This window comes from Collinsella ureilytica (assembly GCF_019795105.1).
GTDB classification, from domain to species: domain Bacteria; phylum Actinomycetota; class Coriobacteriia; order Coriobacteriales; family Coriobacteriaceae; genus Collinsella; species Collinsella ureilytica.
Genome location: NZ_JAIMFO010000007.1, coordinates 57,672 through 115,342, shown reverse-complemented (window position 1 = coordinate 115,342; position 57,671 = coordinate 57,672). Strand labels below are relative to the sequence as shown.

General features: G+C 52.6%; 46 protein-coding genes, 4 tRNA genes and 1 other RNA gene (2 of these 51 cut by a window edge). 6 read left to right on the top strand and 45 right to left on the bottom strand.

Annotation, left to right across the window (positions count from 1 at the left end; genetic code table 11):
* From K6V98_RS06355 to pyrR, 12 genes are all read right to left on the bottom strand, one after another.
* Nucleotides 1-2,605, bottom strand: the 5' portion of a protein-coding gene (locus K6V98_RS06355; RefSeq protein ID WP_222199686.1) for a DNA internalization-related competence protein ComEC/Rec2. The gene continues 14 nt to the left of window position 1, outside the view; 2,605 of the gene's 2,619 nt are visible here — the first part of the coding sequence; it begins with the start codon at nt 2,603-2,605; its stop codon lies off the left edge, out of view.
* A complete protein-coding gene (locus tag K6V98_RS06350; RefSeq protein WP_222199685.1) occupies nt 2,602-3,309 on the bottom strand; it encodes a ComEA family DNA-binding protein in 708 nt (235 codons plus the stop codon). The genes K6V98_RS06355 and K6V98_RS06350 overlap by 4 nt, the downstream gene beginning before the upstream one ends.
* A 252-nt stretch (nt 3,310-3,561) precedes the next feature.
* Nucleotides 3,562-4,758 (bottom strand): tRNA uracil 4-sulfurtransferase ThiI, encoded by a 1,197-nt coding sequence (gene thiI / locus K6V98_RS06345; RefSeq protein ID WP_222199684.1) that lies wholly within the window; start codon nt 4,756-4,758, stop codon nt 3,562-3,564.
* Between the two features lie 8 nt (nt 4,759-4,766).
* Nucleotides 4,767-5,051: a DNA-directed RNA polymerase subunit omega gene (locus tag K6V98_RS06340; RefSeq protein WP_222199683.1), complete on the bottom strand. Its 285-nt coding sequence runs from the start codon at nt 5,049-5,051 to the stop codon at nt 4,767-4,769.
* 4 nt (nt 5,052-5,055) lie between these two features.
* The gene (gmk, locus tag K6V98_RS06335) at nt 5,056-5,625 is read right to left on the bottom strand and encodes a guanylate kinase (RefSeq protein ID WP_222199682.1); all 570 of its coding nucleotides are present in this window, start codon (nt 5,623-5,625) and stop codon (nt 5,056-5,058) included.
* Nucleotides 5,626-5,934: an integration host factor, actinobacterial type gene (mihF, locus tag K6V98_RS06330; protein WP_222199681.1), complete on the bottom strand. Its 309-nt coding sequence runs from the start codon at nt 5,932-5,934 to the stop codon at nt 5,626-5,628.
* A gap of 215 nt (nt 5,935-6,149) precedes the next feature.
* Entirely contained in the window at nt 6,150-6,869 is a 720-nt protein-coding gene (gene pyrF, locus K6V98_RS06325; protein WP_222199680.1) for an orotidine-5'-phosphate decarboxylase, read from the bottom strand.
* Nucleotides 6,863-7,771 (bottom strand): dihydroorotate dehydrogenase, encoded by a 909-nt coding sequence (locus tag K6V98_RS06320; protein ID WP_222199815.1) that lies wholly within the window; start codon nt 7,769-7,771, stop codon nt 6,863-6,865. Before K6V98_RS06320 ends, pyrF begins: the two co-directional genes overlap by 7 nt.
* 11 nt (nt 7,772-7,782) lie before the next feature.
* Nucleotides 7,783-8,589, bottom strand: a complete 807-nt coding sequence (locus tag K6V98_RS06315; protein ID WP_222199679.1) for a dihydroorotate dehydrogenase electron transfer subunit — start codon at nt 8,587-8,589, stop codon at nt 7,783-7,785.
* 96 nt (nt 8,590-8,685) lie between these two features.
* A complete protein-coding gene (locus K6V98_RS06310; protein ID WP_222199678.1) occupies nt 8,686-9,978 on the bottom strand; it encodes a dihydroorotase in 1,293 nt (430 codons plus the stop codon).
* On the bottom strand, nt 9,962-10,906 hold the full coding sequence (locus tag K6V98_RS06305; RefSeq protein ID WP_222199677.1) for an aspartate carbamoyltransferase catalytic subunit: 945 nt from the start codon (nt 10,904-10,906) through the stop codon (nt 9,962-9,964). Before K6V98_RS06305 ends, K6V98_RS06310 begins: the two co-directional genes overlap by 17 nt.
* 4 nt (nt 10,907-10,910) lie before the next feature.
* The gene (gene pyrR / locus K6V98_RS06300) at nt 10,911-11,495 is read right to left on the bottom strand and encodes a bifunctional pyr operon transcriptional regulator/uracil phosphoribosyltransferase PyrR (protein WP_222199676.1); all 585 of its coding nucleotides are present in this window, start codon (nt 11,493-11,495) and stop codon (nt 10,911-10,913) included.
* A gap of 474 nt (nt 11,496-11,969) precedes the next feature.
* On the opposite strand from pyrR, the gene K6V98_RS06295 reads away from it, so the two are divergent.
* Nucleotides 11,970-12,044: transfer RNA gene (locus K6V98_RS06295), tRNA-Asn, on the top strand.
* 221 nt (nt 12,045-12,265) lie between these two features.
* Here the strand turns inward: K6V98_RS06295 and rpoD are convergent.
* The 14 genes from rpoD to K6V98_RS06225 all read right to left on the bottom strand — a co-directional run bounded on the left by rpoD (nt 12,266) and on the right by K6V98_RS06225 (nt 31,811).
* On the bottom strand, nt 12,266-13,576 hold the full coding sequence (gene rpoD / locus K6V98_RS06290) for an RNA polymerase sigma factor RpoD (protein ID WP_371734533.1): 1,311 nt from the start codon (nt 13,574-13,576) through the stop codon (nt 12,266-12,268).
* A 173-nt stretch (nt 13,577-13,749) separates the two neighbouring features.
* Nucleotides 13,750-15,717 (bottom strand): DNA primase, encoded by a 1,968-nt coding sequence (dnaG, locus tag K6V98_RS06285; protein WP_222199674.1) that lies wholly within the window; start codon nt 15,715-15,717, stop codon nt 13,750-13,752.
* Complete coding sequence (gene ribF / locus K6V98_RS06280; protein ID WP_222199673.1) at nt 15,707-16,750, bottom strand: riboflavin biosynthesis protein RibF; 1,044 nt, start codon at nt 16,748-16,750, stop codon at nt 15,707-15,709. The genes dnaG and ribF overlap by 11 nt, the downstream gene beginning before the upstream one ends.
* Nucleotides 16,747-17,664 carry a tRNA pseudouridine(55) synthase TruB gene (truB, locus tag K6V98_RS06275; RefSeq protein WP_222199672.1) on the bottom strand — a complete coding sequence of 306 codons (918 nt, stop codon included), beginning with the start codon at nt 17,662-17,664 and terminating at the stop codon, nt 16,747-16,749. The genes ribF and truB overlap by 4 nt, the downstream gene beginning before the upstream one ends.
* A gap of 4 nt (nt 17,665-17,668) precedes the next feature.
* Nucleotides 17,669-18,712, bottom strand: a complete 1,044-nt coding sequence (locus K6V98_RS06270; protein ID WP_222199671.1) for a DHH family phosphoesterase — start codon at nt 18,710-18,712, stop codon at nt 17,669-17,671.
* Nucleotides 18,702-19,145, bottom strand: coding sequence for a 30S ribosome-binding factor RbfA (gene rbfA, locus K6V98_RS06265; protein WP_222199670.1), 444 nt, complete (start codon nt 19,143-19,145; stop codon nt 18,702-18,704). Before rbfA ends, K6V98_RS06270 begins: the two co-directional genes overlap by 11 nt.
* Before the next feature lie 14 nt (nt 19,146-19,159).
* Entirely contained in the window at nt 19,160-21,796 is a 2,637-nt protein-coding gene (gene infB, locus K6V98_RS06260) for a translation initiation factor IF-2 (protein ID WP_222199669.1), read from the bottom strand.
* A gap of 65 nt (nt 21,797-21,861) precedes the next feature.
* Entirely contained in the window at nt 21,862-23,124 is a 1,263-nt protein-coding gene (gene nusA, locus K6V98_RS06255; protein WP_222199668.1) for a transcription termination factor NusA, read from the bottom strand.
* A gap of 1 nt (nt 23,125) precedes the next feature.
* Nucleotides 23,126-23,620: a ribosome maturation factor RimP gene (rimP, locus tag K6V98_RS06250; RefSeq protein ID WP_222199667.1), complete on the bottom strand. Its 495-nt coding sequence runs from the start codon at nt 23,618-23,620 to the stop codon at nt 23,126-23,128.
* Nucleotides 23,621-23,790: 170 nt separating this feature from the next.
* Entirely contained in the window at nt 23,791-26,382 is a 2,592-nt protein-coding gene (leuS, locus tag K6V98_RS06245; protein WP_222199666.1) for a leucine--tRNA ligase, read from the bottom strand.
* Between the two features lie 24 nt (nt 26,383-26,406).
* The gene (locus tag K6V98_RS06240; protein ID WP_222199665.1) at nt 26,407-27,918 is read right to left on the bottom strand and encodes an IMP dehydrogenase; all 1,512 of its coding nucleotides are present in this window, start codon (nt 27,916-27,918) and stop codon (nt 26,407-26,409) included.
* A gap of 353 nt (nt 27,919-28,271) precedes the next feature.
* A complete protein-coding gene (locus K6V98_RS06235) occupies nt 28,272-29,336 on the bottom strand; it encodes a PLP-dependent transferase (RefSeq protein ID WP_222199664.1) in 1,065 nt (354 codons plus the stop codon).
* Nucleotides 29,337-29,512: 176 nt separating this feature from the next.
* The gene (gene thrS / locus K6V98_RS06230; RefSeq protein WP_222199663.1) at nt 29,513-31,273 is read right to left on the bottom strand and encodes a threonine--tRNA ligase; all 1,761 of its coding nucleotides are present in this window, start codon (nt 31,271-31,273) and stop codon (nt 29,513-29,515) included.
* A gap of 106 nt (nt 31,274-31,379) precedes the next feature.
* Nucleotides 31,380-31,811, bottom strand: coding sequence for a double zinc ribbon domain-containing protein (locus K6V98_RS06225; RefSeq protein WP_222199662.1), 432 nt, complete (start codon nt 31,809-31,811; stop codon nt 31,380-31,382).
* A gap of 238 nt (nt 31,812-32,049) precedes the next feature.
* Between K6V98_RS06225 and K6V98_RS06220 the strand changes: the two genes are divergently transcribed.
* Nucleotides 32,050-33,150: an RlpA-like double-psi beta-barrel domain-containing protein gene (locus K6V98_RS06220; RefSeq protein WP_222199661.1), complete on the top strand. Its 1,101-nt coding sequence runs from the start codon at nt 32,050-32,052 to the stop codon at nt 33,148-33,150.
* Between the two features lie 68 nt (nt 33,151-33,218).
* Here the strand turns inward: K6V98_RS06220 and K6V98_RS06215 are convergent, their stop codons facing one another.
* The gene (locus tag K6V98_RS06215; RefSeq protein ID WP_222199660.1) at nt 33,219-33,755 is read right to left on the bottom strand and encodes a nitroreductase family protein; all 537 of its coding nucleotides are present in this window, start codon (nt 33,753-33,755) and stop codon (nt 33,219-33,221) included.
* A gap of 400 nt (nt 33,756-34,155) precedes the next feature.
* Here K6V98_RS06215 and K6V98_RS06210 point away from each other — a divergent pair, with 400 nt between their 5' ends.
* A complete protein-coding gene (locus K6V98_RS06210) occupies nt 34,156-35,688 on the top strand; it encodes a DUF438 domain-containing protein (protein ID WP_222199659.1) in 1,533 nt (510 codons plus the stop codon).
* Here K6V98_RS06210 and K6V98_RS06205 read toward each other — a convergent pair.
* The 13 genes from K6V98_RS06205 to gdhA form a co-directional block, all read right to left on the bottom strand.
* A complete protein-coding gene (locus tag K6V98_RS06205; RefSeq protein ID WP_222199658.1) occupies nt 35,591-37,021 on the bottom strand; it encodes a bifunctional folylpolyglutamate synthase/dihydrofolate synthase in 1,431 nt (476 codons plus the stop codon). The genes K6V98_RS06210 and K6V98_RS06205 overlap by 98 nt on opposite strands.
* A gap of 79 nt (nt 37,022-37,100) precedes the next feature.
* Entirely contained in the window at nt 37,101-37,694 is a 594-nt protein-coding gene (locus tag K6V98_RS06200) for a 5-formyltetrahydrofolate cyclo-ligase (RefSeq protein ID WP_222199657.1), read from the bottom strand.
* Between the two features lie 9 nt (nt 37,695-37,703).
* Nucleotides 37,704-38,597 carry a bifunctional 5,10-methylenetetrahydrofolate dehydrogenase/5,10-methenyltetrahydrofolate cyclohydrolase gene (locus K6V98_RS06195; RefSeq protein WP_222199656.1) on the bottom strand — a complete coding sequence of 298 codons (894 nt, stop codon included), beginning with the start codon at nt 38,595-38,597 and terminating at the stop codon, nt 37,704-37,706.
* Between the two features lies 1 nt (nt 38,598).
* A complete protein-coding gene (locus tag K6V98_RS06190; RefSeq protein ID WP_222199655.1) occupies nt 38,599-39,321 on the bottom strand; it encodes a cyclodeaminase/cyclohydrolase family protein in 723 nt (240 codons plus the stop codon).
* A 23-nt stretch (nt 39,322-39,344) separates the two neighbouring features.
* Nucleotides 39,345-41,021 carry a formate--tetrahydrofolate ligase gene (locus tag K6V98_RS06185; protein WP_222199654.1) on the bottom strand — a complete coding sequence of 559 codons (1,677 nt, stop codon included), beginning with the start codon at nt 41,019-41,021 and terminating at the stop codon, nt 39,345-39,347.
* 141 nt (nt 41,022-41,162) lie between these two features.
* Complete coding sequence (locus tag K6V98_RS06180; protein ID WP_222199653.1) at nt 41,163-42,971, bottom strand: putative ABC transporter permease subunit; 1,809 nt, start codon at nt 42,969-42,971, stop codon at nt 41,163-41,165.
* Nucleotides 42,972-42,973: 2 nt separating this feature from the next.
* Nucleotides 42,974-43,750 carry an ABC transporter ATP-binding protein gene (locus K6V98_RS06175; RefSeq protein ID WP_222199652.1) on the bottom strand — a complete coding sequence of 259 codons (777 nt, stop codon included), beginning with the start codon at nt 43,748-43,750 and terminating at the stop codon, nt 42,974-42,976.
* Nucleotides 43,751-43,990: 240 nt separating this feature from the next.
* Nucleotides 43,991-46,690 carry a valine--tRNA ligase gene (locus tag K6V98_RS06170; protein ID WP_222199651.1) on the bottom strand — a complete coding sequence of 900 codons (2,700 nt, stop codon included), beginning with the start codon at nt 46,688-46,690 and terminating at the stop codon, nt 43,991-43,993.
* A gap of 45 nt (nt 46,691-46,735) precedes the next feature.
* The gene (gene clpX, locus K6V98_RS06165) at nt 46,736-48,118 is read right to left on the bottom strand and encodes an ATP-dependent Clp protease ATP-binding subunit ClpX (RefSeq protein ID WP_222199650.1); all 1,383 of its coding nucleotides are present in this window, start codon (nt 48,116-48,118) and stop codon (nt 46,736-46,738) included.
* The gene (locus K6V98_RS06160) at nt 48,118-48,741 is read right to left on the bottom strand and encodes an ATP-dependent Clp protease proteolytic subunit (protein ID WP_222199649.1); all 624 of its coding nucleotides are present in this window, start codon (nt 48,739-48,741) and stop codon (nt 48,118-48,120) included. Before K6V98_RS06160 ends, clpX begins: the two co-directional genes overlap by 1 nt.
* Nucleotides 48,742-48,860: 119 nt before the next feature.
* Nucleotides 48,861-50,186: a trigger factor gene (gene tig / locus K6V98_RS06155; RefSeq protein ID WP_222199648.1), complete on the bottom strand. Its 1,326-nt coding sequence runs from the start codon at nt 50,184-50,186 to the stop codon at nt 48,861-48,863.
* 81 nt (nt 50,187-50,267) lie between these two features.
* Nucleotides 50,268-50,351: transfer RNA gene (locus K6V98_RS06150), tRNA-Leu, on the bottom strand.
* A 108-nt stretch (nt 50,352-50,459) separates the two neighbouring features.
* Nucleotides 50,460-51,791 (bottom strand): NADP-specific glutamate dehydrogenase, encoded by a 1,332-nt coding sequence (gene gdhA, locus K6V98_RS06145; RefSeq protein WP_222199647.1) that lies wholly within the window; start codon nt 51,789-51,791, stop codon nt 50,460-50,462.
* A 394-nt stretch (nt 51,792-52,185) separates the two neighbouring features.
* On the opposite strand from gdhA, the gene K6V98_RS06140 reads away from it, so the two are divergent.
* Nucleotides 52,186-52,262 (top strand) — tRNA-Pro (locus K6V98_RS06140).
* 5 nt (nt 52,263-52,267) lie between these two features.
* A tRNA-Gly gene (locus tag K6V98_RS06135) sits at nt 52,268-52,341 on the top strand.
* Nucleotides 52,342-52,490: 149 nt separating this feature from the next.
* Here K6V98_RS06135 and mscL read toward each other — a convergent pair.
* The gene (gene mscL, locus K6V98_RS06130; protein WP_222199646.1) at nt 52,491-52,961 is read right to left on the bottom strand and encodes a large conductance mechanosensitive channel protein MscL; all 471 of its coding nucleotides are present in this window, start codon (nt 52,959-52,961) and stop codon (nt 52,491-52,493) included.
* A 273-nt stretch (nt 52,962-53,234) separates the two neighbouring features.
* Here mscL and K6V98_RS06125 point away from each other — a divergent pair, with 273 nt between their 5' ends.
* On the top strand, nt 53,235-54,623 hold the full coding sequence (locus tag K6V98_RS06125; RefSeq protein ID WP_222199645.1) for a chloride channel protein: 1,389 nt from the start codon (nt 53,235-53,237) through the stop codon (nt 54,621-54,623).
* Between the two features lie 431 nt (nt 54,624-55,054).
* On the opposite strand, the gene K6V98_RS06120 is transcribed toward K6V98_RS06125, so the two are convergent.
* The 4 genes from K6V98_RS06120 to K6V98_RS06105 all read right to left on the bottom strand — a co-directional run.
* Nucleotides 55,055-56,038: an alpha/beta fold hydrolase gene (locus tag K6V98_RS06120; RefSeq protein WP_306792803.1), complete on the bottom strand. Its 984-nt coding sequence runs from the start codon at nt 56,036-56,038 to the stop codon at nt 55,055-55,057.
* Between the two features lie 28 nt (nt 56,039-56,066).
* The gene (locus tag K6V98_RS06115) at nt 56,067-56,702 is read right to left on the bottom strand and encodes an IMPACT family protein (RefSeq protein WP_222199644.1); all 636 of its coding nucleotides are present in this window, start codon (nt 56,700-56,702) and stop codon (nt 56,067-56,069) included.
* 65 nt (nt 56,703-56,767) lie between these two features.
* Nucleotides 56,768-57,125: RNase P RNA component class A (gene rnpB, locus K6V98_RS06110), an RNA gene on the bottom strand.
* A 41-nt stretch (nt 57,126-57,166) separates the two neighbouring features.
* Nucleotides 57,167-57,671: the 3' portion of a DUF47 domain-containing protein gene (locus K6V98_RS06105; RefSeq protein ID WP_222199643.1), read on the bottom strand. 122 nt of this gene lie beyond the right edge of the window; only the last 505 of its 627 coding nucleotides appear in the window; its start codon lies off the right edge, out of view; its stop codon occupies nt 57,167-57,169.

Here is a 57,671-nt window from a genome sequence, read left to right as displayed (position 1 = left end):
CTCCTACAAAACCACGGAGTCGCACATTTTGATGAGGAGAAATCCGGCAGCGTGTCATTTGAGCAATAAGCATTGGTGTAGGTCGTGCCTTCCCTGTAAGACGTGCATGAGCTGATGGCTGTACGTGTCTTGTATGGTACCGCACCAAGCTCGTCAGATCACCTCGACTCGTACGTACCCGCACACCAGCCGCCCCAGGAAACAGTTCAATATCCCCTGAATCAATCGTACAGAAAAATAAAGCTCCATACGCTTCAACTGCGTCTTGGCACGCTTGACTGGGATGGCCATAGCGATTCTTCGCCCCCGCACTCGCAACTGCAACCTCACATGTAAGCTCTTCTAAGAGGTCCAGATCAAGTGAGGCCTTCGATCCGTGATGACCGACCTTTAGCACATCAATATCTCCAATATCTTCTGAAAAGACTCGTTCTTGCTCCAGCTCAACATCGCCCGTGAGTAAGACTCGGAGGGAGGTTTCATCGTTCTCATACGTAACATCTAAGCACAGCGATTCATCATTGCCAGCTCGTTGCACACGTTCGCGCGGCCACACAACCCTACATACAAAGCTTCCTACATGAATGCGGTCATCAAGACTCACCTCTTCGATGCTACAGGGTAGGCGCTCAACTAACTCTTGGGGAGCAAGCTCAGCTGCTCCTTTGGGCACGACTACCCGGTCAACCACCACGCCACGTAAAAGCTCTGGCAACCCGCCCCAATGATCCTTATCCCAATGCGTAATAAAGACAGCATCGAGATGCAGGACTCCTTGGCGGGCAAGAGCGCGAGCACAGGCCTGATCAACTCCTGCATCAACTAAGATGGCAACCGATCCATCACGAACAAGAATCGCATCTCCTTGGCCTACATCAAGCACCACGACTGAAGCAGGTGCAAAAAATCGTTGGTGCACAAGGATGCAGAGAGGCAAGACCACAAGGATCGCTATGCTCACATATGCAAACATGCGCGGGCGTGCCCTCCATTGCCACCAAGCAAGAGCCAAGAGACCAAAGGTCACGACCATGATGCTCGCATTCAGTTTAAGCCCAATCGAGGCAAAGGGCAGGCTTGCAAGCACAGATGCAAGCACTGCTAATCCATTGGCAAGGGCAGCGGGAATTTCCACCAGAGAGCACAGTGGCGCGATGGCTGCAGCAAGTGGAATGAATACCATACCAAGACCCAGCATCACAGCCATCAAAGGAGCTGCGATAAGATTTGCAAGCGGAGAAATGAGTGAAATGCGCCCAAAGGCGGGAATAGCTATGGGAGCAGATGCGATGAGTGCCGCAAGCGAGCACGCAAGTGAGCGCGCGAGGAAGCGAGGAATTCGAATTGATTCGAGCATATACGCGAGATACGAATAGCCCAGCGCAATTCCCAATACACTTGCAACTGAGAGCTGAAAGGCAAGGTCATGCACGGTAGCCGGATGCAAGCCAATCAATACGAGGCTTGCGAGGGCAAGACCTGACAGCGTATGAGAGCGCCGACCCCCGAGGCTTGCTAGTGAAGCTGCTCCAACCATCGCCAGTGATCTCATAGCAGATGGAGCTGATCCCGTCATAGAAGCATAGATTAAAAGCAGGAGGATCAAAAGAAGAGCGCGGAGCCACCTGCGATGAGATAGCCGAGTTATAAAGCCACTGGTGAGCGTGGCGATAATAGCGAGATGGCTTCCGGATACTGCGGCAAGATGTGCCAGGCCTGCATCAGCAAGATTGCGGCCAAGATCTGTCTGGGCACGCTCAGTCGTTCTTCCGCAGATTACTGCTGCAAGAAGGGCTCTCCCCTGTGAGCGATCTGGCTGGATCACTTCAAGCATCCGCGTGCGCGCTTTAGATATAAGGCTCAGATGAGATGTGGTACGCACGTGAGGTGCTATCAAGTCAACCACCACAAGCTCACCGCGCATGAAGCGCGATCGAGCCCAGGGAGTATCCTCGAGCCTTTTCAACCTTCCCGTTCCCTGTATGGTAGATCCTGCCTCAACCGCTGCATCATGCAGTAAAACAGCGGCACCGATCTCTTGTTCGTTGTACATTATTCGAGCTCGCATACGCATGCCTCGAGAAGATGGCTGGGGATCTCCCTCGGTTATAAACGTCAGCTCTGAGGCTGACAGGTGTTCAAGTTCATCCAAGGCTTGTGCCGTGTGATGCATCCACAGTGCTGAGGAAACCGATGCGATAGCAGCGCCTGCAAGCATCCAGTAACAAAGACGTATCCATACACAACCAGCTCGTGGCCGCTGGCAATGCAAGGCATCCGGCACCACTGTTGCCGCCTCATGTACCGCTTCTGCACTCCTGCTCAGCTGAGGGCAATCAGGGCCTGCGTGAGCACTTTGGGGCGGAGATATGTGTTGAGGAGTTCTTCTTTTCACGTAAACGAGAGCAAACAGTAAGCCTATCCCTAAAAGACAGGCCATACCTGTCAACGCTACTGGGAGTGGATTGCAAGCCTTCTGCTCAACAACATCTCTCCAAGCAGCTTCAGTAAAAAAAGCAGCACAAAGCATGGCAGAAATACTTCCAGCCAAGCTCAGCGGTAGATAAGGCTTCGGCGGCAGCGTCAAATCCTCACGCGCACTCATGCAATAATCCTTGCTTTCAGCTTTTCGAACCGCTTTTGACCAATGCCGCTCACCCGCATAATGTCTTCAATCGTGGCAAATGGCCCTCGCTGATTGCGGTCGTCAACAATTGCTGCTGCAGTAGCAGGCCCGATACCAGGCAAGGTCTCAAGCTCCGATGCATCAGCTGAGTTAATGTTGATGAGATCAGATCCTTGCTGCGAAGCCGAGGATCGTGTCTGGGCCCCCTGATCTTGAGACGCCTCAGGAGGTATTTCTCCTACTTTTGGAATGATGATTTTTTGCCCATCAGCAACCGGTGCTGCCTGATTAATTGCATCGATATCTGCGTCCTCTACAAGGCCTCCCGCTGCATCAATAGCAGCAGCAACTCTCGAGCCTGCAGCAATCCGCACCAAGCCTGGATTCATGACCGCACCACCGATGTCTACCAGTAGCAAAGGCTGAGATTGAGAATCATCTGTCTGCTTCTGACCCTGCCCACTCCCCTCTCGCCCGCTTGCTCGCTCAGAAGAGCTGCCCGCCTCCTCATCTCGGTTGCGCTCTATGACCAAGCTGCGGCCAGACCCGTTGAGCGCAGATCCAATACCGAAGCCCAAGGCAAGCAGCAGGCCTACGGCGAGCATGATGGACAGTGGAAGATGCTTGCGTATCCAAAGACGAATACGCCGAGTGAGTTTGCTTTGAAGCCCGGGTACCTGCATACATATCCCTCCTTCATGCCATCCTTGCATGAAGGAGAACCGAACTCATATTCAAAATAAAAAAGTGCCAACCACTCTTACGAGCATCTCACAGATTGCTCCACTCCCTCATGAGGCAAGCCTCATGGGAGCTGAAGTGATATGAAACTCTGAGCGCAACTACAGGCAGCAAACGGCATCACGCCCCAAACGAGCGCCTCGCAAGAGATCAGCATTCAAATTATGCTGAGCAAAGAGCTTGAGTAGAAAAGATTAGGCTTCGCGAGGTGGCCGATAGACCGGTGCAAAAAAGTCACTATGCTCAGCTCGAGCAACCAGGTCTTCAATCATGGCCTCATGATCAAATTGATTCCAGGCCTCATGAACAGCTTGCAGGCGTGCATGAGTTTCTGGGCGTCGCGGCATGAACAGGGTGCAGCAATCAGGAGCAGTTTGACATGAAAGCTCGTAGGTACCGATCTGATGCGCCCGATCAATAATTTCTTGCTTATCAGAACCAATCAGGGGTCTCAGCACCGGGATTGAGGCCATTTCATCAACAGCTGCAATATTTTCAAGCGTCTGAGAAGCAACTTGTCCCAAACTCTCGCCGGTAACAAGGGCACGCGCGCCTTCAAGGCGAGCAATACGCTCAGCAACTGCATACATGATTCGGCGATACATAATGACCCGTAAAGACCCTGGACACACAAGGGAGATCTCACGCTGAGCATCTCCAAAGGGGATGACATACACGCGACCAATCTGAATCGCAGGCGCAAGCGCTTCTACGATATCGCGCACAAGGTATTCACTTTCATCTGAAGTCTGCGGCCGTCCAGAAAAATGAACGGGAACAGGAATCGCACCACGCCGAGCCATCATCCAGGTTGCAACCGGAGAATCAATTCCAGAAGATAAGAGGGTTACAACCTTGCCAGCGCTGCCCTGTGGCAAACCACCAACGCCGCGCTCGCTTTTTGCGTATACAAAGGCCTTGCCCTGCACGACATGAACATGCACCGTGGCATCGGGCTTGTGCATCTTTACCAGCTTGTTGGGAAAGGCATTACAAAGTACCTCTCCCACCTGGCGATTCATGTCAATCGAGGGAATCGCGTAATCGGTGTTTGAGCGCTTCGCGCTCACCTTGAAGCTCGTAAAGGCACCGAACTCTTGCAAAGCCTCAATCGCCGCTGCGGCATAGGCTTCATGCGAGCGCTCACAGCGAAACGCAAGAGAGACTCGAGCAACACCGGGAACCTTTGCGATAATAGGTAACGCAGCCTCCGGCTCTGACTCATCTGTAAATGAAAGCAAGATATGCCCAGAGATACGCTCAATAGCCTCAAGCGAAAAGGCAGCAAGAGCCGCCTTCAAGTTATCCATGAGGATACGCTCGAAGCGATTACGATTTTTTCCTTTTAGCCCAATCTCGTGATAATGAACGAGGCAGACTCGATCTCTCACAGGTGGCCTTACGCCTCAGAGGAAGAGCGGCCGCTCAAGGCTGCATCAAAGATCTCACGGTCATACGAGATATCGCCCGAGGCGATCTCATCCATGGCCATGGAGATGGTGTCTTTTCCAGAAAGAGCGACCGTAATGTCATCAATATCTTGAACAGCTAAGACACGACTATGCTGATCGCGCAGCATGCTGTTGATATCACAGGCGCGCTTGCTTGCAAGAGCGGCAAGCAAAAACCGATTGTTCTCGGTTCGATCGAGCAGTCCATCAATGGCTGGCTTAACAACAGACATGTGTTTATTGCCTTTCGTATACGCCGATAAGCTCTACCAGCTCATCTGTTGCGCGGGATAGATCATCGTTCACAATACGTGCGTCATAGTGGCATGCAAGCTCAAGCTCATGCTTCGCGTCGGATAGCCTCTGCTCCAGCTCAGGTGCAGCTTCCGTACCGCGACCTGAAAGCCGCTCACGTAAGACCTCAAGCGACGGAGGCTCAATAAAGACAAGAACCGCATCCGGAAAGCGCTCTTTAACCGCAAGCGCCCCTTGAACATCAATCTCCAAAATCAGTGAATGACCACGAGCAAGCTTTGCTTCAACCTCAGAGATCAGTGTTCCGTAGCGATTCCCATGCACATACGCCCACTCAAGAAAAGCTCCAGACTCAACTCGATGAGAGAACTCTTCTTCAGATAAGAAGTAATAATTCTTACCATCCGACTCGCCAGTTCGAGGGCTCCGCGTGGTAGCGGAAACCGTCAGACCCAGATGTGGCAGACGCTTCCGTGCAGATGCAACGAGCGTTCCCTTACCTGTGCCTGACGGCCCTGAAATGACGAAGAGCTTTGACGCGCGAGAACTCACTTATTTGGTGAGCTGCTGGAGCAGCTGCTCGCGCTGGCGAACGCCGAGACCCTGAACACGGCGGGTAGCAGAGATGCCAAGCTCATCCATGATCTTGGCAGCCTTGGCTTTGCCGTAACCGGGCAGCGACTCGATGAGGGTAGAAACCTTCATACGGGACGCGATGGGATCATCCGAGTTCAGGACGGACTCGAGGGAGATCTCACCCTTCTTGATCTTCTCGCGAAGCTCTGCACGAGCGTGGCGGGCGGCAGCAGCCTTCTCAAGGGCAGCCTTGCGCTGCTCGTCGGTGAGCTGGGGAAGAGCCATGGGTACCTCCAATGTCAAATGGCCAACGAACGTTGAGGGTTAGGAAATGCCAGCTAGATTGGCACCTGAACCAGTAACGCCCACCTAGAGTAGACGAACCCTGGGCAAAGTTCAACCTTTGCAGGGGATTTGTCGTCCAGACGAAGCAATTCCATAGAACGAACCCGATAAATACCCGAGAAAAACAGGGCTAATCGGATACACTTCAAAATCCATTATACCGCTTCTGAGCTGGATGAAAGCTCGCGAACAATACCTTCTAGGGCACATACGGGATCGTCTGCTTGAACGATTGGACGACCAACCACAATATGGCTCGCACCTAAAGCCACCGCTTGAGCCGGTGTTGCAATCCGGCTCTGATCGCCCGCAGACGCCCCTTGAGGCCGCACTCCAGGCGTTACCACCCACGCATGAGCACCAAGGAGTGATCGCATGCGCGCTGCTTCTTGCGGTGAGCACACAACGCCATCCATCTCTGAGTCATGCGCGAGGCGAGCGAGGCAATCCACCTCGTGAGCAAGCGGTGTATCAACCCCGATCTCGCGAAGAGCCGTCTCATCCATACTGGTAAGAATCGTTACTGCAATGAGGCGCGTATCAGTTCCAGCAGCTTCGACACCTCTACGTGCAGCTTTCAGCATCGAGGAGCCGCCGAGCCCATGCACAGTCATAAGATCTGCGCCGGTTAGAGCTGCGGCGCGCACGGCACCTTCAACCTGATGAGGAATATCATGGATTTTCAGATCTACAAAGACCTTCAGGCCTAAGTCTTTGAACTGAGAAACGATGGCAGGCCCTGCTGAATAAAAAAGCGTCATGCCAACTTTTACCCAGCCGACCTTGCCCGCCAACATCTGACCCAGGCTCAGCGCCCGCTCATGGTCGCAGTCAAGAGCAACAATGATCTGATCGCGTACGCTTCCCTCTAGCATTCGAGTGCTCCAACCAACTCGGTGATGTCAGACACACCTTGACGACGCGCCCACGCTTCAAGCTCAGAAAGAATACGGGTTGCAGCATCAGGCTCAATGAGATTTGCCATTCCAACCGAAACACAGGTTGCACCAGCAAGAATAAACTCAGCAGCATCTTCTCCGGTCATAATGCCGCCCACCCCGCAGATGGGAATTGAAACAGCGCGTGCCGCCTCCCAAACCATACGAACCGCAATGGGATGGCACAAAGGACCAGACAAGCCACCTGTTGGCCGACTGATCTTTGAACGACGTGTCTCTACATCAATAGCCATACCAGAGATTGAATTGATGAGGGTCAGACCATTGGCACCCTCAGCTTCAAGCACGCGAGCAATCTCAGGAACGCGCACCGGTGCCATCTTTACAAAAAGTGGCCGCTCAGTAACGGCACGACAAGCTCGCATAACCTCAGCTGCGCCCTCAGGTGTGGATCCGCACGCCACACCTCCTGCTGCAAGATTAGGACAGCTCACATTAATCTCAAATCCTGATGCCCAGGGGCACAACTCAACAAAAAGCTCAAGAGCACGTACATATTCTTCTGTGGAATGACCCGCCACTTGGCAGATGACACGGGTGCCCGTATCGGCCAACTCTTTCAGCCAAGGACCTGCCTCTGCTGCAAACCCTTCGACACCGGGATTTTGAAGACCGACGGAGTTCATCATGCCGCCGCGCACCTCGGTCATTCGTGGGGCAGGATTTCCCGGCCACGGCGTGGCAGCGCAGCCCTTGGTGGTAATCGCGCCGAGCGCGGAGACATCCATCAGATCAGCAAACTGCCAGCCAAACCCAAAGGTTCCACTTGCCGTATTCACGGGATTTTTCATTGCTACGCCGCCAAAATTGACGGCCATCTTGATCGCGCTCACCAGGACACCACCTTGCTCGCATCAAATACCGGCCCTGCCATACAGGCACCCTTCATACCATCTGAGGTCTCAACAGCACAGGTTGCGCAAGCACCAAAACCACAGCTCATCATCCGCTCAAGGGAGGCCTCGCAGTACACGCCCGCACGCTCAGATGCCTCAGCAACCTTTTGCATCATGGGGCTCGGCCCACACGTGGCTACATAGGCATACCGCTTACCAGAGAGCAACAAGGCTGCTGGATCAGTACAAAATGCTCGAGAACCTAAGGATCCGTCATCAGTGCAAAGATGCAGCTCACCACAACCGCTGAGAGCTTCTATCTCAGCTGCGCCAACGAGCTTTGAAGCAGTGGTAGCACCAAGGCAAACGTCAAAGCTAATACCGCGCTCAGACAAGGCACGCGCTAAGCACACGATCGGAGGAATACCGATACCGCCGCCTACCAAGAGTGCTCGCGGGCATGCATTCGCATCCTCTGGAACCGACCATCCATGGCCACCCGGACCCAAGATGGAAGAGGTAGCATGGGGGCGCATCTCAGAGAGCCGCTGGGTACCCTCTCCTACCACGGCATACCAAAGCTCAACGGTCCCTGCCTCAGGATCTGCAGCGGCATAGCTCAAGGGAATCCGCAACAGTGACATGGCATTGCCAGGCACCTGGAGATTCATAAACTGGCCTGGGTGCAGCATCGCTGCCAGACGTGGTGCTTTGATAGTTAATGAGAAAATATTCTCGCCTACAGCTTTGTTTGTGACGACGGTGAATTCATGAACCCGTGCCGGCGAGGGTGTGGGCATCCGTCCCTCCTTCTCTCGTGGATGAGCAAGCTCGACCGACGGCGACGGCCGAGCTCTTTCTAGCTCACATGGTACTCTAAGGATGTGAAGGTGCCCTTAGACGATCGACCCCTCACGCAAGCTCATCGCTCCACCAACAAAGACATCGGTAGCACGACCAGTCAGCTCACGTCCATGAAATGCGCAGTTAGAAGATTTAGACTCGTAGCCATCCGCTCCAACTGTCCACACTACAGTAGGGTCAAAGACCGTAATATCTGCAAGGGATCCAGGTGCGATCTGCACCTGCTTAATGCCCAAAATTCGACGTGGCACAATTGACATCAGCTCAACTAACCGATCGAAACCAATGATCCCAGGCTTCACAAAGTGCGTAAGCATGAGTGCGAGCGACGTTTCAATCCCGGTCATTCCAAACGGTGCCAGGGCGAACTCACGAGCTTTTTCCCAGGCAGCGTGAGGTGCATGATCTGTTACCAGCGCATCGACCGTTCCGTCAACCAAGCCAGCACGCAGCGCAGCAAGGTCAGCCTTGGTGCGCAAGGGTGGATTGACTTTGAGATTCGTATCGTAGGTTCTATCAATGTCTTCATCACATAGCAAGAGGTGATGGGGGGTCACCTCACAGGTAACCGGCAAGCCTTCTTGCTTCGCTGCACGAACCAGGTTTAATCCGCGCTCAGTCGTAATATGCTGAATATGGAGTTTGGCTCCAGTTAAGCGCGCCATATCAATATCGCGGGCAATCTGGATCTCTTCGCCCTCGGCTGGCCATGGAGCAAGTCCTAGTTTGGTAGAAACAGGACCTTCGTTGATTTGACCAGCACCCACCAGACTCTCATCTTGGCAGTGGCTCATAAAAACTTTGTCGAACATCTTGCCATAGTCCATACAGGTACGAACCATGCCAGCGCCCTGAATTCCTCGACCATCGTCGGTAAAGGCAACAACCCCGCGCTCAACCATGTCACCCATCTCTGAGAGCGCCTCGCCACCAAGCCCGTGTGTCATAGCGCCCGATGGATAGACACGACAATGCCCAACCTCAGCAGCACGAGCCAAGATATAGCTTACGACCGAGCCCGTATCGGTGACAGGATCGGTATTGGGCATAGAGCACACCCCAGTAAAGCCACCTTTTGCAGCAGCACGAGTGCCCGATTCAATATCTTCCTTATACTCTTGCCCGGGATCTCTGAGGTGCACATGCATGTCCACCAAACCTGGTACCAAGTATTTTCCTGAAAAATCGAGGAGCTCTGCTCCATCGCTTGCAGCAAGCTCAGAGCCGACCTCAACAATGCGATCGTTCTCAATACGAACATCTAACACGTCATCGATGCCTAAAGCGGGATCCACGACATGGGCACCTTTAAGCAGAAAGCCCATTATCAGCACCTCCAAGGAGTAGATATAATGCAGCCATACGTACACAGATACCGGCATAGACCTGTTCGAGGATGACCGAGCGATCAGGATGATCAGCCATATAGCTATCAAATTCAACGCCGCGATTAATCGGGCCAGGATGGCAAATAATGGCATCAGGACGCATGAGACGCTCACGATTTTTTGTCAAACCGAAGAGACGATGGTACTCACGGACACTAGGAAAGGGTGCACCCTCAATGCGCTCAAGCTGAACGCGGAGCATATAGACCACATCGAGGTCTGGTAGAATCGCATCAAGATCATAGGCAATCTGATCTGCGCCTAACGCTTCAGGACAAGCCGGCATCAAGGTGCCGGGGCCTACCAAAACAACCTCAGCACCCATGATCTTTAATGCAGGAACCAAAGAGCCACACACGCGGGAATGCCCAATGTCGCCTACAATGCCCACGCGCAGTCCCTCGAAGCTCTTTTTATGCTCACGAATGGAGTAGAGATCCAAAAGAGCCTGAGTGGGGTGCTGGTGCTTACCATCTCCGGCATCGATGACCGAAGCAGGGCTTGCCTGAGACACAATATGAGGGGCTCCGGCATGCTTATCACGAACAACAATGCAGTCAATCTTATAAGCATCGAGGGTTTTCACGGTATCGATCAGGCTCTCGCCCTTCACGGTACTCGTAGAGCTACCGCCAAAATTCATCGTATCGGCAGAGAGGCGTTTTTCTGCAAGCTCAAATGAGCTTCGTGTGCGCGTAGAAGGCTCGTTGAACATATTGACGATGGTTTTACCGCGCAAGGTGGGAACTTTTTTGATAGCCCTCTCATTGACCTGGCTAAACGCACGAGCTGTATCGAGTATCGTCATCAGATCGGTATCGCTGTACTCCGTGATATCGATCAGATGCTTATGATGAAAAGCCATAGACCTACTCCCCTCCCAGCGGTGCTGAGCCAATGCGAGCTCCAGGTAACACCTCGGAGATCTCAACTGCTGTGCGTCCGTCTACCTCTTCCATATAGAGGCGGACATTCTCACTACGCGATGATGGGACGTTTTTGCCCACAAAATCAGGGCAGATCGGAAGCTCTCGATGGCCACGGTCTACCAGTACGGCCAACTCAATTGCACGTGGGCGACCCAGATCAATAATGGCATCCAAGGCAGCACGGATGGTTCTTCCGGTGAACAAGACATCGTCTACGAGCACGATGCGCTTTTGGTCAATATCCCAAGGAATATGGGTAGCATGCACCTCAGGAGCAATATGGGTGTGATAGTCATCTCTATAAAAGCTGATATCAAGGCTACCGAGCGGCACCTCAATGCCTTCAATCTCTTTCAAGCGCTCGGCAAGGCGGTGAGCTAAGATATCGCCTCTGGTAACGATGCCTACAATCGCCAGATCATCGAGGCCTTCATTGCGCTCGATAATCTCGTGGGCAATGCGCGTAAGCGCCCGCGAAATAGCAACGTCATCCATGACGATTGCCTTGGGTGCGGTGGTTCCCATCGAACTCCTTCCCTCTCCTGATCCGGCAAGCTTGAACCGAATCAAAAAATAATGCCCGACCGCTTGCGCAGGCGAGACATCGCGAGGGAGGCAGCGCGCAGCTGCTATAGGTGCCTTGCGGGTATCTCGTACCGACGCTTAAAGGTCGAAGCGATTGTAGCACGAAAGATCCGTTTGTACCTATGCGCAAAGCGAGAAAAATTTTTCCGTTGAGCTTGTGCACCTATCGGTGAGTGAAGCTTCCTGGTGCAGAGAGGAGCGCGCCGTTTTCTCTTCGTATGCGCTCACACAACAGACAGGCCTATCCCTGTCTTTACGCTCGTAAAGTTTCCGAGTGAGTAGAACGTATTGCGATAAGGTTGGGAATAAACGAAGGGTGTGAGCGCGAGCGAAGATTTGGATGATTGCAAATTAGGGCTTGCGGTCTTTTGGAAGATGCGTATACTAATCTTCGCTGCGTGATTGCAGCCCGATTCCTCGGTAGCTCAATGGTAGAGCACGCGGCTGTTAACCGCGCTGTTGTAGGTTCGAGCCCTACCCGGGGAGCCAGCTTATATGAGCCCGAATCCATCTCCGGTGGGTTCGGGTTTTTGCTTTCACTCCTTCCAGACCAACCTGCGCTGCACAAAGACATCATCTGGTAAAAGAACTTTCAAGCTCAAAATAATGTCCACATGAGCCCTCTGTCTTACAAGCAGAAGCCGATGAGTTACGTCATGAGAAACGCAGCTCATCGGCTTTACATACACTCAGATGTACACAGCTACGCGCTAGCCTTCAATATAGTCTTTCAGCTTACTCGAGCGGCTCGGATGGCGGAGCTTTGCTAAGGTCTTTGATTCGATCTGACGAATACGCTCACGCGTCACGCCAAACTCGCGACCAACCTCTTCTAGGGTACGTGGGTGACCATCTGCTAAGCCAAAGCGAAGCTCGATGACCTTCCGCTCACGGTCAGCCAAGCCGTCGAGCACTTGGCACAGCTGCTCTTGCAGCATTGAAAAACTTGCAGCCTCAGGTGGAACCACCGCCTGCACATCTTCAATGAAGTCGCCCAACTGCGAGTCTTCCTCTTCGCCAATGGGCGTCTCAAGACTTACCGGCTCCTGGCTGATCTTTTGAATCTCACGAACGCGCTCGGCGCTCATATCCATCTCAGCGCCGATCTCTTCAGGAGTTGGATCGCGGCCGAGATCCTGGAGGAGCTGGCGCTGAATACGAACGAGTTTATTGATGGTCTCTACCATGTGTACAGGAATACGAATGGTACGAGCCTGATCGGCAATAGCGCGGGTAATGGCCTGGCGAATCCACCAAGTTGCATAGGTGGAGAACTTAAAGCCTTTCTCGTAATCAAACTTTTCAACCGCACGAATAAGGCCTAAGTTGCCCTCCTGGATAAGATCCAAGAAAAGCATACCGCGACCAACATAGCGCTTAGCAATTGAAACAACGAGACGTAAATTAGCGCTGATGAGCGCCTGCTTCGCATCAAGCCCTACCTGCTCCACACGGCTCAAACGGCGCATCTCGGCGCGGGTCAGCTTAAGCTCACCCTCATCTGCTGCTTCGAGCTTATCTGCTGCCTCAAGACCTGCCTCTATCTTCATCGCAAGGTCTACCTCTTCGGCAGCATTCAAAAGATCGACCTTGCCGATCTCTTTCAAATACATGCGAACCGGATCTCCGGTCAACATAACCGTTGAAGCGTCGATACCGCGCGTGCGGGCACGAGAACGCGTGGTACGTTGGCGAGGCTTTTTCTTGGGCTTTTCTGCGGACATCTCAGCATCTGCCATCTTGGCAACCTTGATGTCATGATCTTCGCTGGACTCATCGTCATCGTCGAGATCTACATCGTCCTCATCGCGAGTCTCATCTTCTCCAGCAGAAACGATCTCGATTCCATTGGTGCGAAACGCCTTATACACACCGGCGAGCTGCTCGTCAGTCACCTCAATACTTCTGAGGGCGATCTGGATATCGTCCTCGGTGACGGTACCGTCCTCAGCTCCTCGCTGCATGAGCTTGGCAATGCGAGAATCAAGTTCGGCTCCTGAGCTCACGGTTTTTTTTGGCACGGATTCTCCCCTCACGGTCACAGAGACCTCCCACTGTAATCGTTCATCCTCTACCCTGCAAGTACTCACGGTATGCACACGATGGGTATTTTCCATATCGGCGCTCGATCTTACTGGGTCTTGCCGATTCTCACGAATGACCACACTCGTACTCACAACTCACACATGACAGGCTAGGAGCTGCCTTTAAAAGGGTCAGCAACCTCTTCAATCTTGCGCTTCAGCTCACGAGCCTTTGCTGCAAGCTGAGTTGCCTCAATGGTGAGCGAGCGACGCGTATCTGCATCCAAGCTGGCATCTGTTCTAAGACGTCCCTGAGCCGCACGAATGAGACGTCGAACGGTATACAACTCAAGCGTATCAAGCAAAAAGGCAATGGTTGTATCGGTAGGATGTGCACTCGTTCCAGAGATAGTACCGGCAGAAACGAGCTCAGCTGCTTCTGGGCATACAGCCCGCGCTGCCTCCATTGCAGCGGCTGGATCAGTACCTTCAGGACAGGCAAGCACCGCCCAAGCGATGGCCTCGCCTCTCGGATCAATCCATGAGACAGAACCAATTTGATCTGAGAACGGTCGCAGATAATCCGGATACGTGGTAAGCATCGTTAAAAGCTCGCGCTCACAAGCAAGAGCACGCCGCTCTACATCCGTGAGCACAGCGCCGCTCAAACCTCCCCCATACGCGACAGTTCCTGCGGCATCGGTATGGGACGAATCGCTATATGCAGGATCTTCTGGATAAGTCCCAAAAGATGAGTCTATAGGCTTGCTCGGATACTCATTCGGCGCAAAAGTCTCACGAGAGCGTCTCGCCTGTTCAGATCTGCGCTCACGTTCCTGAGCTCGAGCCTCTGCTTGACCCACCTCTCTAAATACACGCGGAGCAGCTTGGCGAACCAGATCTGCATCCACACCTAAGCGATCGGCAATGCGCACATAGTACGAATCAATCAAATAGCTTGAACGGAGCGGATATATGAGGCGAAGCCCCTCTTCGAGCGCATGAGCTCTCCCGCCCGGCGTGCTCACATCAACACGATCTTCAAGGCGAGAAAACACATAGTCCATGAGCGGCATTGCATCTGCTATGAGCTCTTGTAAGGCAGACCCTCCCCGCTCATGTATGAAATCATTCGGGTCGAGATCATCAGGCAAAATCACACAACGCAGATCAAGATCAGCCTCTTCAATGAACTGAATTGCTCGCTCAGCAGCACGTTGACCTGCAGCATCCCCGTCAAAGAGATAGACGATACGTTTCGCAAACCGCGTCAAGGCCTTAACGTGGGACTCGGTGAGTGCGGTACCTAAGGTAGCAACAACGTTGCCAATACCTGACTCCCAACACGCGATTGCATCGGTATAGCCTTCAACAACAATCGCTTCATCCTGAGCAACAATATGCTCTTTTGCCCAGTTAAAGCCATAGAGATTGCGCTTTTTATGAAAGAGCGAGGTCTCTGCTGTATTTAAATACTTGGGCTGTCCCTCTCCGATGATTCTGCCACCAAAACCAATCGCTCGATCTTGTTCATCAAAGATCGGAAATATCAAGCGGTTGAAAAAGCGATCTGTAAGCCCACCTCGGCGTGACAGGGCAACATCGGCATCTTGCATCTCACGCGGAGTAAAACCCAACGATGAAAGATGGGCTACTAAAGCACCACGACCAGGTGCATATCCCAGCCGATATTTCCGACAAATCTCAGCCGATAGTCCACGCTCGGCACAATATGCCCGCCCCAATCCGTCTTTGCCGCGCATCAGCATCATCTGATAAAAGCTACGCGCTTCATCGGTAACCTCAAGCAGACGAGCTCGTTTTGAGCCAGAGGGGCGCTCAGAACCCACCTCATGTATTTCGATACCAGCGCGGTCGGCCAAATAGCGAATGGAATCAGGAAAGTTTAGGTTTTCACGCTTCATCACATAAGAGAAGACATCTCCGCCTTCTCCACAGCCAAAACAATGCCAGACCTGAGTTGCTGGGATGATATGAAAGCTTGGGGTCTTTTCTCCATGAAAGGGACAGCAGCACCAAAACTCCCTGCCACGAGGCTTGAGTTCAACAGTCTCTTGTACCAGCTCTACCAAATCTGTAGCAGCGCGTACCCGCTCGCGATCCTCATCAGTAATCATAATGCTCCTCCCCTCTCAAACTAATATCGTAGGCGTCGTCGCCCAAACGCGCACGTACGGAAGCAAGATCTGCCTGCACAGCCTCAATCAGCTCGGCGCGCATCTCAAAGGCGTGAGACGGTCTCAAGCGCGTATCAAATACCAACCTCAACGACGATCCATAGAGGTTTCCAGAAAAACCCAGAAGCGTTGCCTCTAAGCTCGCAGAAGCCGGGTCATGAGCGAACATGGGCGGGATACCAACATTGATCGCCGCAGGCCATACTAGGCCATCGGGCGTTTGAGCCCAGCCCGCATAAGCACCATCAGGGGGCAGCAACTGACCTGCTCGCTGGCCAATATTGGCGGTCGGAAACCCCATGGCGCGACCCTCCCCTCGGCCGCGCTCAACAACACCTTCAATTGAATAACGGCGAGCCAGCAAACGTGCAGCAGCGTCTAGATCCCCTGCCTCAATCAGCGAACGAATCCTTGTTGAGGTAATAGGCACTTCGTCTTCCAAGAGCAGCTCATGTCCAACAACCTCAATGCCTACCGTTTGAGCCCAGCTTCGGATGACCGAAACACTTCCTTCTCCCCCTCGACCAAGGCGAAAATCAGCTCCAACATGGATTGATCTTATGTCTAAGGCAGTGCCTAAAACATCTTCAAAAAAAGCCCGATGATCAAGGGTAGCAAGCGCATGGGTAAAGGGCAGGCAAGCCACGCCATCAGCACCTGATCGTGCCAACAGATCGATTCGAGCGTCGTTGCCCAAGAGCTTTTTTGCTGGGATCGAACTCAGTATTTCATCTGGATCAGGGTCAAAAGTCACCACAATCGCAGACACCGATCGACGACGCGCATCGCGAAACGCCTCAGCGAGTAAGCGCTGATGTCCCCGGTGATACCCATCAAATACCCCGATGGCAAGCGTGGCAGGAATACGCGAGTCTGCATGCTTTGCTGGATTAAAAACAGGTGCCTGTGAGCCACCCACCATGAAGTCTCGGCGAAGCTCAGCTACGCTCACGCGGCTTTGAGGCGCTGTCATGAGCGCACCCCCTCAATGGGTTCGGGAAAAACCAGATCCATCGCAAGGCCTGCTGGCTCTCCTCGCCCCAGCGCTTGGAGCTTGCCGGCAAATTGCAAGGCAACAAAGCCCGTAGCTCTGCGCGCAAGGGGTCTTCCATGGTGGACATCAACCAACTCATCTTCTGTCAGCGTGAGCGTAGGTAACCCTAAAGCTTCAATAGGATCCAAGGCAGCATGGCGAGCAGAAGAGGGATGCACTTCATCGAGCGCTATGCAATCAGTACGTGAAATCGAACCCGATGCGGTACGCATGAGCGCTGAAAGATGAGCGGCACTACCGAGTGAGCGCCCAATATCACGGGCAAGTGAGCGAATATACGTACCCTTGCTCACATGAAAGCCGACCGTCCAAATAAGTTCGGTATCATCCTCAGATGAAATACTGAGAAGGTCAGCTTGGTAGACCACAATCCTGCGAGGCTCAAGTTCAAGGGTCTTGCCGGCACGAGCCAAGCGATGCGAACGAACCCCATCAACTGAAATAGCAGAAAATGCCGGTGGCACCTGATCTTGAGAGCCACAAAACCCTGCAAGCACCTCTCTGGCATACTCAGGGTCTCGTGCGGCATCTAAAACACTGGCTGTACGGATGACAGCTCCCTCACCATCATCTGTATCGGTCTCTGTTCCAAAGCAGATCTTTGCGATATAGCGCTTTGAATCAAGGGTGAGCCTGCCCAGAAGTCGTGTTGCCTGACCAATACCTACAATCATGACACCTTCTGCAGCTGGATCAAGCGTACCAGCATGCCCCACGCGGCGCTCACCCACCGCTCGGCGAACACGAGCGACGACATCGTGTGAGGTCATACCAGCAGGCTTGTTAACACCCAACAAAAGATTGAGCGCTGAAGGAATTCGGTGGCGAGCCATGAGCCTACGCCTCGGTTAGCGTCGGCGACTCCACCGACCGAACGAGTTCATCTAAGCGAGGCAAAATCTCGTCCAAGGCCTCTTCAATCGAGCCACGATACGTAAAGCCAGCAGCAGCCGCGTGACCACCACCTGCAAGCGCGCGAGCAACCGGGGAGATATCGAGCGAGCCCTTGCTTCTAAGGTTGCCACGAATCTCGCCAGGCTCAACTTCTTTTAAGAATAGTGCGATCTCAATGCCTAAAACTGAACGGACGATATCGACCAGCCCATCACACTCTTCTGAGGTCACACCGCACTCAGTGAGATCCATCGCGTGAATATAGCTATAAGCCACGAGGCCTCGAGACACTGTCTTGATACGACCCATCACAATGGATTCAAGTCGCAAATACTCAAGACGCTGACTCTGATAGACCTCAAGCGATATACGGGCAGGATCAGCACCGGCCGCGAGCAGGCGGGATGCACAGGCAAAGGCAGCAACATCTGCATTTTGATACTGGAAGCGACCGGTATCGGTAACAATGCCGGTGAGCAAGCAGGTTGCAATATTGGCATCCAAGGGAAAGCCCGCTGTATCTATGAGCTCAGCCACCAACATTGCAGCAGCCGCTGCAGACGTTTTGCGAACCACCAGATCGGTAAACTCTTCTCGTGCGGGATGGTGATCGATCACAAGAGCACGACGAGCACGACGAGCCACTGCAGAAGAATCAGCCAAACGCTCAAGAATGGGCACATCAACCGAGATAAATAAATCGGGTATGCCGTCATAGTGAGCTGCTGGAATCATCTCAGAAGCTCCCGGTAAAAACCTAAGGATCCTCGGAACTTCGGCATTGTCAGCCAAAAGGCACACGATATCTTTTTCAGGATAGCGGCCACGCAACGAGAGACCGAGCCCCAAGCACGAACCGAGAGCATCTCCATCAGGGTTGGTATGTCCGGAGATGGCAATGGTCCGCGCTTGAGCAATGTGCTCAATTGCAGAGGTCCAGGTCTCCGGGGCAGTACAGCGACCGCCCCGACAAGCATCAGTGCTCATGAGTGAGAGAGCCCTCCTTTTCATGAGAACCTTCAGCTTCATGAGCTTGATGATCCACTATGGGGTACCCATCTTCATCTTTTTCGATGTCAATGGTTTGAGGACGTTGCTCGAGCGCACGACCAATCCGCTCTGCCTCATCAGCTGAGCGATCAATTCGAAAATCAAGCTCAGGAGTCTGACGCCAGTCAAGGCTCCGTGCAAGAATTGAGCGGATATGCCCTCGAGCTGACTCAAGGGCATCCATGGCCTCTTCATAGTGAGTCGGATCACAGCTGATAAATACCCGAGCATAACTGCGGTCAACCGTGACCTCAACGCCCGTGAGCGTAATCAGCTCAAGGCGCGGATCGGCAATCTCAAACAGTAAGATATAGCCAAGCTTCTCTTGGAGCTGCTGGGCGAGCCGTCGCGTAGCGGGCGTTTGCTTCATGATCCATCACTTCCCTACTCAGTGCGGGCGACCTCGACAATCTTAAAGGCCTCAAGGATGTCGCCCACCTTGATGTCTTGGAACTTATCTATACCCAAACCACACTCGTAGCCAGCCTTGACCGACTTCACATCATCCTTAAAGCGGCGCATCGAGCCGAAGGTACCGGTGAAGACAACCACACCATCGCGGACAACGCGCACCTGATCATCGCGGGAAATCTCACCCTCGGTGACCATGCAACCAGCAATGAGGCCAGCCTTAGGCACCCGGAAGGTGTCGCGTACCTCAGCAGAACCTGTGGTGACCTCTTCCTCGGTGGGCTTCAGCATACCAATACGGGCAGCGTCAATATCCTCAATTGCCTTATAGATGATGGAGTAGGTCTTGATCTGTACCTTCTCCTTCTCTGCAAGGTCACGAGCCTTGCCCTGCGGACGCACGCCAAAACCAACGATAATCGCGTTGGAAGCGGCTGCTAAGGTAACGTCGGTCTCCGAGATGGCACCAACGGCAGAGTGGATGATATTGATACGAACCTCGGACTGATCCATCTTGCCCAAGGCATCAGCCAGAGCCTCAATTGAGCCCTGAACATCGGCCTTAACCACCAGATTCAGATCACGGAGCTCGTTTTGACTCATCTCATCAAAGAGAGTCTCCAAGGTTACATGCTTAACCTTGTTCTGCTCCTCAATACGCGCCTTGAGTGCACGCTCATCGGCCAAATCACGTGCATCCCGGTCGTCTTCAAAGACGCGGAACTCATCGCCGGCACCGGGTACAGCAGAGAGGCCTAAGATCTCAACCGGATCAGAAGGCTTGGCAACTTCCACCTGCTCACCACGGGGGTTGAGCATAGCGCGCACGCGACCCCAGCACTGACCTGCAACGATGGCATCGCCCACGTGCAAGGTACCGCGGCTCACCAAAAGCGTTGCCACCGGACCTCTACCACGATCGAGCTTGCCTTCCAAAATATAGCCTGATGCAAAGGTATCGGGATTGGCCTTGAGCTCTAACACGTCAGACTGCAACAAAATGGTCTCAAGCAAATCATCAATGCCCTGGCCTTGTTTGGCAGAAACATTGACAAACATGTTTTGACCGCCCCACTCCTCAGGGATCACGCCGTACTCAACGAGCTCTTGACGCACGCGATCGGGATTGGCCTCGGGCTTGTCGCACTTGTTCACAGCAACGACGATGGGCACCTCAGCAGCCTTTGAGTGGTTAATAGCCTCGATAGTCTGAGGCATGACGCCATCGTCTGCAGCAACCACCAAGACAACCACGTCGGTAACCTTCGCACCACGGGCACGCATGGCAGTAAAGGCCTCGTGTCCAGGGGTATCTACAAAGGTAATCACGCGATCATTAATAGAAACTTGGGAAGCACCAATATGCTGCGTGATGCCGCCGGCCTCTGTTCTGGTAACGCCGGTATGACGAATGGCATCCAAAAGCGAAGTCTTACCGTGGTCAACATGACCCATAACGGTTACCACAGGCGGACGAGGTACCAGATCTGCCGGATCATCATAGAAGGTAAAGGTGTTTTCCTCCTCAGGCGTGATGATCTTAATTTGGCGGCCAAGATCGTCTGCCACAAGCTCAACGAGATCATTCGACATAGACTGGGTCATGGTAAGCGGTGTTCCTAACAAGAACAGACGCTTAATAATATCGTTGGCACTCACATCTAAGGCTTCAGCGAGCTCTTGAACCGTTACACCCTCAGATACGCGGACAGCATCCATCTCCTCAGGGCTAATGCCTTGAGCGATGGCCTCTTCGAGCTTGCGCTCTTCTTGTGCCTGCGCAGCCTCGCGCTCACGCTTCTCCTTACGCTTGCGGCGGCGACCCGTACTTTCGCGCGTCGCTTCCTCAACGGCAGCTCGAGCCTCTTCCAAAACCTTCTCGCGACTATACTCTTCAGCCTCACGTGCCATGCGCGCGTAGTGATCCTCTTCGGTCTTAGCACCACGGCGTTTCTTATTCTTCGGCTGACGCTCAGGAACGGGCATATCCATCGGAGCAGGAACTGCAGGTGCCGTGTTGGAGCGACGACGGCTTTGGCCTCCCTCGCGGCCTGAACGGGAGCGGGCAGGTGCTTCCGGCTCGGGAGCGGGCGCTTGCGCCTCCTCACGCTCCTTCAATACCTCTTCTTGAGCGGCAATCTGGTCAAGCAAGGAGCGGAAACGAGAGCCAGAATCAGAGGCCGGAACTGCGCGACGCTTTGCCTCGAGCTCCTCCTCACGACGGCGTGCTTCTTCCTTTCGACGCTGGTCTTCCTCACGTGCTGCCGCAACAGCTCGCGCGGTTTCCTCTGCAGTGCGAGCGGCCAGTGAGAGCCTGCGCTCTTCTTCACGCCGAGCCTCTGCGGCCAAGCGCTCACGCTCTGCTGCAGCAGCCTGTGCTGCACGCTCGGCACGCTCAGCGGCAAGCTCGGCCTCTTTTGCTGCCTCTACCTCTGCAGCTCTCGCCTCAAGAATCGGGGCAAGCTTTTGCTTTACGATCGACACGTAGGCATCCTCAAGCGTGGAAGAAGCCGATTTTGCCGGAATCTTCATCTCTGCAAGATGCCCCATGAGTTCCTTAGACGACATGCCGAAGTCCTTAGCAAGGCTTGAAATACGAACCTTCGCCATACGGTCATCACCTACCAATCGAGCACATCCCGTGCCCATCGCATACAAACTGAACACACACGGGCTTAGATAAGATCCTCGACACCCTCCACGGCATCCTCGCCACCAGAGAGCGGCTCATGCACGCCACAAAAACGTGAGCCAGGACGAGCCTGATTGCGGCAGCGAACCCCAGAATCCGTAATGAATGCGCAGCGCTCTGGCTCCAGATCCCCCTCAGATCCATCGAGCAGATCTTGAGGAGTCTCTGCAGCCACAGCAACATTCTTTAAAATATCTGCCGCTAAGGTCTCGCTCTTAATATCGATGTGCCAACCCGTCAGGCGAGCCGCCAAACGAGCATTTTGACCCTCTTTGCCAATGGCTAGAGAAAGCTGATCATCAGGAACAATAACGCCAGCGTAGTTCTTTTCTTCGTCGATCAAGACGCGGGTAACTTTAGCCGGCGATAAGGCATTGGCGACATAGACTGCCGGATCCTCATTCCATAAAATAACGTCGACGCGCTCACCGCGAAGCTCGCCCACCACAGCACGCACGCGGCTGCCCTTAGGGCCGACACACGCGCCAACCGGATCTAGGCGATCATCCAGGGAATGAACCGCGACCTTTGAGCGCTGACCAGGCTCACGCGCGATTGATTTCACCTCAACGGTACCCTCATAGATCTCAGGGACCTCTTGCTCAAAGAGGCGCTTAATAAGAGCCGGATGCGTGCGCGAAATCACGATGGGTGGGCGATTGTGCTCGCCACGAACCGGAGGAAGGCTTGAGTTGGGATCACGCACATCAATGATGACTGCCTTGATGCGCTGATTGTGCCCATAGCGCTCACCGCGAGGCCGCTCATCGCGCTCGCCCTCAAAACGACGAAGGTCAAAATGAGGAAGCTCCGCCTCTACTCCTTCGCGAATTTTTACAATGGTGAAGTCTGGAGTTGACTGCAGCACCGTACCGTTAATGAGGTCTCCAATACGAGAAGAGAACTCCTCATAGATCTTTTCGCGAATGGAATTGCGCACAATAGCGTTAATCTCAGCTTTTGCATGCTGAGCTGCAATACGCGAGGTATCACGAGGCGTGACATCCACCTCTTCAAACTCGGTGTAGTTGCCCTCTTCATCCATCGAGTCATCAATGGGCACGAGCTTATACACATAGATCTTGCCCGTAGCACGGTCAATGGTTACCTTTGCACCCCAGTCAAGACGCAAGATCTCGGCATAGCTCTTGGCTAGAGACTGCTCAAGGCGGTCAATAAGATAGAGCTGGTCAATATGGCGCTCCTGGCAAAGCTCAAGAAGAGCCTCCATCATCTCTGATGCCATCTTAGTTTCCTTCCTGTTGGCGCTTGAAATCAAAAACCGGCTTCACACTACATTTGCGAATCTCATCAAACTCAAAACGCTGATCGGTGCCCTCTGTGACACGCAAAACAATGCCCGAATCATCGGCAGCTACGATGCTGCCCTGATAGCGCTTACGCCCTTCTCGAGCAGTTGTTGTAAGCTGAATCATCTGGCCAATCCGTGCCATGAAATCTTGAGGTCGACGAAGGGGTCGTGCCATACCAGGGCTTGATACCTCCAAGGTATAGCTACCAGATACAGGATCAAGCGCCTCAATTGCCTCAGAGATCCACGAGCTCTCTTGCGTTACCTCATCAAGGGTGATTCCACCCTCGCCGAGCGTATCAATACGCACGCGCACGCACGGAGCCTTCGTGGCACCAACAACCTCAACATCAACAATATCAATGCCGTGATCTGCTGCCACATCTTCAAGAGCCGTCAGGATCTTGGTCTCAAGCGGAGTCTTTATCAAGAGAACACCTCCCCTTCATGAAAAAGGAGCGGGGCGGCTGCCCCACTCCTCAGCGATTAAACTTCAGTTGGTAAAACTATAGCACATGCAGGTCAGAGCCTATGCACTTCCCTGCATTTCAGTGCCAAACTGACCCGGCGCCAACACCGAAACTCCACGAGTACAAACCCTTATTTCACCACAAGGTTAACCAGTCTGCCGGGAACACAGATTGCTTTTACCACACGCTTGCCTTCAATCCACGAAGCCACTGCCGCCTCGGCTGCTGCTTGCATCACGTCAGGGCTCGCGTCAGGAGCAACCTTCGTGCGCCCGCGCACCTTACCCAAGACCTGAACAGCAATTTCTACCTCATCAGTTAAAGCTTCGGCCGCATCAAAGGAAGGCCATGGGGCTCCATATACGCTTTCAGTCTGACCAAGGGCTTCATGCCAAAGCTCTTCTGCCACAAACGGGCAGATCGGAGAAAGTACGGAAATAATGTCGGTAGCAACCTGGGTCGCAAGCGCTTCATTGCGCGAGCCAAGCGCAACCGCATTCAAGTACGCATTGGCAGCATTCACCAGCTCCATAATTGCCGAAATAGCGGTGTTGAACTGCAGGCGGTCAAAGTCTTCGGTGCATTTGGCCAAGGTACGATGGCGCTCACGATACAGATCAAGCTCGGCTTTACCCAGATTTTCGCGGACAACGGCTGTATGCGAAACGCCTTGCTGGACAAGCTCCCAAACCGTACGCCATGCACGCCTAATAAAGCGATTTGCACCCGCTACTGCCTCTTCATCCCAGTTAAAGTCCTTCTCAGGCGGGGCAATAAACAGAATTGCCAACCTCATCGTGTCTGCACCAAACGGCGCAATCACCTGAGATGGGGGCACAACATTGCCCTTAGACTTAGACATCGTATCACCGTGCTGATCTTTCACCATGCCTTGGCATAACAGGTTCGTAAAGGGCTCAGATACATCGAGCAGCCCCATATCACGCAAGGCCTTGGTAAAGAAGCGTGAGTACAACAGGTGCAAAATGGCGTGTTCTATCCCGCCGATATAGTTATCGACCGGCATCCATCGCTTTGCTGCCTCACGAGAAAAAGGCAACTGAGCATTATGAGGATCGGTATAGCGTAAGAAGTACCAGCTCGAGCAGGTAAAGGTATCCATTGTATCGGTCTCGCGACGAGCGGCACGCCCGCAAACCGGACAGGTCGTCTCATAAAACTGAGGCGATTCAGCCAAGGTCTCCCCTGCCGCCAAGTCGAGATTCTCAGGCAAGATGACCGGGAGTTGATCTTCAGGTACCGGAACAATGCCGCAGTGTGGGCAATGTATTGCCGGAATGGGATTGCCCCAGTAGCGCTGGCGAGAGATCAGCCAGTCACGCAGGCGGTACTGAGTCGAACGACGACCAAAACCCGACTTCTCAAGGTCTGTAACCACAGCCTGCTCAGCCTCTGAGTGCTTGCCGCCGCAAAGACCCGTATAAGGACCTGATTGTACGAGCCTGCCCTCTGCAGCATAGGCTTGATCCCACGATACCTGGTCAACCTCACGGCCACTCACATGCTGCAGGCGCTCAAAGAGCGGGTCATCCTCATTCAAAATGATCGGAACAATGGGAAGATCATACTTTTTTGCAAACTCAAAGTCACGCTGGTCGCCACAAGGAACTGCCATAACAGCTCCTGTGCCATAGTCAGAAATAACATAGTCAGCAACCCAAACGGGTATCTTCTCACCGCTTACCGGATTCACCACATAGCGACCGGTAAACGCTCCATGCTTTTCTACCTCACCTTGGGCACGCTCAACCTGAGAGACCCGCTTTGCCCCTTGAATCACATCCATAACGGGCTGTTCATACTCGGTTCCTTGAACCAGCTCTACCAGACCTGCGTATTCTGGAGCCAGCAAGAAAAACGTGCAGCCGAAAAGCGTATCGGCACGCGTAGTAAAGACGGTTATCTTTCCTGCCTCACCCGCAATTGGCTCACCTTGAGCATCGCAGAGTGTAAAGTCAACCTCAGCACCCTCTGAGCGGCCGATCCAGTTTGCCTGCATATGGCGGACACGCTCAGGCCATCCACCAAGCTGATCCAGGTCATCTAACAGCTCCTCAGAGTATTCGGTAATCTTGATATACCACTGCTCAAGCTCACGTTTTTCAACCTCGCTATCGCAGCGCCAGCAATGACCCTCATTGACCTGTTCGTTAGCCAAGACCGTCTGGCAGCTCGGGCACCAGTTCACCGGATTCTTCTTCCGATATACCAGCCCGCGCTCCCAGAGCTTCAAAAAGATCCACTGACCCCACCGGTAATATTCAGGATCGCAGGTTTTTACCATGCGATCCATGTCATAGGAAAACCCCATGCGGCGCATGGTAGCGAGCGCCTGATCCATATTGGCATAGGTCCAAGCTGCAGCTTGGGTCTTGTGCTTGATAGCTGCATTTTCTGCTGGCAGACCGAAGGCGTCAAAGCCAATGGGATGTAAGACATCAAAGCCACGCATGCGGGCTTGGCGAGCCATCGCATCACCAATGGTGTAATTGCGAGCATGGCCCATATGAAGATCGCCCGAAGGATACGGGAACATCTCTAAGACATACTTCTTTGGACGATCGGTGCTCTCACGCGCATCAGCTGCAAAAAGATTTGATGCACCCCAAGCCTCAATCCATTTTTCTTCAATTGCATGGGCATCATAGGCAGGATAGTTCCCCTCGGCAGCCGCGATCCGAGGCTCGTGATTATCGCACATACGTGCTACTCCTAACTGCGATTTTTATCGGTAACTCACGCTTTGTTGGGTGTCTTTTACCACGACGTCATGAGCTCCACCCTCAACGATTGACGTGGATGACACCAAGGTTAGTCGAGCCTTCTCTTGAAGTTCCTTAATTGAGAGGGCACCGCAGTTACACATCGTAGACTTGACCTTATACAGCGTGCCACCGACACCATCTTTGAGCGAGCCTGCATACGGAACATAGGAGTCCACACCCTCAACAAAGGAGAGCTTGGCAGCACCGCCCAGATCGTACCGTTGCCAGTTGCGAGCACGTGCCGAACCTTCACCCCAATACTCTTTCATGTACTGGCCATTCACGTTTACACGACTCGTCGGGCTCTCATCGAAGCGAGCAAAATAACGACCAAGCATCATGAAGTCGGCACCCATAGCAAGCGCAAGGGTCATGTGATAGTCGTAGACAATGCCGCCATCAGAGCATACGGGCACATAGACGCCGGTCTCTTCAAAATACTCATCGCGAGCACGGCAAACATCAATCAAGGCGGTAGCCTGACCGCGACCAATACCCTTGGTCTCACGCGTAATGCAAATGGATCCACCACCGATGCCAACCTTTACAAAGTCAGCCCCGCAGTCCGCCAAGAAGCGGAACCCTTCAGCATCAACAATATTGCCTGCGCCAACCTTTACCTCGGTGCCATAGCGCTCACGAATCCACTCAATCGTAAGCTTTTGCCACTCGGAAAAGCCCTCGGAAGAATCGATGCACAAGACATCGGCTCCGGCCTCAACAAGCAAAGGAACGCGCTCAGCATAATCGCGCGTATTGATACCAGCGCCAACCATATAACGCTTATTAGCATCTAAGAGCTCATTCGGGTTGATTTTATGAGAGTCATAGTCTTTGCGAAAGACAATGCCAATCAAATGATCAGCTTCATCAACCACCGGGAGTGCATTGAGCTTTTTCTCCCAAATGATGTCGTTCGCTGCAGAAAGCGTAATATGACGATCCCCCACGATAAGATCTTGGCGAGGTGTCATAAAGTCTGCGACCCGCTTTTGAGGATCATCCCGGCTCGGGCGATAATCACGACTGGTAACAATTCCTAGCAGCCGACCACGCGGGCTTCCATCGTCTGTTACCGGCATGGTTGAGTGCCCCGTTTTTTCTTTCAAGGCCATAACCTGCTCGAGGGTCATGTCAGGCGTTAAGGTAGAGTCAGACTCAACAAAGCCCGCCTTATGATCCTTGACCGCCTTCACCATTGCAGCCTCATCCTCTGCAGACTGAGAGCCATAGATGAAGGCCAGACCACCTTGGGTGGCAAGCGCTACTCCCATGTCTGTGCCAGAAACCGACTGCATAATGGCGGAAACCATAGGAATATTGAGTGAAATCTCAGGCTGCTCGCCGCGCTTAAAACGGGTTAGGGGTGTTTTGAGGGAGACGTTAGCGGGCACGCATTCAGACGAGGAGTAACCGGGGACGAGTAGGTACTCGGAAAAAGTATGAGATACTCCCGGGAAAAACGTGGCCATGGCGCTCCTTTTCAAAGTATGGGTACAGTTGGCTTCATTGTAGCGCAGCCACTCAAAGCATGGGCGGCGCATGGTGCAGTTAACGACTCTGTTGCATATCTAACACGAGCGTAGACAAACTTCCCATATTCTTTGCCCCGAGCCACCAAAAAGAAACAAAAAGCGTCTGCATCCTCATGGCTCGAAGCACTCCTGATCGCAGACTCGTTTCATTGAGGCAGCAATCCGAGTAACACTTGTGTTCCTGACCGATGCGACTTCTCTTACCGGCGTGACCAATCGCTTCGCATCCCGCTCGATGCTTTGCTGAGTCTCGAGGCATTGCCAGGCATGCCCAGCTGCCTCACATTCAGCTACAGGCTCCGCAGTGCCTCTTCAATCGCCTCGCATACGATGAGTGGATGTTCAAGCCCAGTAACTATACGAACGACCGAACCTGCTTTTCCATCACGTGCGTGCATACGTGTCCACGAACCCCCTGCTGGCTTATCAACATGTGTAGAGGAGCAATGAGCAAGAAAATGTGCGGCCGATACGGCATCTTCAAGCACAACATCAAGTGCTGGTCCAAAGCCATGCTCTAGAATTGTTGGAGCATGATGGGCATCTGGATGAGTAGCAAGCCCTGGATAGAAAACTGCTGGTACGCATGGATGGCAGCTCACATACTCAGAGATTGCTCGCGCTCCATCCATATGCGTTTGCATCCGATCAGCTAAGCTCTCCAAGCCTTTTGCGAGCGTAGCAAAATCGAACTCAAGAACTTGACAGGCATGAGAACCTGGCTCCCCGAGCCTCATAGTCAGCAAACGATAGGCCTCTTCTGCCATCGGATCGGCCAAGCGCAGCCGGCCCTTCTTATGAAATGACGGAGCAACATACACGCCAACAAGCTGGGTAGACAGCCTACCTTGTCCCACACGATCAAGCGCTTCGAGCACAAGATGCGCTCCTAAGGCTAGCGGATGACACCCAAAAGACGTGGCAAGCGAATTATCAACGATCAACAGAGCGCCGATGCGTGCAGCTTCTTGGCTCAGCGCACGCACATCGGGCACGCGAAGGCCACGCCCGCCAATTGAGTTAACAAACCAGAACAAGCGGCCGTGTGCCCGCCCCGGCGCATGGGCATACGACGCTGGAGTCCCTTCACGAGCCTCCCCTACCGGCATGGCATGCGATGCCTGAACAAAGGCTTCTGGCGTGCAATCAGCAGCAAAAGCAAGGCTCTGCTCAGAAAACTGTTGAGTAAAGCGAGCAACCGCATCGTCGGCAAATACAACGAGACGATCTCCCGGCCCCACCAAGGCAAGCTTAGCTAAACACCCAGCCGTATGAGAAGCCGGGACAATCCACGCAGAACGCGCGCGAGCCGAGGTTTTCAACGCCTCAAGCACTCCTTGCTGGCTGCCTTCCATTGATGCCCTCCTGTAGGTATCCAGTAACTGAACCGGTATACAACGCACCTACCAGTATAGGCTAGGAAGGGCAGACAAATCGAGCTGATCGTTAGACAACGTACGAAGAAGGGTGCAAAACAAGGAAGGCGAACAAACTCCATACCCTCTTATGTAGCACACAGAGCACATGTGTCCTATCGACGCTCTGTAACCTCTTTAACAACCTGTGCAATAAAGGCGTCCAGCTCCATGGATATTGTCTCGTTGGTACGATCACGCACAGAAATCGTACCAGCCTCTGCTTCCTTCTCGCCCAAAATGAGCATATAAGGAACGCGGTCAAGGCTTCTTGCCTCGCGAATCTTATAGCCGATCTTCTCATCACGCTCGTCTAAGCGTGCACGAAGCCCCGCTTGAACCAAACGCTCAGTAATCCCGCGAGCATAGTCCCGTGCTTTTTCTGAAACAGGCAAGACCTTCACCTGCAAAGGAGAAAGCCAAGTGGGGAACTTGCCAGCATACTGCTCAGTGAGCATGCCAATGAACCGCTCAAAAGAACCAAAGCCAGCACGGTGAATCATAATGGGCTGCTTCTTCTGACCGTCAGAGTCTACATACTCAAGTTGGAAATTGTGAGGCAGCTGGAAGTCAAGCTGAATGGTTCCGCATTGCCAGGTTCTCCCAAGGCAGTCCTCAAGGTGGAAGTCTATCTTTGGACCATAAAAGGCACCATCACCGGGGTTGATGCGATATTCAAGTCCCATGGCATCAAGAGCGGATTGCAGACCCGCTTCTGCTCGCTCCCAATCCTCATCAGATCCCATGGAATCAGCAGGGCGGGTGGAAAGCTCAACGCGGTACGGGAAGCCAAACTGCGCATAATATGCCGTAATAAGCTTGGCAGTATCGATTACCTGCTCAGTAATCTGATCAGGACGAATGAATAGATGTGCGTCATCTTGCGTAAACTCACGCACGCGGAACAGACCATGCAAGGCACCCTTGAGCTCATGACGATGATCAAGGCCTGCTTCAGCTAACTTGAGCGGAAGCTCGCGATACGACCGTGGACGGCTCTTGTAAATCAAGCAAGCGCCCGGGCAGTTCATCGGTTTGACCGCATAGTCTTCTTCATCAATCTGGGTGGTATACATGTTCTCATGGTAATGATCCCAATGCCCAGAAGTCTCCCAAAGAGAACGAGACAAGATGATGGGTGTTTGCACCTGCTCATACCCATAGCGATCCTGCATTTCTTGCCAATAGGCCATGAGGGCATTGCGCACCCGCATGCCATTGGGAAGCCAAAATGGAAAACCAGGGCCTGCCTCAGACATCATAAAGAGTTCCATCTCACGCCCAATGCGCCGATGGTCGCGCTTTTCAGCCTCAGCAAGTAAACGCTCATAAGCAGCTAGTTCATCTTTAGATCCAAAGGCAAGACCGCTCACACGGGTGAGCATCTTATTGGAAGAGTCAGCTTTCCAGTAGGCACCAGAAACACCGGTGAGCTTAAATGCCTTGAGCCCCTTGGTATACATGAGATGGGGGCCAACGCACATATCGATATAGTCGCCTTGGCGATAGAAGGTGATCCGAGCATCTTCAGGAAGGTCACCAATATGCTCTACCTTATAGCGCTCTCCTCGCTCCTCCATTAAAACAACTGCCTCAGCTCGCGGAAGCTCAAAAGTCTCAAAGCGAAGATTCTCTTTTACAATCCGGCGCATCTCAGCCTCAATGGCAGGAAGATCCTCATCGCTGATTTTTTCTGCACCCAGATCTACGTCGTAATAAAATCCATGCTCAGTAGCAGGACCGTAGGCAAAAATAGCTTGGGGGTAGAGGCGCTTGATGGCCTGAGCCAAGATATGAGCAGCTGAATGCCGGATAACATGAGCTACTTCTTCCTCAGGTACCTCGGCGATAGAGCCATCATTCATGAGTGCCTTCATACGATCTTGACCTCTCAGTTTTTGCGAACGAGTAGAACAGAGAAACACTCGCTACCAAACCGGTAGCAAATGCGTTATATGCTCACGAGCACCCAGCACACGCAAGCTACTGAATATGCGTTCTGCACCAGGGGCAAACCTTCCAAGCTGCTTCCAAGGGTTTATGGCAGCTCGGGCAGACATTTCTCACCTGAGTATTGCACATAGGGCAAACAACAAAGTCGCGCTCAATGCCGGTACCACACTGCGGGCAGCTTCCAAAATGAGCAAGTTCACGCTCCCGAAGCATGAGATCAAGCTCTTGCTCCTCGCGGTCGCGCTCATATGAGGTTGGTCGAAACACCAGGTAGGCCAAAAGACCCACGAAAGGAATGAGCGCAATGATGCCCCAAAGCCACCAAATCGGTGCCCCACGACGGCGAGCATCAATACAAACATAGGCAACCGCAAGAAGATAGAGAGCTGCAACAAAGGCTAAAAAGAGATAGATGACAGCCATGAGCTGCGGTGACATTAATTCACTGAGGTATCTAGACATACGTGTGCACCTTTCCGTTGGACTCGATCACCGGCTCGGGTGCCAACGGCGATCGCACAGAATTGTATACCGGAAGTGACGATGATGTGGAGGAGCCACGCTATGAACATAGACAATACCGGCTGAGCGCTATGCAAGACCTTGCTTATAGACTAACCTTGAAGCTCAACTTGAACCTGAGCTTCAAGCTTCGTACCATGAGCAGCAAGACGCCCTCGCCCCTTGATTGGATACACCTATGCAGCTTGGCCAGCTAACACCAAAGCGCTGTCGCGCTCTCGCTTGGGCACAAAGAGCCACATGCGCCGGTCTGCTTGCGGCTCTTCTTATCTTTGAACCCTCAGGATCTCAGCTCGCCTTTGCAGCAGGCACCGAAGACCTCGATCAGCTGATCGCAGAAGTTGAGGATGCAGCTTCAAAGCACGCGACCGCTCTTCAACGCTCAGATAAGCTTCAGCAGCAGGTGAACGAGCTGGCAGATGAGATCTTGCACCTCGAGCAAGACATCATGCCTGTCAAGCGCGGGCGAGCAGGCAAAGCCGCTGCCGCTCTCTATAAAATGCACGAGAGCTCGGCGAACCTCCTCTGCATGCTTTTTGGCAGCGATGACTGGGGCGACCTGTTGGATATCACCAAGTATCTCTCGCGCATCCAAGACCATCATGTAAAAGATCTTGAGGCACTCAAGACGACGAGAAGCGAGCTTATCGATAAGCTCGCCCAAATTACTGCAGCAAAAGATGAGGCCATAGCTGAATTTGAACATGCACGTGATGCCTTAGCCTCAGCACAAGATGCTCAGCAGAAGGTACGCGAGCGTGCCGCACATGCGCCCCAACAAGAAGCTGAACGAGCGGCCGAAGCTGCCGCTCAAACTGAAGCCACCGTAGCTCAGCTCAAAAATCGTCATGAAGCAGCGGCTGAAGCACGCCAGATCACGCCCGAGCGCGTATCAGAAACAGAGCATGCACCTGCACGTCCCGCTCAGCCTGATCCCACACCCACGCCTGAGACTCAACCTCAAGAGCGTCCCGCTGAGGCTGAGTCTGGAGGCTGGAAAACTGGCCTTGCTTCTCACTACGGCACCGGAGATGGCTTTATGGGAGGGACAACTGCAAACGGCGAGACGGTTACCGAGACCTCTATGGGCATCGCCATGCTCGATGTGCCTTTTGGTACGCGCGTTGAAATTAGCTATCGAGGGCGATCCGTAATTGCCTATGTGAATGATCGGGGACCCTACGTTCATGGCCGCGTTATTGATATGCAACCAGCTGTTGCCCGTGCCCTTGGCATGATCGAAGCTGGCGTGGGGACCGTTTCATACCGCTTCTTATAAGCAGCGCTTCAATATAGAACGCGGAGTGCCTCCCCGCAGAAACGGTACCCGACGACGAAGCACGACCTTTATGAATCGAGATCCAAAAAGCGTTCAAGCGGAATGGTGCGCTTGGCTCGGCGCTCAGGTGACGCAATACTATCGGCCGCATAACCTACGGTAAGCATATGCAAAGGCACTAAGTTCTCTGGAAGATTAAAGGTCTCACGTAAGATCTCGGGATCAAAATAGCAAACCCAGCACGTTCCCAGTCCCAAATCAGTAGCTTGCATCATCATCTGATCAACAACAATTGATGAATCAATTGCCGTGGCGTCTACACCATCAAAGGGACGAACCCACGCATCATCCTTGCGCGCCAAGGCGATCAAAACAACCGGTGCACCAAAGATGCTTCCATCTCGAGCCATACGCTCACTTGCCTTGGCTGCACGCTCACGCAACTCAGGCGTATCACACACGATCAGGCGTGTTGAATGATTATTATGAGCCGAAGGAGCAATTCTTCCTGCCTCAATGATGGCATCGAGCTTTTCTTGCTCTACCGGGCGCTGCTCATACGAGCGGCACGAATAACGCTCACGAGTCAGATCTGCATACGACACAGGAACCTCCTCTTCCCCCTCGGGGACTCTCCCCGATCTGCTCCACATCCTACCCAGACCCCATACCTCTCTTGCGCTCTTCTGCGGGTTTTCTCGAGCTCACCGAACACTGTCGATCTCTGGTTTCGCACCACGCACGCCCTTGGTATCCAAGAACTGTTGAATATGCCTTAGGTGTTGCCATAAGCACGGTTCATGAAAGATAAAAACCTATGATCTTGATGAAAGGAAAACGAAGGTTCTCCCCACTGCTCCTGCAAAAGCACGCGGTGGTATAGGCCAGCTCAAACAGGAAGTGCAGAGCGCATGCTTCTATTACAGCGCATGTTCTGGGTGCTGAGGAATTGATTAGCTCGCAGGACTAGAATGACCACAAGACAACCTAGAGAGAGGAAGACTCATGAACAGACCAGATGAGAATAATACGCTAACCGATACCGTAGCAACCCTCGCCTCAATGCTCAAACGTCTCGGAGCTGGAGCAGATTTTGAAACGATTAGCCACGAATTTCGTCAGCGCTTTGCATCGGTCTCTGCTCGCGAGATCTCAGATGCTGAACAAGCGCTGATAGCAAGTGGTGTTCCTATCGAAGAAATACAGCGTCTCTGCGATGTGCACGCCACCCTCTTTGAAGGCTCCATTTCCTGCGCGATTCCGAATGATCATCCCGAACAACAAGCGGGACACCCGGTGCGAATCATGCGTGATGAAAACAAAGAGATTGGCAAGCGGGCTGAAGCGGCAAAAGCAGCAGCCAAAAAAGCCAAGCATCTCCTAGAGCGTGAAGACTTCCCAGCCGCTCAAGCTGTGCTCGCAGATGCTGCAGACCAGCTCTCACTTTCGTTTGTGCACTATAAGCGCAAAGAAGAACTGCTCTTTCCCCATCTTGAGCGCCACAATATTACCGGCCCTTCAACCGTCATGTGGGGCAAAGACGATGAAGTTCGAGCAGCAGTTGCTCGCGTCTTTGAACTAATTGGCAACGCTGATGAGGCGAGCATACCTGCACCTCAAGCTCTCAGCCTCGCCATCGATGCGTTATCCGAGGCAGCGGCAGGCGCCTTATCAATGATTGATAAAGAGGAACATGTGCTTATCCCCCTAGCCCTTGAAACCCTCAGTGCCACCGCATGGACACAGATCGCAGATGAGAGTCCGGAGTTTGGCTTTGCTTATATTGCAAACCCACCTCACTGGAAAGCAGATGGCCTCAGCTTGGCAGAAGAGCGAATCCGCGAAAACATGCAAGCGAGATCTCAAACTAGCCAAGTACCAGGTGGGCTCACCGATAGAAGCAATGACGTACGCTCGATGCCAGAAACCCCGAGCGCCTCAGCCTGCGGATGCAGCAAAGGAACCGAAGCGGATATATCGCCGGTAGCAAGTTCCACTCAGGTGCTCCGTACACATCAGAGCAGCACCGCTTCGACGGCAACAATGAGTACGAACAACGTGGATATAGAGCATGATCGCACTCCAGAACGAATTGAACTTTCGACCGGGTCGTTCACGGTAGCCGAGCTCGAAGCCGTACTCAACACTATTCCTTTAGATATCACCTTTGTAGATGCCAAGGACACAACGCAGTACTTCTCTCACGGTGATACCCGCGCGTTTCCGCGCCCCAAAAGCTGTCTGGGAAGAAACATATATGCCTGCCATCCCCCAAAGAGCCAAGCCATGGTTCGCCATGTTATGGAGAGTTTTAAGCGCGGCGATGAGGACTCATTTGCCTTCTGGATCCATAAAGCCAATCGTTTCTTGTATATCCGCTATTTTGCCGTCCGCGATCAAGACGGCACCTATCTTGGCGCCTTAGAAACCACCCAAGACATTACCGAGATTCAGGCTCTTGAGGGCGAGAATCGTCGGGGTGCAGATATGCGGCGTGAGCGTGCCGAACAAGACCAGCAAGCTCACCCGCAAGCGTAATCGTACCGGCTGCCACCAAAGGAAGACCGCGCTTACCATACGCCTCGATGGCCTCGGCAGGTGAACCGAAGATTTCAACGGGGGTCTCAAATCGTTGCTGAGACTCCAGCTCACTCTGCAAAAACTCTGCCAGATCAGCCGCAGGAAGCGCTCGATCTGCTGAGGTGTTGGTAACGGCAAATCCCGGAAACGCCGGAGCAAGAATGCTCACAATGCCCTGAACATCCTTATCTGAAAGAGCGGCTATGAGTAGATGAGGCCGCTCATCACGGTTTGGTGCAATGGCAGCAATCGAAGAGATAAATTCAGCACAGCCCTGCGGATTGTGACAAGCATCAACTAAGAGCAAAGGATCTGCTCGGAGCACATCAAAACGTCCAGGAGTTGGGCAGCAAGCCACACTTTGCTGAAGTGAAGCGATCACCAAAGCTCGTTTGAGATAGGCTTCTGCAAGCATGATGGCACAGGCGATATTTTGTGCCTGATAGGCTGGCTTGACTGCTGACACCTCATAGCTTGCAAACTGGCCGGATACGCGAATTTCAAGCGTTTTTCCCAGCTGTTGAGGGGCTACAAGTAACTCATGAGAGACCCAGATGGGAGTGACTCCTTGCGCTTGGCAACGCTTCTGTATCACCGCGTGAACACTCGGCTCGCCCAAGCCCTCGCCTAAGACCACCGCCTGTCCGTGTCGAATGACAGCCGCCTTCTCCCCTGCAATCTCGGCAAGCGTAGAGCCTAAAATGCCCATGTGATCCAGGCCAATACCCGTAATTGCCACCGCGTCTGGCCGTGTAGCCGTGGTGGCATCCCAACGACCCCCGAGTCCGACCTCCAAAACGGCCACCTCAAGAGCCGACTCGGCAAAGATCACCAAGGCAGCAACGGTTAGCACATCAAAAGGAGTCACGAGATACGGCTCAAGACCTACAGCAGATCGTGCGGCATTTACTCGATCACCTGCAGCTACCGCTGCAGAAACTCCATGGGCAAAAACTACATCGGATACCGGTTGACCATCGATTTCGATTCGCTCAGGATAGCGCACTAAATGAGGTGAGGTAAAAAGACCAACGCGCTTACCCTCCCCTCTAAGAATTGCTGCGGTATAACGCGAGGTAGAAGTTTTTCCATTTGTACCTGCAATCTGTAGGCACGAGAGATGCTCATCAGGACGCTGCAGCTCGTTGAGCATCTCCTCCACCACTTCACGCAAAGGACCTGTCCCGTGCATGCGCCCCGTATCTGCCGCTCGCACCAATGCGTGAGGATAGCTCAACTCAGCAAAAGAAAACGGAATCGCATAGGCCTCAGAGCGACAAGGAATGGACATGCAAACTCAGCTCCTTCAAGAAGCATTGGACACAATCACGATTCGAAATCCTAGCACGGAACGTGAGTGAGGCTCCTGTCTACACACGAATGAGTTCGATCTCGGTCAAGACCATATCGACAGGCCTATCATGGTCTTCGCGAGCAGATAGCTCAAACAGATCATCCACAAGCTGAGCATGCCGACAAAGACCAAGCGAGATTCCCGAAAACTCAGTAAGAAAGGCATCATAGTAGCCTCCCCCATACCCAAGGCGAAAACCTGCTCTATCAAAGGCTAAGCCCGGAACAAGAGCGAGGTCGTCCGAGAAGCCTCGAGGCTCAACCGAGGCACAGACTGAGGATGGCTCCATGATGCCAAAGCGTGAAGGCAAAAGCTCATGGACGCTCTGCACCTCATGCCACGTCAAGGTACGCGCGCCTGCCACACGCGGCAAAATAAGGGATTTTCTTGCTTGCAAGACCGCTTCCAAAACCTGGCGCGTGCTTACCTCTGACCCAAACGAGCAGTAGCAAAAGATACGTGGAGCCGCCTGAAAGATCGAAAGAGCACGTAAACGGTGGAAGATAGCCTCATCAGCTCGTGAGCGCTCCGCAGGCGCAAGTCCATTGCGAGCGGCACGTAGACGAGTGCGAAGATCTGCCTTGCCATGGCCAAGCTGATCTGCTGTCATCACGAACACCTATGAGCGTGCTGCTGAATGCTCTGCAGCATGCACTGCCGCTGCGCGACGCTCAGCAGCTTCTACCACATGTTTTGCGAGCACAGCTGTGGTAACCGAACCGACGCCTTTCGGCACAGGGGTCACGGCACGAACGATTGAAGACGCTGCCTCAAAATCAATATCCCCTACAAAGGAATGCGTTTCTGGATTCCAATTCATACCAACATCGATCAGTACCTGACCGGCACGCATAGCTTTTCTACCGATGCAGCCAGCCTTGCCTACTGCCGCAATAACAATATCGGCTCGCTTGCATACAGCATCAAGATCAGCGGTTTTGCTGTGACAGATAGTAACCGTAGCATCTGCTGCGAGGAGCAACAAAGCTACCGGACGACCAATTACGAGAGAGCGTCCAACTACGACAACCTCAGCTCCCGATAGAGAAATCTTGTAATAGTTCAGAATCTCCATCACCGCAGCAGCCGTACAAGGGGCAAAGCCTGAAGGATCGGCGCGCAAAACAGCTGCAAGTGATGCAGGCGTCATACCATCCACATCTTGAGCAGGCCAGAGTTCTTGGCCGAGACGATCCTCATTGAGATGAGCTGGAAGCGGGCGCAATACCATGAGCCCATGAACGGAAGGGTCGTCCTTGATGGCTCGTACTTCACGGCTCAGATCTGCATCGTTTGAACTCAAGGGAAGATGAACGCTTTTGCACGAGATCCCAAGACCTTCGAGTCGACGGCGCGCCGAGCGCTCGTAGGCCTGATCATCTGAGCGTTCCCCAACCGATACGATAGCCAGCTGAGGAGTGATACCAGCGCTTGCCAGACGCTCAATACGCACCGTAAGCTCTTGAGAAAGAGACGTTGCAACAGGAGCACCAGTGAGAAGTTGAGCGGTCATCTTATAACCCCTTTTTACTATGCTCAGCAATTGAGCGCGCCAGTCTGCGTGCACGATCTGCCGATGCCAGCATCTCTTCAGTTCGATCAATGAGTGCACGTGCCTCATCAGAATCAGCTAACAGACGAGCATTTGCATAGACATTGAGGGAAGTTGCAAAAAGAGCTGCTGCTGCGAGCTCTGCCGCCCCTGCTACATCTGCCATAAGTGCAGAAGACGCCAAGCGCGACATCTGCTCAATGAGCTCAATAGCGCGACAAAGCTCTGACATGGCTGCCAATGGTGCTTGAGATGCGCACCTGGCTCCTGCATCAATTGCAGAAGAACGATTTGGATCTTTTCGCGAAAGCGCAAAGGCACGAGAGAGGGGTAAAAAACCCTCAGCATCCTGATCGGCCAGCTCAAGGAGGGACGCCATAATCCGTTGCAGCTCAACCTCAATGGATGCAAGTTTTTCTGCCAGTTCAGGCTCAGCTGCCCGACGTGCACGAAAGGTGAGTGCCATTGAGCATAAGGCCGAGCCCAGCGCACCCACAACAGCAGCAGCTGCTCCTCCTCCAGGGGCAGGAGTGGGAGCAGCAAGACTTGTGGTAAAGGAGCGTATGGTGATGTCGGCGATTGAATAGGTATCTGAATCAGTGCACGCTGGAACATCCAAATTCAAGCCGTCATTGCTTGAACTATCTTTGCCTACTACCTCTTGTTTCTCAGCAGAGTTGGTCACACACGCCTCCTTAGATGGCTCAATTAGAACAGGCCAACGATTCTACCATCGGGCAAAACATCAATGCGTTCAGCAGCAGGATGCTTCGGAAGGCCAGGCATGGTCATAATGGCACCGGTCAGCGCAACTACAAAGCCAGCACCAGCAGCGACCTTCAATTCACGCACGGTCACGGTAAAATCAGATGGTGCGCCCAAGAGACGTGCATTATCCGAGAACGAGTACTGAGTTTTTGCCATGCACAACGGCAAATTGCCAAAACCACGCTCTTCAATCTGAGCGAGCTGGCGTGTCGCTGAGGGCGTGAGCTCAACATCGCGCGCCCCATAGATTTTTTGAACAATCTGCTGCAGCTTGGTGCGAATGTCGAGCTCGGTGTCATAGCAGTACGTAAGCTCAGCTTGATCCTCTTCTGCAAGGCGAATGACCTCACGCGCTAAATCCTCACCACCTGCACCGCCACGCGCCCAAACCTCAGATAGAGCAACACTCACACCAAGATTGCTGCATGCAGCTTTTACGGCATCCAACTCTTTGGCAGTATCGGTAGGAAATGCATTGATAGCCACGACAACTGGCAAACCAAACACATCGCTCATATTAGCAATATGACGCTCAAGATTTGGAAGACCAGCTACAACAGCCTCAACATCTTCTTGCGCCAAGGCATCTTTCGCCACGCCGCCGTGCATCTTCAATGCACGAACCGTTGCCACAAGTACGCAGACAGAAGGGGTAAACCCAGCTGCACGACAGGCGATGTCGCAGAACTTCTCAGCGCCTAAATCAGCTCCAAATCCTGCTTCAGTTACCGCATATTCACCCAGTTTAAGAGCACAATCAGTTGCAATGATTGAGTTGCAGCCATGAGCAATATTTGCAAAAGGGCCACCATGCATCAACGCAGGAGTTCCCTCAAGCGTCTGAACAAGATTTGGCTTGATGGCGTCTTTCAAGAGAGCCGTCATGGCACCTTCAGCAGAAAGATCATGGGCAGTGACCGGAGCGCCCTCATAGGTGGAACCAATTACCATTCGTCCTAACCGCGCTTTGAGATCGGCTAGATCGGCCGAAAGACAGAAAGCCGCCATAACCTCCGAGGCCACTGTAATATCAAAGCCGTCTTCGCGCACGACGCCATGAGCCACGCCGCCCAGACCGCTCACAATATGGCGAAGCTGACGATCGTTCATGTCCACTGCACGACGCCAGGTGATGCGGCGCGGATCGATATGAAGCTCGTTTCCCTGCTTAATGTGGTTATCGATAATCGCTGCCAGGAGATTGTTGGCGGCACCAATGGCATGAAAGTCACCGGTAAAGTGGAGATTAATATCTTCCATGGGCACAACTTGAGCGTAGCCGCCGCCAGCAGCTCCACCCTTGATACCAAATACAGGCCCTAATGAGGGCTCACGCAAGGCAAGGACAGCACGCTTCTTGAGGCGGCGCAAGGCATCGGCCAGACCTACCGACGTCGTGGTCTTGCCCTCCCCCGCTGGAGTGGGTGTAATGGCACTCACCAACACGAGCTTGCCCGCACGCGGCCGTGAAGCAAGAGCATCTACATTAATCTTTGCCTTATATCGTCCATAGGGCTCTAGGCTCGTTGCTTCCAAGCCCAGATCAGCTGCTACGTCAACAATAGGTTTCAGGTGAGCCTCTTGCGCAATCTCGATATCTGACTTGTTTCCCGCCATCATGAATCACCTTTCATTCCTACTCAAAGGTCCCCTCAAGATTCAGTCATTAACAGTATGACCCCCTTCAAATCCTGAGTCGAGAACTACAGGTGAAGAGGGTCAAAATACCGAAAAGCTATGAGCCCACGAGCGGCTGCATTAATGTTCCCGTCGTGCAAGTGAAGCAGCTGCAGGTCCAAAAAGAATCGCAAACGAGACAGCTGCCATTAAAAGCTGGGCAAAAAAAGCTGCAACGAGCGTTGTAGAAACTGATAAAGGGCTACCCCAAAAAAGAAGCCAGGCTAAAAGGAGTGCTGGAATACCCACGGAAATTGCTCCGAGCAGAGAGCCCGTATAGGTACGAATTGCTGCTGATCCACCTCGCATTAGCTGTCCTTCATTATCCCAATGCAGGCGTGGGAAAAATACGCCCGCAGAGACTGAAAGCGTCGTTACAGAAACCGTTGATAGAATCGCCATTGCAATCAGATACGCAAAGATCGCCGGTGGGAATCCGACGAGAATGAGGACGATCACAATCATGCATATCGTAACTACTGAAGAAAGCACAAGAGCAGTGGCAAGTTTTGCGGCGAGGTACTTTCGCCAATTAATAGGAAGAGAGCGGAAGTAGAAAAAATCCTGACCATCACGACTCACTGCAAACATAGAGGCAAATGCACTAAATCCCATGAAGAGCATAAATATAAGGACGCAAAAAGCAGCGATTACAACGAGCTCATCGTCAAAGGAAAGGTTAGCGGTGGTGCTCATGATAGCTTCGTGCAAAGCGCTCAGATCCATGCCATCATTCATACTACGAATAAAAAAGACTGCTCCAAAGACGACCACCATATAAACCGGCATCAGCAAAGTTCCCAGAACAAAAGAGCTGAAAAACGCAGGCACACGAAGAAGAGTCTTCCAGTCAATCGAAATGATTGACGAAAGCTGTGGACGGCTTGCAATAACAGATAAAAGGGTAGATTCCTCATATTTACGATGGCTCTTACGACCTCCGGCACCCTGAAGAGTACGAACGGTCTCCATATACCACCGAGAGGCAAAGGCGGTTAAAAGAGCAGCATATAAACAAACCGCAGCAGCCATAAAGCCTATAGCACAGAGGAGATCAAGCGGATTTCCCTCAAAGAGTTGACGCGCAACAGCAACAGGTGGGCAGAGAATTGAAAGGACAATACCTGCAGGATTCAAACGACCGAGCATGCCATTAGCAAGCTCAGTAAGATGAGCTGCAGCATCAGAGCGTTGTACAAGGAACTGAATAGACACACCTAGGCTCAAGGCTGCCACCATGATAAAGCCGCCAAAGAAGCGAGAAAATCGATCGCGGTCACGAGCGAAGCGTGAGAAACGCATCAAAGGGGTGCAAATCAGCAAGACAACAAGGTTAACCGTAATCGCTGAGACAATATAGCCGAGGGCGAACAACACCCAGGACGTCCATGGAGCCCAAGATGCCCAAAGAGCTCCGAAGCCAATGGGCAAAAAGAGAAGGTCTCCTGCAGTTGTGATCAGCAGAAACTGAGCAAGTTTTGCCCACATCAAGGATGGAGCAGAAACCGGAAGGGTAAGGTAGTAGCCAAGATCTCGCACAAAATAGAGACGATTGATTGCTCCATAAATTCCGGTAAGCAGCGTCATTATGGCGAGCATGGCCGCAAGAAGGACAAAGACTAACGGTATTGGAGTCCCTTCAAGGTTGGTACCCCAGAAAAACATGAGGGCGGCAAAGCCGAGCAAACCAAGTGCCTTGAGGATAGTGAGTGCAACGTGGGGAATCTTGATACGGCTCAAAAACTTTTTCTTTACCGAAGAACTTGAGCCTCCTTGATCAAATGAGTTCATCCCTAAGGCGTCTGAGCGATCCTCACCGCGATGGATGACATAAAGCAGCGTTTTAAACTGAGAAAATGAAAAACCACTTGATGTGGATGCCTGAGTCATACTCAGCGCACCTCCTCAGTATCAGAATCTGCTGACGATGCAGCCAAAGGCGAGGTTTCTGAAGTAAGCTCCAAGAACATCTCCTCGAGCGATTCGTTGCTATGGAAATGACTTCTGAGCTCGCCAACCGTACCAACAAAGATGAGCTCACCGTGGGAAATCACACCAACGCGATCAACCACTTTTTCTGCCACATCGAGCACGTGGGTAGAAAAAAGCACTGTCCGCCCTGCATCTGCATGCTCACGCATTGAGCGCTTCAAAATCCAAGCTGCTTTAGGATCTAAGCCCGTCATCGGCTCATCTAAAATCCAGTTATCAGGATTTGGCAGAAGTGCAGCTATAACCATCATCTTCTGGCGCATACCGTGTGAGTATGACTGGATCTGATTATCAAGCTCAGCATCCATACCATATTCTTCTGCCAGGCGCGCAATACGAGAAACGCGCACATCGTTTGGGACTTCATAAATGTCCGCAATAAAACGTAAGAATTCATGACCTTTCAAGCGAAGTAGATGATCCGGAGAATCTCCCACATAGCACAGCTTTTTCTTTGCCGCAATAGGATCTGCGACAACGTCAATACCATCAACATCTATTGAACCTGAAGTGGGAGACAATATGCCCGCGATCATATTGAGCAAGGTCGACTTGCCAGCACCGTTATGGCCGAGCAGGCCAAAGATCTCGCCGCCTTTGATCTCTAAGGACAAATTTTTTACCGAAAGGGTTTCGCCGCCATCATAGCTTTTGGAAACCTGGTTAATCCTAATCACATTTCCTCCTTTTTACAGTCGTTACAATCGTGCAGCAACTTGTGCAAGGATACCCCCCCCCCCTGCAAACTAAAACAAGGAGGCACGCTTATACGCTTTGCTAACAAACTCACAAACACGAGCACATGCCAAGCTCAAACACTCATTGCGGGTCTGAACTACAACAGCAACGACCAGCACAGACCCGCACTAGAAACCCACGAGAAACACGAGCATACAAAGGACAGAGAGAAGAAGTGCCTACTCGGTCAGGTCAGCTCCTTGTCGCTTCAGTGCCTCAAGTTGATCTGCGAGCTCCTCTGCACGCTCTCGCTTCTTGAGCACCACATCTGGAGCAGCTTTGGCTAAAAAGCCCTTGTTCTCCAAGGTCTTTTTGGCTGACGCAAGATCGCGTTCTACCTTGGCAATTTCGCGCTCAATGCGGGCACGCTCTGCTTGTAGATCCACCTTGCCAGCCAATACACAGAAGACCTCAATACCCGCCTCTACCACAGCAATACTCGCAGCAGGCTTCACGAGATCCGAGCCAAACGAGAGCTCAGCACAAGCAAGTGACTCAGCAAAGGTACCTAGCGTAGAGAAGCGCTCAACATCCTTTGCGTCCATACGAACGACCACAGAAAGCTTCTCACGAGGACTCAGGCGATACCGAGCTCGAGTGGAGCGAATGGCAGAAACAACTGTGCGCAAGAGTTCAAATGAACGCTCAGCTTCCTCATCCTTGTACTGAGCGAACTTGTCAGGTTCAGGCCATGAGGCGACCATCAAAGCCTGGGCCCGCTGAATCTCGTTTGTATGAGGATCAACATCGAGCCAGCTTGGAGGCATTGAGCTCCATATTGCTTCGGTTACAAAGGGCATCAACGGATGCATGAGGCGCAATGCAGTATCAAGCACAAAGATGAGGTTTCGCTGAGCTGTGAGCCGGCTTGCATCATCTGTTAGGCGAGCCTTTGTCACCTCGATGTACCAGTCACATACCTCGTTCCAGAAAAAAGTCTGAATACCGCGTGCCATATCTCCAAAGACATACTCAGAAAGGCCTAAGGTTACAAGCTCGGTTGCCTTGGCCAGACGTGAGAAGATCCAGGCATCGGCTGCCGTCTCTGCCACCGGAGCCCCCGGCGTATAGCCTTCCATATTCATCAGCAAAAATCGACTTGCATTCCAGATCTTCGTTACAAATGAACGCGCTTGCTCAGTGCGCGGAGAACCCTTGAACTCATGGGTCTTTGGATCAATATCTGCATCGAACTTAACGTCTTGATTGGTTGTGCAAAGCGTCAGCAGGTTAAAGCGCATGGCATCAGCACCGTAGCGCTCAATCAGATCCATCGGATCAACCCCGTTGCCCTTTGACTTAGACATGCGGCTGCCGTCTTTTGCCAAAATCGTGGGATAGATCACCACATCATGGAAGGGCACCTCATCCAAGAAGTACAAGGAGCTCATCACCATACGAGCAACCCACAGCGCGATGATATCGCGAGCGGTTACGAGCGCTGCGGTGGGATGATGTCCAGCGAGATCCTCTGGGTTTTGTGGCCAGCCTTGCGTAGCAAACGTCCAGAGCTGAGAAGAAAACCAGGTATCGAGAACATCCTCATCTTGGTGCACCGCGCCCCCGCAAACCGGGCATACGTCCGGATCATGCTCCAGCGCATCAGTCCAGCCGCACGCATCACAGTAAAAGACCGGAATACGGTGACCCCACCAGAGCTGGCGCGAGATACACCAGTCTTTAAGATTTTCCATCCACGTGGTATAGGTCTGTGTCCAGCGCTCAGGATAAAAGCGCACCTTACCGGTACGTACCGCATCGAGCGCAGGGTCTTTTAAGCGATCAACCGCTACAAACCACTGCTCAGAAAGCCAAGGCTCAAGCGCAGTTCCACAGCGATAGCAATGCATCACGGAGTGCTCATGCTCATCGATATGATCGAGCAAACCATGATCGTCAAACCAGGCAAGCACGGCGGCTCGGCACGCCTCGCGACTCATACCAGAAAATGGACCATAGCCCTCTACAACTACCGCATGCTCGTCAAAGATATTGATCTTCTCTAGCCCATGAGCCTCCCCCATGGCAAAGTCATTGGGATCATGGGCGGGTGTGACTTTTACAAAGCCAGAACCAAAGCAAGCGTCCACATGATAGTCAGCAAAGATGGGAATCTCTCGATCAACAATCGGCAGACGAACGGTAGCTCCCACAAAAGCTGCCTTACTTGGATCTTTGGGACTGACTGCCACGCCGGTATCTCCGAGCATGGTCTCGGGGCGCGTGGTGGCAACAACAATATAGTCTGTGCCATCAATCGGCTCAGTTAATGGATAGCGCAAATGCCAGAGATGGCCTGACTCAGTTTCATACTCGGCCTCATCATCTGAGATAGCCGTGGCACAACTCGGGCACCAGTTAACAATACGCTTTCCCCGGTAGATGAGATCATCGCGATACCATGAAACAAAGACCTTACGAACAGCAGCAGCGTAGTCATCGTCCATCGTAAAGCGCTCATTGGCAAAATCAATTGAGCAGCCCATGCGCTTGATCTGCTCAACAATCATGCCGCCGTATTCATGCGTCCAGTCCCAACAGGCCTTTAAGAAGCGCTCACGACCAATCTCTAGACGATTGACGCCTGACTCTTTGAGCTGCTTATCAACCTTAGTTTGGGTAGCAATACCCGCATGATCGGTACCTAAAACCCATCGTGTTGAGAGACCGCGCATCCGTGCCATACGCACTAAGGCATCTTGGATCGTGTCGTCAGTGGCATGGCCCATGTGGAGGCGGCCGGTAACGTTGGGAGGCGGAATGGTAATCGTGCAGTCACCCTTGCCTGGCCTCCGTCGATACAGATCGGCGTCCAGCCAACGCTTTAAGATCTCGGGCTCAAAGATTGCCGGATCGTAGGTCTTAGGCATGTCCGCCATAAAAATCCCCTTCTGCTCCTCAAGTACGTGTCGTGCGCTTATAGCCTATGCCGCGTTTGTAATGCGTAGCGGCTGCTCCTCACCACGGGCTGCTGCAGCGGTGACCACAACCTTGACCACACCTTCTTCTGAGGGCAGATCAAACATCGTTTGCTGCAACAGTTCCTCACAGATCGAGCGCAGACCACGTGCTCCGGTCTTGCGCTCAAGCGCTAAGTGAGCAATCTCGTGTAAGGCCTCATCTTCAAACTCGAGCGCGCAGCCCTCGAGCTGAAACATACGACGATATTGCCGCACAATGGCATTTTTAGGCTCAGTCAAAATGCGAACGAGATCATCCTCATCCAAGGCCGAAGTTCGTGTAATAACTGGCGTTCTACCTACAAACTCTGGAATCATGCCGAAGGCATTGAGATCTGAGGGAAGAACCTGGCGAAGCAAGTCGTTTTCATCAGCGCTCAAAGGACCTGCAATTTCAGAATTGAAGCCCACGCCTTTATTGCCCACTCGATCAGACACGATCTTATCCAGCCCCACAAAAGCTCCTCCACAGATGAACAGGATATTCGTGGTATCGATCTGCAGCAGCTCTTGTTGAGGATGTTTTCTTCCCCCCGTTGGTGGAACGCTCGCAACCGTTCCCTCAAGAATCTTTAAAAGAGCTTGTTGCACTCCCTCACCCGAAACATCACGGGTGATTGAGAGGTTTTCTGCCTTGCGAGCAATCTTGTCGATCTCATCGACATAGACGATGCCAATCTCGGCACGGCTAATATCGCCATCGGCAGCATTGATGAGCTTCAGCAAGATATTCTCTACGTCTTCGCCCACATACCCTGCCTCAGTGAGCGCTGTAGCATCAGCAATGGCAAAGGGGACTTCAAGAATACGAGCGAGTGTTTGAGCAAGTAAGGTCTTACCCGTGCCCGTAGGACCTAAGAGCAAGATGTTTGACTTCGCAAGCTCAACATCTGCGAGCGCCTCATCGTCGGACTCTTGGGCAGCAGCGCCTTCAAGTACACGGCGATAGTGGTTATACACAGCAACCGACATGGCGCGCTTTGCCTCAACTTGACCCATCACATACTGAGATAGCTCATCGTAAATCTCATGAGGGGTCGGAACGCGACGAATGAGATCCGCTGGCTGCGTTGGTTCTTCTTCAGCTACATCAGACTCTGGTACAAAGGCTCTTTGAGAATCTTCCTCAGCGGCAAACGGCATGCCATAGCGGGCGGCATTCATAAAATCTTGAGCTAAGGACTCTTCTAAGATCTCAGAGCAGGCGGCAACGCACTCATCACAAATGAAGGTATTGCTCGGCCCTTTCACGAGCTTGCGAACCTGATCTTGGGTCTTGCCGCAAAATGAGCAGCGCACCGTCTCCTCTACCTCGTCCCCAGTAATATCAGTCCCGTCTGTGGTCATTACTCCACACCCTTCGCGGCCTCGGATCGGGAGGTCACAATACGATCAACCAAGCCATATGACAAAGCCTCTTCGGCGACCATGAAATTATCGCGCTCGGTATCTGCCTGAATCTTGGCAACACTTTGGCCGGTTGCTTCAGACAAAATCTTGTTCAGACGCTCACGCGTTGAGCGGATCTCTGCAGCCAAAATCTCGATTTCAGTCTGCTGACCACGAGCGCCACCACTTGGCTGGTGGATCATCACCGTTGAATTAGGAAGGCAAAAACGCTTGCCCTTCTCACCACACGCAAGAAGCACGGCGGCCATAGAAGCAGCCATACCAACGCAAATGGTAGAAACTGCCGGCTTGATATAGTTCATAGTATCAAGAATAGCCAGGCCAGAGGTAATCTCTCCACCGGGCGAGTTGATGTAGAGCGAGATATCCTTCTCAGAATCTTGGCTCTCTAAATGCAAGAGCTGCGCAATCACAAGATTTGCCGTAACTGAATTGACCTCATCGCCTAAAAACACGATGCGGTCGTTTAACAGTCGAGAATAAATATCAAAGCTTCGCTCGCCACGCGGTGTCTGCTCGACCACCATAGGTACGAGTGCCGATTCAATCCGAGATAGCATAGCTTCCCTTCCTCTCACAAGCCCTCAAGGAGCGTACGGTGCCCGATCGCCGGAAGCGAATCGAGGCACCGCATCATACTTCAGGTTATCCGGGATTTATGTACCCAAGTGAGCAAAGCTTACTCGGATGTCTGCTCCTCCTCTGATCCCTCATCAGATTTGGCAAACTCGTCAACCTCGGTAACGACCGCAGTCTCAACCAGCCAGTCAACCGCCTTCGAACGACGAATTGAATCGCGGATAGCAGGAATGCGACCCTCAGCCGTGAATTGAGCACGGCTGGCCTCAATATCCTCTACGCCTGCACGGCTAAACTCAGCGTCCACATCCTCGTCGGTCACCTCAATTGCACGCTCACGAGCCAGAGCATCAAGCGCCAAGGACTCACGTGCAACATCATCAGCCTGATGATGCAGGTCATGGATGAACTGATCTGAGCTCAAGCCATTTGCTTGCAGCCATGCATCAAGCGTCAGACCTTGCGCAGAAAGGCTCTGCAAGAAGTTCTGACCCAGCTCCTGAAAGACTGACTGCTCATAGTCTGGATCCATCTCGTCGAGCTCTAAGCGCTCAGCCAGGGCGGAAACCACGCGATTCTCCTTGAGCTGCGGCAAGGTTGAGGTCTTATCTGCCTCGAGCTCGAGCTTCACGGCATCACGCATGGCAGCAATGGAGTCAAACCCAAAATTCTCTTTAGCAAACTCATCGGTAAGCTCAGGAACACGACGCTCACGAATTGAGTTCACCGTAAGCTCAATCACAAGCTCAGGGGCACCGTCATCAGACTCAGCATCCTCAGGAGTCCAAGAAATGTGCTTGGTCTCCTGAGTTTTCATGCCACTCAGCGCTTCTGAGAGCTGAGTGGGCATGCCGTCTCCCCCAACGATGAACATGCGGTTCTCACCAGCTAAGGGCTCTGCATGCTCAATATTTACAACATTGGCAGAAATATAATCTCCAGCCTGAGCGGGGCGCTCAACATCTTCAAACGTTGAGTGATAGCCCATGAGCATATCAACCTGAGCGTCGATCTCGGCCTCAGTTACCTCTTGCGGAGGCATCGAAATCGCGACCGGCTCATACGAAGACAAAGAAGGCGCGGGGCGGAGCGTAAACTCAACCGCGTAGGTATAGTCCTCATGGTCAACAACCGGCTCAATATCTTGATACTCACCGTTTTTTACCGGAACAATATCGAGCTCATTCAGAACTTTTGGCTCGCTTGCGCCTAAGAGCTCGTTGGTTGCCTGAGCAAGAACAGCCTCCTTGCCAAGCATATTGTCGATCACCGGACGAGGTGCCTTGCCTGGACGAAAGCCAGGAAAGCGATACTGCTTAGCGGCGTCGCGATACGCAGACGTAATGACAGCGTCAACCTCAGCAGCAGGAATGGTAACCGTAGCGGTGAGCTTGGCATCCAACACGTCAGAAGCAGAGATGTTCAACGTTCCTCCTCAGACTCTCGGCGTTTGAGGGGAGCCGACACCCCCAGGGGCCATGCCCCTCTCTCAGCAGGTACTCCATGGTGGTGCGGGCGAAAGGACTCGAACCTTCACGGGAATCCCACCAGAACCTAAACCTGGCGCGTCTACCAATTCCGCCACGCCCGCAATTGCCACAGCCCGCATATAATAGCAGATAGACCAAAGCGCACGCCCAACAACTGAAAAAGCTTCGTTGGGCGCGCACGTTACGTCAGAGCCGATAATGGCAAAAACCTAGACAATCCCTTGAGCAAGCATGGCAGCGCTTACCTTTTCAAAGGCAGCAATATTGGCTCCTACCACGAGGTTACCCGGTTTTCCAAAACGCTCAGCCGCCTCAGAAGCCCCGCGATAAATTCCAACAATAATCTCTTGGAGCTTAGCGTCCACCTCGTCAAAGGTCCATGCCAGACGCTCTGAGTTCTGCGTCATCTCCAAGGCAGAAACAGCTACGCCACCTGCATTCGCGGCCTTACCCGGACAAAATGCAATACCGGCATCAATCAGATACTCAGTAGCATCAAGGGTCGTCGGCATATTTGCGCCTTCAGCAACCACTGAGACGCCCTGCTCAACAAGGGTACGGGCGTCTTCTAACAGAAGCTCATTTTGCGTTGCACAGGGCAGGGCAATATCACACGGAATGCTCCAGACACCTCGACCCTCGGTATAGGTGCAGCTCGGATGAGTTTTTGCATACTCAGATAAGCGAGCGCGACGCACCTCTTTGATCTCGTGAACAGCAGCCAGATCAATGCCGCCTTCCTCATAGATCCAGCCCGTTGAATCAGACATGGTTTGCACACATGCACCAAGCTCGCGGGCTTTTTCAGCCGCATAGGTAGCAACATTGCCCGAGCCAGAGATATTCACCCGCTTGCCCGCAAGCTTCTCTCCCCTATGCGCCAAAAGCTCTTGAACAAAGTATACAAGGCCATAGCCTGTGGCCTCAGTACGGGCAAGTGAGCCACCCCAGCCAAGACCCTTGCCTGTCAAAACACCGGTGAACTCGTTGCGAAGGCGCTTATATTGGCCGAATAAATAGCCAATCTCGCGAGCACCGGTGCCAATATCGCCAGCAGGAACATCGGTATCAGATCCAATATGACGAGCGAGCTCAGTCATAAAGCTCTGACAAAACGTCATGACTTCGCGGTCGCTCTTTCCCTTCGGATCAAAATCAGAGCCACCCTTGCCACCACCAATGGGCAGGGTCGTCAGTGCATTCTTAAAAATTTGCTCAAAGCCTAAAAACTTCAAAATGGAAAGGTTAACACTGGGATGCAGGCGCAAGCCTCCCTTATAAGGACCCAAGGCGCTATTGAACTGTACGCGAAAACCACGATTTACCTGAACTCGACCAGCATCATCTACCCACGGCACCCGAAACATCACCACGCGCTCAGGCTCAACCAAGCGCTCAAGAACCGCTGCTTCCTCATATGCCGGATTTGCATCCACAGCCTCCGCGATGCTGGTGAGCACCTCCTCGGCCGCCTGAATAAACTCCGGCTGATCGGCGTAGCGCTTTGTAAGCTCGTCGATAATCCGCTGCGTATAGCCCATGCGATCCTCCTTGTCCTGCATCTTCGCACCACTCATCGGCGCAAAGCCAGAAGCATAATAGTCTTCTGTTTACTGTATTCATTTCATACCCGCTCGCTGAAACCGATGCGCAACACTTACAACAATCACGCATCGCATGAGCAATGCTTCTCTTGTAAGGATACAAAGGTGGGAATGCGAGATGCGCAGACTGAAGCAACGCAATGAGCTCCCAATCAAATCCTGCGTAAGAACTCCATGAGAACAAATACGTTGAGACCAGATATCTGCGTTATTTGGACAAAAACAACAGGACAGCATGTGGAAATAAGGCACAACTGATGCACAGACGAATGAGTTCTAGGATTTTCTTTGCTTCACGGAACAAAAACCCCTATACTTCTCCCGTGGACGCCGGGACGTGGCGCAGTTTGGTAGCGCGCCTGCTTTGGGAGCAGGATGTCGCAGGTTCAAATCCTGTCGTCCCGACCATTTTTGCGGGCGTAGTTCATTGGTAGAACCTCAGCCTTCCAAGCTGATGAGGCGGGTTCGATTCCCGTCGCCCGCTCCACACTCTTTTTATCTTTTGAATTTGATACGGTCGGGTGCGCGTTTGGCGAGCGTGTCCTTGGGGTTTCGTGCTTGAGCGCAGTTCCTCATACGAAAATCTTGACTCAACGATCGAACTGGTACTCTGTGGGCACGCAATTTTACAATCTCTTACTCATCAGGATTTGTATAGCCTGCCAGCTTAGCGGTGCAATGAGGGCAACGCGTAGCCTCGTCAGCAATTTCTTCAAAGCAATAGGCGCAATGTCGAGGCTCAGGCGCGGCAGGAGTCTCGGGCTTTTCTAGACCCATTCGCTTTGCTGCAGCCTCTTTTACTGCATGGAATCGATTCATAGCCTTGATAATGGCAAATACCGCAGCTGCGGTCAGTAAGAAATTGATGATTGCAGAAATGAATGCACTGAAATCAATACTATTGCCGCTGAGATTTACAGAAAGCCCGCTTACTCCATCTACGCCGCCTGTTAAAAAGGAGATGAGGGGCTGCATGATGTTTTTAACCAAGGAGTTTACAACTGCGGTAAAGGCACCCCCGATAATGACACCGACGGCAAGATCTATGACATTGCCTCGGGAAATGAATTCCATAAACTCCTGAACAATCGTTTTCTTCTGCGACATGTATATCTCCTCTGAGCAGTCTTGCGTTTGTGTATCCTCACTATAGCACCACCAAAGCGTGCGCTTATATCCTTTGCCAGGTCATGACCTGTGCGCCACTGTGCAGGTGCAGTTTGAAGCATTGAGATTCTAGCCTGTTTTTCGGCTTATGATTTGTGCTTTTCAGTGCGGTTTGCAGGGGGTAGAAATTTTATAAGATCTGCAGAAGCGTCTGCGCCTTGAAGGTTGTAGCATGGTGAGTACATCCTCTCAGTTCTTTTAAAGGTGGTACACATGGCATCGATCCTGCGCCGGATTCATCTTGCCCGTCGGCTGCGCGAAGAAATCGCTGGCGGGCTTTTAACTGATCATCACCGTGTTGGCTTTCTTGCCCGCCGTGATCTGCACAATTTTCGCGATAGTGGACGCCTTCTCTGCTTGGTCCTTATCGTTTCTGTTCTGATGGGAGTTGCTGCATGGGCATTTTTAAGCTCGCTGTCTTTTGTAACTCACGTCCGCGAAGGCCAACCAGCTCTCTTTCTCCTCTTGCCGGTAGTGGGTGTTTTGACTGTGTGGTTGTACCGAACATATGGTGGCCGCGCTACGAAAGGTAATAATCTCGTTATTGAGAGCGCTGGAACTGGCCTTTTAATCAAAGCTCGCATGGCTATTTTGACCTTTACCTGTTCTGTGGCTACTCATCTTGCAGGAGGATCAGCTGGACGTGAAGGTACTGCGGTGCAGATTGGTGGCACCATTGCAAGTAATGTCAGCGGGCTTGCAAAGCTTAAAACCTATGATCATCGTGATCTGGTTCTCGCAGGCATTTCAGCGGCGTTTGGTGCTGTTTTTGGAACGCCGCTTGCTGGAGCCTTCTTTGGCATGGAGATGTGCTTTGTTGGAAAGCTGGAGTACGGTGTTGCCCTGTATTGCCTCGTTGCTTCGTTTACTGGCGACGCAGTTGCTCGTTTTTTGGGAGCGCACCACGGAGTCAATCTGATTACGGCGGTTCCTGCGCTTTCGATTAAGACCTTAGGCTTGTCTCTTGTCGCTGCAATTATCTTTGGTTGGATTGCTCGCCTTTTCACCGCACTTATTCGGACGATTAAGCAACTCTATGCGCGTTGGGCAGGGCACTATATCGTTCCTATTCTTGCTGGATCGATCGTGTTAACACTCCTCTTTCTCTTTACGGGAGCACGGCATTACGCCGGTCTTTCTGAGTGGATGGTGCCTGCCGCATTTGCCGGAAAAACAAGCTTGATCGACGTAGCATCAAAACTCATCCTGACTTGTCTGACACTCGGAACGGGCTTTCAAGGCGGAGAAGTGACCCCGCTGTTTGGAATCGGTGCTGCACTTGGTGGCTGGCTCGGCACACTGGTCGGTTTAGATCCAACACTTCCTGCCGCCTTAGGTATGCTTGCCGTTTTTGGCTCGGCTTTAAATGTGCCTGTTACTACCATCATGCTCGCTATAGATCTTTTTGGTGGCGTTGGTATGCACTATTTTGTCATTGTGGTCTTTGTGAGCTACTTCATCACCGGCCATCATGGCGTATACACCGCTCAGCGCATTATGAGTCCAAAGCGTCGCTCACTTACCCCTGATGCACGGCATACGGTGGCAGAAGCTATTGCACATGTGGAAGAAATGAACCCGGTAGATACGAAGAGCGAGTAGTTTGACGATACTTTCTCAGCCGCAAGATGTTGAGCAGGTAGACATACGTTCAGCTGAGAGCAGGCTCAGCATGACCTGGGGATCCCAACCACGTACTCCCGTACTAGCCATAGCCTGCCCTCCTGTGCTACCATTGGTCACGAAGACCCCGGAACGATCACCAGCTTTGGCTGTATTGCCGGGGTTACCGTTTTCCAACGCTTTATACGTGCTTCGGTGAGAATATCTGCATAGAGTAGGTACTGCCAGATAGCCCCTCACCGATGTTTGTTTCTTAGTCTACCCCGCTTCAGGGATTCGCAGCACTTCTGCCTTAGGGGGCAAAGCTCATTGTTCCAAAGTCTTCAGATTTGATAATGCTTGTAATTCGTCTCACTATTTGATCTCTTGTTTTTCTAGGACATGGTTCGGTTTCTTAAAACAATACGTACTTAGAGATCGTGAGCCGAGAGCCATGAAGCAATATCTTGCATCACGCGCTTTCGGCACGGCTCATTTAAGATTTCGTGGCGGTATCCTTCATACAAAATGACCTCAATATCGGTAAGGCCTGCTGAGCGATACATTGCAGCTGCACGCCCAACGCCGACTCCAGCATCCCCCACCGGATCCTCACTACCGGCAATAAACAACAGCGGAAGATCCTTTGAAATCTTTGCCGCTCGACGCTTGCTTTGAGCTTCAGCCGAAAGATTGATCAGTGTGCGGTATCCACCCACTGAAAACCGATGACCGCAGCATGGGTCTGCGCGATACGCATCCACAACTGCAGGATCAACTGAGAGCCAATCAAGCGGCGTACGAGCGCTTTTGATTGCTCGAGAAAAGCCACCGGTAACTAAGGTATCAAGCAAGCGAAGTTGAGTATGTTCCCCGTGAAAACGTGCAAGCAGGGCAGTCATCAGCTTTCCAAAGCTCAGCAAGGCACCCGGCTGCTGACCGGTTCCGCAAATAATTGCAGCCGATACTCCGGTTGCATACAGACCGAGATAAGAACGCACAACAAAGCTTCCCATGGAGTGGCCAAAAAGAATCAACGGCTTCTCGCTGCCTCGAACAGGCTCCTGCGCCTGATCCAGACTCGTTAGACGTGTGCGAAGTATGTCATGCATGGCATGCGTATCTTCAACCAAAATTTTGGAGCCTCCACGAAACGGGATATGCCCAAGACGCTCCCTATCAGGCGCGGTATGACCGTGGCCCACATGATCATGAATTCCAACCAGATAGCCCAGATGCGCAAGAAAGTCTGCAAAGGCCTCGTAGCGACCGCCATGTTCTTCCATGCCGTGCACAAGCTGAATTGCCCCGCGCACAGCAGTTTCCGGCTCAGGCATCCAAAGCCGAGCGAATACCTGAGAGGTGCCATCGGCGCTCAGAAAGGTTAACGTTTCCATTTGAATGGAACTTGCCATAGCGATTCCCAACTCTTTGAGATCGATCTTAAAACTCAGTGAAGCACACGGGCTCCACCTGAGCCTGCTCGTTGCCTGCAAGCGCCTCACGTAGTGCCATCAAAAAAGCCTGCTCGTGACCTGCGTGAAAGTGAAGGTGAGCCTGAACCTTGTCGCTATAGTCGGTGCGAACAACCTTGCCTCCTAAGCGTTCTACAAGATCCAAAACGCGGGCATGATCAGCATATTCAAGGGTGAGAGCTACCGGAGCAACCGGGCACATCTCAATAATCATCTGCTCTGATTCAGCCTGCTCAATTGCTGCGCGCGCAGCGCCCGCATACGCACGTACCAAGCCGCCCGGACCTAAAAGGACACCACCAAAATAGCGAACCGTTACACAGGAAATATCACGTAAGCCATAGCCGCGAAGCACCTCAAGCGTCGGCATACCGCTCGTGCGCTGCGGCTCACCATCATCGCTTGCACGCTCAGTTCCGTCAGCCAAAATCCAAGCCGGAACGTGGTGGCGAGCTGCATGATGAGCAGATCTCAGGCCTGCAAGATGGGCAGCAGCTTCCTCTTCAGATGATACGTGCGCAATCTCAGCAATAAAGCGAGAACGCCGATCTTGAAGCTCAGCACACACGCGCGTGCCAGGCCGGAGTGTCTTATAGGCCTCCACGCTACCTCCCAACGTATGCGAAGCCGTGCTCAAAGCAACATACAAATTCAAGGAGCGGATAAGAAAAGCGAAGCGGATCGATAAGCCGGGTTCTGTCGTGGACGATCATTTATCTTGTCCATGCGTTACCACATGGCTCCTCGCACGCTACCCGAGTGCGGATCGGGCAGATCCATAGCACTCCTATTCGCGCTTGCTCCGGATGGGGCTTGCCAAGCCGCCGTGTTACCACGACGCTGGTAGTCTCTTACACTACCGTTTCAGCTTTTCCCTTAACGGTTGCCCGCCAGTGGGAGTCTTCTTTTCTGCGGCGCTTTCCGTCGAATCACTCCGCCCGGCCGTTAGCCGGCATCCAGCCCTTTGGAGCCCGGACTTTCCTCACGCCCGGAAAGCCCCGGGTCGCGCGATCGTCTGACCCGCTTCGCACAAGGATTGTAACATCCGAGCCGTTACCAGGCGCAGGATTAAGAGTTTTTCATGACGACGTTTTCGATCGTCTCAGCAACCATCTCAATGCTATCGGCTGTAATCTCCAAGAAGGTATACACGTCTCGCCAGGCAATAACCTCAAGCGTTTCGAGGGAAGCATCTGTATGGAGCCTGCGCATCGACTCAATATAGAGCTCGTCGCACTCCCCCTCCATCGTATTAATCGCAACAACCTGATTCTTTAAGGTCTTCGACCGCTTAAAGCGTGGGAGCTCGCGCACCAGCTCTTCCATGCTCTCGCAGGCCTTCACGATCATGCCAGCCATATTGAGCGCACTCGGGCGCATTTCACGCACATTGGTGAAGTAAATGCGATGCAAGATACCCTCAATATGATCGGTTACCGCATCGAGGCGCTCTGAGAGCATGGCAATGTCTTCACGCTCAATAGGCGTGATGAAAGCAGAAACCAAGGCGTCAGAAATCTCGTGGTTCAACTCATCTCCCGCATTCTCGAGCTCATGCATGCGCGAGAGTGCA

What these genes read in the sequence shown, in the direction of transcription:
- thrS (WP_222199663.1), bottom strand. Translation starts at nt 31,273, where the DNA reads ATGAAGGCACTCATGAATGATGGCTCTATCGCCGAGGTACCTGAGGAA.
- mscL (WP_222199646.1), bottom strand. Translation starts at nt 52,961, where the DNA reads ATGTCGCAGAAGAAAACGATTGTTCAGGAGTTTATGGAATTCATTTCC.
- pyrR (WP_222199676.1), bottom strand. Translation starts at nt 11,495, where the DNA reads ATGGGAACCACCGCACCCAAGGCAATCGTCATGGATGACGTTGCTATT.
- K6V98_RS06310 (WP_222199678.1), bottom strand. Translation starts at nt 9,978, where the DNA reads ATGGGCTTTCTGCTTAAAGGTGCCCATGTCGTGGATCCCGCTTTAGGC.
- K6V98_RS06160 (WP_222199649.1), bottom strand. Translation starts at nt 48,741, where the DNA reads ATGCTATCTCGGATTGAATCGGCACTCGTACCTATGGTGGTCGAGCAG.
- K6V98_RS06195 (WP_222199656.1), bottom strand. Translation starts at nt 38,597, where the DNA reads ATGACCGCTCAACTTCTCACTGGTGCTCCTGTTGCAACGTCTCTTTCT.
- truB (WP_222199672.1), bottom strand. Translation starts at nt 17,664, where the DNA reads ATGGCTCGCCACCGAATTCCTTCAGCGCTCAATCTTTTGTTGGGTGTT.
- K6V98_RS06320 (WP_222199815.1), bottom strand. Translation starts at nt 7,771, where the DNA reads ATGGCCGTCAATTTTGGCGGCGTAGCAATGAAAAATCCCGTGAATACG.
- rbfA (WP_222199670.1), bottom strand. Translation starts at nt 19,145, where the DNA reads ATGAAGCAAACGCCCGCTACGCGACGGCTCGCCCAGCAGCTCCAAGAG.
- K6V98_RS06170 (WP_222199651.1), bottom strand. Translation starts at nt 46,690, where the DNA reads ATGGCGGACATGCCTAAGACCTACGATCCGGCAATCTTTGAGCCCGAG.
- K6V98_RS06315 (WP_222199679.1), bottom strand. Translation starts at nt 8,589, where the DNA reads ATGCCCACACCCTCGCCGGCACGGGTTCATGAATTCACCGTCGTCACA.
- K6V98_RS06200 (WP_222199657.1), bottom strand. Translation starts at nt 37,694, where the DNA reads ATGACAGCAGATCAGCTTGGCCATGGCAAGGCAGATCTTCGCACTCGT.
- K6V98_RS06125 (WP_222199645.1), top strand. Translation starts at nt 53,235, where the DNA reads ATGGCATCGATCCTGCGCCGGATTCATCTTGCCCGTCGGCTGCGCGAA.
- nusA (WP_222199668.1), bottom strand. Translation starts at nt 23,124, where the DNA reads ATGGCATCAGAGATGATGGAGGCTCTTCTTGAGCTTTGCCAGGAGCGC.
- K6V98_RS06240 (WP_222199665.1), bottom strand. Translation starts at nt 27,918, where the DNA reads ATGGCCACGTTTTTCCCGGGAGTATCTCATACTTTTTCCGAGTACCTA.
- dnaG (WP_222199674.1), bottom strand. Translation starts at nt 15,717, where the DNA reads ATGATTACTGATGAGGATCGCGAGCGGGTACGCGCTGCTACAGATTTG.
- K6V98_RS06210 (WP_222199659.1), top strand. Translation starts at nt 34,156, where the DNA reads ATGAACAGACCAGATGAGAATAATACGCTAACCGATACCGTAGCAACC.
- infB (WP_222199669.1), bottom strand. Translation starts at nt 21,796, where the DNA reads ATGGCGAAGGTTCGTATTTCAAGCCTTGCTAAGGACTTCGGCATGTCG.
- K6V98_RS06225 (WP_222199662.1), bottom strand. Translation starts at nt 31,811, where the DNA reads ATGTCTAGATACCTCAGTGAATTAATGTCACCGCAGCTCATGGCTGTC.
- ribF (WP_222199673.1), bottom strand. Translation starts at nt 16,750, where the DNA reads ATGACAGCGCCTCAAAGCCGCGTGAGCGTAGCTGAGCTTCGCCGAGAC.
- K6V98_RS06350 (WP_222199685.1), bottom strand. Translation starts at nt 3,309, where the DNA reads ATGCAGGTACCCGGGCTTCAAAGCAAACTCACTCGGCGTATTCGTCTT.
- K6V98_RS06205 (WP_222199658.1), bottom strand. Translation starts at nt 37,021, where the DNA reads ATGTCCATTCCTTGTCGCTCTGAGGCCTATGCGATTCCGTTTTCTTTT.
- pyrF (WP_222199680.1), bottom strand. Translation starts at nt 6,869, where the DNA reads ATGCTAGAGGGAAGCGTACGCGATCAGATCATTGTTGCTCTTGACTGC.
- gdhA (WP_222199647.1), bottom strand. Translation starts at nt 51,791, where the DNA reads ATGGGCTATACGCAGCGGATTATCGACGAGCTTACAAAGCGCTACGCC.
- leuS (WP_222199666.1), bottom strand. Translation starts at nt 26,382, where the DNA reads ATGTGCGATAATCACGAGCCTCGGATCGCGGCTGCCGAGGGGAACTAT.
- K6V98_RS06220 (WP_222199661.1), top strand. Translation starts at nt 32,050, where the DNA reads ATGCAGCTTGGCCAGCTAACACCAAAGCGCTGTCGCGCTCTCGCTTGG.
- K6V98_RS06185 (WP_222199654.1), bottom strand. Translation starts at nt 41,021, where the DNA reads ATGGCGGGAAACAAGTCAGATATCGAGATTGCGCAAGAGGCTCACCTG.
- K6V98_RS06120 (WP_306792803.1), bottom strand. Translation starts at nt 56,038, where the DNA reads ATGGCAAGTTCCATTCAAATGGAAACGTTAACCTTTCTGAGCGCCGAT.
- mihF (WP_222199681.1), bottom strand. Translation starts at nt 5,934, where the DNA reads ATGGCTCTTCCCCAGCTCACCGACGAGCAGCGCAAGGCTGCCCTTGAG.
- K6V98_RS06340 (WP_222199683.1), bottom strand. Translation starts at nt 5,051, where the DNA reads ATGTCTGTTGTTAAGCCAGCCATTGATGGACTGCTCGATCGAACCGAG.
- K6V98_RS06180 (WP_222199653.1), bottom strand. Translation starts at nt 42,971, where the DNA reads ATGACTCAGGCATCCACATCAAGTGGTTTTTCATTTTCTCAGTTTAAA.
- K6V98_RS06270 (WP_222199671.1), bottom strand. Translation starts at nt 18,712, where the DNA reads ATGAGCACTGATGCTTGTCGGGGCGGTCGCTGTACTGCCCCGGAGACC.
- K6V98_RS06305 (WP_222199677.1), bottom strand. Translation starts at nt 10,906, where the DNA reads ATGGCTTTTCATCATAAGCATCTGATCGATATCACGGAGTACAGCGAT.
- K6V98_RS06235 (WP_222199664.1), bottom strand. Translation starts at nt 29,336, where the DNA reads ATGGAAGGCAGCCAGCAAGGAGTGCTTGAGGCGTTGAAAACCTCGGCT.
- clpX (WP_222199650.1), bottom strand. Translation starts at nt 48,118, where the DNA reads ATGACCACAGACGGGACTGATATTACTGGGGACGAGGTAGAGGAGACG.